The following is a 56,287-nucleotide window of genomic DNA, read 5'->3' as shown; positions in this document are numbered from 1 at the left end:
CCACGACTCTGGGTGCCGCCCCGGCCCTCGCCGCCGACGCGGCGCCCGAAGTCACACCGGCCACCGCCGCCGACACCGGGCAGCAGGCGGCGGTCCCGCTCCCGAAGGACGCCGACCTCGTGAGCGCGGGCAGGACCGGCTTCCTCACCTGGGCGAGGGACGGCCACCCCGTCCCGGCCTACTGGACCCGGTACGCGGACGGGTCGACGACCGACGTCACGGCGCCCTTCACCTTCGGTTCGCGCGACTCCGACGTGGTGGTCCAGCAGAGCGGCCCCTTCGTCACTCTCCGGGACATGGCGACGGACACACAGGTCCTCTCCGTCAATCTGGACGGCTTCGGTGAACGCGCCGGGTTCGCCGGGGCCGTGCGCTCGACGCTCTTCGTCAGCTCCAAGGACCCGGCGACCGGCGGCATGACACTCCGCCTCGTCGAAGAGGCCGACGGCGCTTCCCTCGTCAAGCGCACGGTGACCGGGCTGCCGGCGAACGCCACCTCGGCCTTCGTCGTGGGCGCCGCGGGCGGGCATGCGCTGCTCTCGGTCGAGACGGCCTCACCCTCGGCGTCCCACTGGGCCCTGGTCGACCTCGCTACGGCGACCGTCACCGAGACCCGCGAGACGTTCCGCGTCCACGGGACGCCCACGCTCTCCTCCACCCACATCGCGTGGGTCGAGCAGACCGAGGTCCAGATGAAGACGCTCGTCGTCCTCGACCGCGCGACCCGGGCCGTCCAGCGCATCCCACTGGGCGCGGCGGGCGACCTCACGATCGGGCTCGTCGGCAACTCGGTCGTGTACGCGCAGCGCGACGGCCTCCTGGAGCACAACCCCAGCCCGATGTACGCGCTCACCGCGCGCGACCTGACGACGAAGACCACCCGCAAGCTCCTCGACACCGTGGAGTCCCTCCTCCCCGGCCCGGACGGCACGCTGACCGTCCAGGGCGGCACGCTGGCGGGCGGCGAGGGGCTCTACCGGATCTCCGCCGGGGCCGACGGCGCGCCCGTCGTCACACAGGTCGCCACGAGCGGTGAGTCCACGAAGGTGACGCTGCTGGGCCACAGCATCCCCGCGACGATCGACCTGAGCCGCAACGGCGGCCGGGCCCGGCTGGAGTGGCGGCTCTCGCGCATCAACGTGACCATGACCGTCACCCTGCGCAACACCCGCACCGGCGAGACGCGGACGGATGACGTCCATCCTCTCTCCGTCAGCTACGAGGACCCGCACCGCGCCTTCTACGACTGGGCGGGCGACGTGGCCTGGAACGGCACGCCCGACCTCTGGAGCGGGGCGACCGCGGGCCCGTACACCTGGCAGATCGACGCCAAGCCGCTCAACGGCATCGGCCCGAGCCTGCGCGCCTCGGGCACGTTCACCGTCACCCAGGCGCCCGCGCCGCACGACTACGACAGCGACGGCTCCCCCGACGTCCTCACGCGGGACACGTCGGGCCGGCTGTGGCGGGGCGACGCGTTCTACCGTTCCGAGCTCGGCCAGCTCGACCAGAACCCCGGCGAACTCGTCGGCAGCGGCTGGCAGATCTACGACCGCGTCGAGGCCACCGGCAACCTCGGCGGCCAGGCCGCCGCCGACCTCGTCGCCCGCGACAAGGGCGGAGTTCTCTGGAGCTACCTCGGCAAGGGCGACGGCACCTTCGCCACCCGCACGAGGATCGGCTCCGGCTGGAACACGTACACCCAGCTCGCCGGCGGCAGCGATCTGACGGGCGACGGCCGCCCCGACCTCGTCGCCACCGACAGGGCCGGAGACCTGTGGCTCTACAAGGCCACCGGGAACTACAAGGCCCCCTTCTCCGCACGGAAGAAGATCGGCCACGGCTGGGGCGCCTACAACGACCTCACCGCCGTCGGCAACATCGCCGGAGGAGCGGCCGGAGACCTCCTCGCCCGCGACAGGGCAGGGGTGTTGTGGCTCTACCTCGGCAAGGGCGACGGCACCTTCGCCGCCCGCACGAGGGTCGGCTCCGGCTGGAACGCGTACACCCACCTCGTCGGCGTCGGCGACGCGAACCGCGACGGCCGCCCCGACCTGTACGCGGTGAACACGGCCGAGCCCCACAGCCCGGTCCTCTACAAGGGCACGGGCGACTGGCACGCGCCGTTCCGCTCGCGCGAGCAGGTCGGCGCGTACTCCGACGGATCCGACCGCCGGTACGACCACTTCGCCTGAAGGCCGTGAAGGAACGCACAGGCACATACAACCTTTTGATTCGATCATCAGTCTGACCCGGCGCATGACCCCTGGTGCGCCTGGTCGCTCGAAAGGAACCTCCTTGATCCACGCTCGTCCCGCCCGGCGTCAGCTCGTCGTCGCCGTCGTCACCGTGCTCGCCGTCACCGCTGGCGGGGGCGCGCTGGCCGCTCCGGCGATCGCCGCGCCGGCCGTCGAGGCCACGCACACCGCGGCCGCGGCTGACGTCGCGCCGTTCCCGGTCAAGAGCACCCTCTTCGGTGCGACCCAGACGGGCTTCCTGGCTTCCGTCGAGGGCCCGCCGATGGACGAGTCCGGCCCCTCCTACACGGCTCACTGGGTCCCGGCGGACGGTTCCGCCGCGAAGGAGATCGGCTGGGGTTACTCGAGCACCGGCTCGGGGAACCTCGTGGCCTCGCACGGGACCACCGGAGCCACGCTCACCGACATCGCGACGGGTGCGAAGTTCAAGTCGATCTCCTTCGGGACCGGCCACACGTACGCGGGCGCCGCCGGCAAGGCCATCTTCACCACCGTGCTCAACGACAACGGTGACCGGCTCATCCACATGTACAGCGCGACCAGCGCGTGGATGGGCAAGATGACCACCGGCCTCCCGGACGACGCCACAGGCGTCACCGTCAAGCCCGGCACGGCCACCCACGCCCTCGTGACCTACGCCACCGTCACGGGCACGGACGTCCAGAAGTACGTCGGCCTGCTCGACCTGACCGCCAACGCGATCACGGAGTCGTACGCGGTTCCCCCGGCCTCCGACACCGGCAAGAGCAACTTCGCCGTCTCCGCCACGCACCTCGCGTGGGCCGAGTACGAAGCGGACGGCGCCGTCACCGTCGTGGTCGTCGACCGTGCCACCAAGAACGTCCAGGAGTTCGCGGTCGGCTCGGCCTGGCGCAAGGACATCGAGGTCGGCCTGGTCGGCGACTGGGTCACGTACGGCACCCGCAGCGGCCTCTCGGCCGACATCGAGCCCGAGCCGCTGGCCGCCCTGACCGCGCGCAGCCTGAAGGACGGGACCACCACCCGTAAGCTCCTCGCCCACACCCTCACCGCCGCCGTCGCTCCCGACGGCACCCAGATGGTGCGCGGCGGCACGGTCGAACAGGGCGAGGGCGTCTACCGGATCGCCGCGGGAGCCGACGGCGCCCCGGCCGCCACGCTCGTCGCGAGCAGCGGCGAGTCCACCAAGGTCGCCCTGCTCGGCAGCAAGGTCCCGGGCACGATCGACCTCGACGCCAACGGCGGCAGGACGCCACTGGAGTTCACCCTCTCCCGGTACAACGTGCGGGGCACGGTGACCCTCCGGCACGCGGCGACCGGCAAGGTGTACGTCACGGGCTTCGTCCAGCCCGAGAACGGCGTCGTGCGTTTCGACTGGACGGCCGATCTCAAGAACGACGTCCACGGCGTCGAGAGCGCGCTCCCCGGCGCGTACACCTGGGAGATCAGCGCCGAGCCGATGAACGGCATCGGGCCGACGCTGAAGGAGACGGGCGCCTTCACGGCCACCCGCAAGGCCGCCCCGCACGACTTCGACGACAACGGCTCCCCCGACGTGCTGGTGCGCGACAGCGCGGGGAAGCTCTGGCGTACCGACACCCACTACGACGCCACCAACAAGCAGCTGCGCCCGGCGGAGCAGACGCTCGTCGGCTCCGGCTGGAACATGTTCAACCAGATCGAGGCCGCGGGGAACATCGCCGGCAGCCCTGCCGGCGACCTGGTCGCCCGCGACACCACCGGCGTCCTCTACCACTACCTCGGCAAGGGTGACGGCACCTTCGCGAGCCGGGTGAAGATCGGTTCCGGCTGGCAGATCTACAACAAGATCGCCGCCGGCTCCGACCTCAACGGCGACGGAAAGGCCGACCTCCTCGCCACCGACACCAGCGGCGCCCTCTACCTCTACAAGGGCACCGGCAGCGCCACGTCGCCGTACGCCGCCCGTGTGAAGGTCGGCACCGGCTGGGGCATCTTCAACCAGCTCACCGCCGTCGGCAACATCGCCGGCACCGCCGCGGGCGACCTGATCGCCCGCGACACCTCCGGCGTCCTCTGGCTCTACCAGGGCCGGGGCGACGGCACCTTCGCGCCCCGTACGCGGATCGGCTCCGGCTGGAACGCGTACACGCACCTCGTCGGCGTCGGCGACGCGAACCGCGACGGCCGCCCCGACCTGTACGCGTACGGCCCCAACGGCACCTACCTGTACAAGGGCACCGGCAACGCGACCTCCCCGTTCGGCTCGAAGGAGTGGGCCGACGTGCCCCACGACATGCCGCTGACGCACACCTCCGTCATCTGACGAGCAGTCCGCACAACTGAGGAACAGGTGTACAACCCTCCCCCGCGATCATGAGTCTGACCGGGCGTGGCGCATGTCGCGCCCGGTCTCTCTGGGGGAGGACCTCTCTTGTTCCACGTACGAGCCGCCGCTCGTCATCGCCTCGCCGCCTCCGTCACCACGGTGCTCGCGGTCACGGCAGGCACGGCCCTGACCACGGCCGCCCACGCGAGCGCAGCACCCACGGCACCCGCCGGCGTCGTCCGGGCGGCTTCCGCCGCGCCCGCCGACGCGCAGGACGCCGTCATCTCCATTCCCGCGACCTCCCGGATCGTCGGCGCCGGCCAGAGCGGGTTCCTGGCCTCCGAGGCCACCGACAGCGGGCCCGTCTTCCGCTGGACGAGCACGACGACCGGCACGACCACGGAGCTGCCGAAGCGGTACAGCGGGTACTACGCCGGTGGCACCGACACCATCGCGACCAAGGAAGACGCCAGGACCAGCTATCTGCTCCACGACATGGCGTCGCCGGGCAGCGCTCCGAAGGTCATCGAGCAGCCGGACACCCGCCTCCTGTGGAGGGGGCTCGTCGGCCGCCACCTCGTCTTCTCGTCCTGGGACAAGGCCACCGAGAAGGGTGAGCTCCGCCTCATCGGCGAGGGCATCCACGAGGGCTCCGACCGGAAGGTGACCGGTCTCCCGGCGAACTTCGTGTTCCAGAACATGGAGCCGGTGTCCGCCACCACGGTGCTCGTCCGCTACCTAGTGGACGATCCCGACGCCCGCCGCTTCCACCTCGCCGTCGTGGACGTCGCCACCGCCTCCGTCGTGGAGCGGCGCGAAGTCACCGCAGCCGCGTACTCCGCCGACTCGGCGGTCTCCGCGGACCGTCTGGCCTGGGTGGAGGGCGGGGGCCTGAAGGCGGAACTGAAGTACGCCGACCGCGTCCCGGAGGGCAACAGCGGTCCGGCCGTGAAGGCCCTCGACCTGGGCAACGCCGTCAACGCCCACGTCAGCATCCTGGGCGACTGGCTGGCCCACACCCCCGTGCCGTACGCGCAGTCCATCGAATACCCGTCCGACCGCTTCGCGTTCACCGCGCTCAACGTCGTCGACAAGCGGACGGTGAAGCTGCTCGACCACGCCACGTCCGCCGTCCCCACCTCCGACGGCGCCCTCCTGGTGCGCGGTGGAACCCTCGCCCAGGGCGAGGGGATCTACCGGGTCGCGCTCGGGGCGGACGGCACACCCACGGCCACGCTCGTCGCGAGCACCGGCATGCCCACGGCGCTCAAGCTGGTCAAGACGGACGTTCCCGCGGTCGTCGACCTGGACAAGAACGACGGCTCGGCAAAGCTGAGCTGGACCCTCTCCCGGTACAACGCCGAGGGCACCGTGACGATCCGTCACAACCGAACGGGGAAGACGGCGCAGCGCACGTTCGCCGGCGCGTCGGCCACCCACGGCACCAGGGTCGTCGACTTCGCCTGGAACGGGCTGATCTCCCACCCCGGGGACACCTCCTCCTTCGCGCCGGCCGGCGACTACACGTGGGAGTTCGACGCCACTCCGCTCAACGGCATCGGCCCGGCCGTCAAGGAGTCCGGCACCTTCAAGGTCACCCGCACGACGGGCCTGCACGACTACACGGACAACGGCAGCCCCGACCTCCTCTCCCGTGACGCCTCGGGTGTCCTGTGGCGCGACGACTCGGTCATGACGGCATCCGTGCCGTATCCGTACTCGTCGGGCCGGGTGAAGGTCGGCAGCGGCTGGCAGATCTACGACCAGCTGGAGGCCGTCGGCAACATCGCCGGCAGCCCGGCCGGAGACCTCGTCGCCCGCGACACGACCGGTGTCCTCTGGCTCTACCAGGGCAAGGGCGACGGCACCTTCGCCGGCCGTACGAAGATCGGCGCCGGCTGGAACACGTACAAGCAGCTCACCGGAGGCAGCGACCTCAACGGGGACGGCAGGTCCGACCTGCTCGCCACCGACACGACGGGTGCCCTGTGGTTCTACAAGGGCACGGGCAACGCGGCCTCGCCGTTCGGCGCCCGGGTGAAGGTCGGCGGCGGCTGGGGGATCTTCAACCAGCTGACGGCCACCGGCAACATCGCCGGCACCGCCGCCGGGGACCTCGTCGCCCGCGACACGACCGGTGTCCTGTGGCTGTACGAGGGCAGGGGCGACGGCACCTTCGCCCCGCGTACGAAGATCGGGGCGGGCTGGGGTGCCTTCACCCACCTGGTGGGCATCGGCGACGCGGACCGCGACGGCCGCAACGACCTCTACGCGGTCGGATCGTCGGGCGCGAAGCTCTACGCGGGCACGGGCAACACGGCAACCCCGTTCAAGCCCGCCGCCGCCGGCGGCCTGCTCTGGAACTCGGCGCCGGTCAACTCGGTGTTCTGACAGGGGCGTCGGCGCCGTTCCGGACCTGAACCTCCGGACCGGGACCGTCGCCCAGACGGTCCTGCGGTGGTGAGGGTGGATACGAGCAGCAGCCCGTGTCCGCCCTCGTCCGGCACGGCCCCGGCCGCGCCGAGGCCTGACGCGTCGCGTTCGTCTCGTAGGCGGGCGGCTGATCCCGCCGAATGTCGAGCGTCAGAACGCGAAGACGGTGCCTGTCTTCGCGTTCAGCTCGCAGGTGTTTCCGAAGCTCTTCTTCCAGCCGACCGGGACGCTGTCGAAGGTGCCCTGCGCCTCCGCCACCACCGGTTCGTAGATCATCGGACAGACCATGTCGGTGGGGCCCTTCAGCTGGTCGAAGTCCCCGCCGGCCTCGTCCAGGGCCCCGCAGGCGGCCTCTGCCTGCGGGTGGTTGCCTCCGGTGGGGCCGCAGCCGAGGTAGACCTCCTTCACGTCGCCGGTCGCGCCGGAGGTGATCGTGAGGAAGATCCGGGTGGGCGGGGTCGGCGCGGCGTCCGCCGCGCTCGCGAGGCCGAGGCCCGCGGCGGTGGCCGTGGCCACGGCGAGGGCGAGGGTGTTCTTCATGCCCCGGCAAACGAGTCCTCGGACCGCCGGTCACTAAGCTCCACCCGCATGACCGGGAAGTTCATCCTCTTCGACGTCGACGGCACCCTCATGGACGCCGTCGCCAATCAGCGCCGCGTCTGGCACGCCTGGGCGGCTCGTCACGGGCTCGACGGGGAGGAGGTGTACGCGGTCGCGCTCCGTACCCGGCCCGTGGAGACCTTCGCCGCCGTCGCGCCCGGCCTCGACCCCGACGTGTGTCTGGCGCTGTTGCACGAGCTGGAGGACGAGGACGTACGGACGGGTACGTACGCCGCGTTCGCGGGCGCCGCCGACCTCCTGGGGGCCCTCCGTCCCGGCTCCTGGGCGCTCGTCACCTCCAACTACGAGCACCGGGTCCGGGGCCGCTTCGAGCGGACCGGCCTTCCGCTCCCCCGCCTCGTCGTGGACGCCGCGTCCGTCCGCGAGGGCAAGCCGTCCCCGGCCCCCTACCTGCTGGCGGCCGGGAAGCTGGGCGCCGCGCCCGCCGACTGTCTGGTGATCGAGGACGCACCGTCCGGCGTCCGCTCGGGTCTCGGCGCCGGCATGACGGTCTGGACGGTCAACGCCCCCGCACCGACGCCCGGCGCGCACCGCCACTTCGCCACCCTGGCCGAGGCGGCTCCCGAGATCCTGGCCTGGGCGGCCCGGGGCGTGGCCACGACGGATCCCGGCGGCACCTCAACTCCTGCCACTGTGACGTGACTTGACGGACCGTACGGTTCCGTGGATAGCTCCGCTATCCTGCTGCCATGCAGGGGGAGCTGGAAGACAATTCATATCTGACCGGTAGCGGAGCCACGCCCTTGGAGGCGGGGGATCCCCGGCAGATCGGCGCGTTCAAGCTGCTCGGGGTCCTGGGGTCCGGCGGTATGGGGCGGGTCTATCTCGGTGCCGTGCCCGGGAAGTTCGCGGCGGTCAAGCGGGTGCTTCCCGTGCTGGCCGAGGACCCGGACTTCCTGAACCACTTCGGGCACGAGCTCGACAATCTGGCGCGGCTGCCCGGCGGGGCCAGTGTGAAGCTGCTCGCGAGCGACCGTACGGCCAAGCCGCCGTGGTTCGCGACCGAGTACATCCCCGGAATCACCCTCAACGAGGCGATCAGGCTCAACGGCGGCCCGCTGCCCGCCCCCGCCCTGTGGCGGCTGCTCCGGGAGGCGGCGGCCGGGCTGAAGGCGGTGCACGCCTCCGACATGGTGCACCGCGACCTCAAGCCGTCCAACGTCATGCTGACGCCCGGCGGCCTGTCGCTCATCGACTTCGGCGTGGCGCGCGCGGCCGACCAGAGCCGGCTGACCCGGACCGGCATGGTGATCGGTACGCCCGCCTACATGGCGCCCGAGCAGGCCGTCGCCGAGCGTGAACTGACCGGCGCGGCCGATGTCTTCGGGCTCGGCAGCCTGCTGCTGTACGCGGCGATCGGCCGTCCGCCGTTCGGCGACGGCTCCGGGCCCGGCCTGCTGTACCGGGTCGTCCACGGGGACCCCGACTTCGGGCACCTCACGGAGACCGCCCCCGCCCTGGCGCATCTCGTACGGTCCCTTCTCGCCAAGGACCCCGCGGCGCGGCCGACCGCCGCCGATGTCGTCGAACTCGCGGACGACTACGTGGACGACAGCCCGTGGCCGGCCGCCGTCATGGCTCGGGTCGAGGAGCGGGCCGCGTTCGCCGCGACGGCACCCACGGCCGAGCAGCTCGCGGACCTCGCGGACGACGGGTCCGGCGGCGACGCCGATTCCGCCCAGGACATCGGGACCGTGGCGCTCGTACGGCGTGCCTCGAAGGAGCCGTCGACGGCGGGCGCCGACGCGGCCGCCGCCACCGGGCCGAACGCGCCCGCGCGGCAGGGCCGGCGGAATCGATTCGTCATGGTCGCCGTCCCCGTCGTCGTGGCCACCGGCACGACCCTGACCGTCGCCCTCGGCCCGTACCAGATCGGCCAGGGCGCGGGACCCGGCTCCTCTGCGGCGCCGCCCGCCGCCACCGCGTCGCAGCCGGCGCCCGGCGCACCCGCGCCGACGACGACCGCTCCTCCGTCCTCCTCCTCGTCGCCGTCAGCCTCCGCGTCGGGCTCGCCCTCGGGTCAGGGCCCGGGACCCACGGCGGGCGGCGCCGGTGGCGCGGCGGCGGGCGGTGGGGCCGCGGCGGGCGGTGCGGGGGCCGGTGGCACCGGCACCGTGCCGGGCGGCGGAGGGGGCGGCGGCGCGGACGGGGGTGGCGGCTCCGGCGCGTCCGGGGGCTCCAACCCCTCCGGTGGATCCGGTTCCACGACCGGGCCGACCTCCCCCAAGCCGCCTCCGCCGCCTTCCGGCGGCTCGGGGCCCTCGGGGACGTACTCCCTGGAGAACGCCTCCAACGGCGAGTGCGTCGGTGAGTACAACCCGGGGTACGGCATCTTCGCCAACACCTACGAGTGCGGTGCCGTGCCCAACAACAGCGGCACCATGTCGTACGCCTGGACCTACTCGGCGGGGGCGAGCGGCACCTTCCAGCTGGTGAACAAGAGGACCGGCCGCTGCCTCCAGGCGGGCGGGAACCCCGGCGGCGTCGGCGTCGCCGCCTGCAACGGCTCCAGCAAGCAGGCGTGGAAGATCCATGCCACGACGTCCTCCGGCAGGACGATCATGAACGTGAGCAACGAGGAGTGCATGACGGTCGGGCCGCCGTTCCTGACCACGTACGCCTGCGACTCCGGCAACCGCGCGCAGCTCTGGCGGAACATCGCACCCCTGTGAGAGGGGACGGCCGGGCCGGGAACCGGGACGGACGGGGCTAGGACGGGGCTAGGACGGGGCGCCGAAGACCGGGACGCCGACGTCGCCCTCCGCGCGGAACGTGACCTCCAGGTCCATGCCGATCCGGAGGTCCGCCTCCGGCACGTCGACGATCTCCGTCATCATCCGCGGGCCCTCCGCCAGGTCGACCACCGCCGCCACGTACGGCACGCGTTCGCCGAAGGGCGGGAGGTCGTTGCGATGGACGACGGACCAGGTGTAGAGCGCGGCCCGGCCGCTCGCCCGCTCCCACGTCACGTCCTCGCTCCAGCAGTGCGGGCAGAACTCGCGCGGGTAGTGGTGCGCCCGGCCGCACGCGGCGCAGCGCCTGAGCAGCAGGCGGCCCTCCCCCGCCGCCTGCCAGTACGGGCGGGTGAAGGCGTCGATGTCGGGGTCGGCGGCGGTCATCAGAAGAGTCCGATCGCGTGGTCGAGGGACCAGGCCTGCCAGGACATGGCGAAGAGGGCGACGAGCGAGATGAGCGCCATCATGGCGTTCTGGCCCTGCTCGGCCCAGTCGTGGATCATCAGGCCGAGGTAGAGGAGGTTGAGGAGCAGGCCGCCGACCAGGGCGATCGGGGTCAGGAAGCCGACGGTCAGGCCGAGGCCCAGGGCCAGTTCGGCGTAGACGACGACGTACGCCATCAGCTTGGGGCGGGGGGCGACGACCGAGTCGAAGCCGCGCTTCACGAAGGGCCACCGGTGCTTGCCGGCGACGTCGGCCGCCCAGGCTATGCCGGTTCCGCGCTCGAACCAGCCCTTCCTGTCCTTGTGGCGCCAGCTCTCCAGCCACCAGAGGCCGAGGCCGATGCGGAGGACGGCGAGCCATTCGGCGCCGGTGAGCCAGACGGTCTGCATCGGTCGGTACCTGCCCCTCCTCGATCCTTATCTGACGGTACGTCAGTTCAGCGGATCCGTCACCGTCTGCGCAAGACCCCCGCACGCCTCCGCAGACCCCACCCACGCGTGACCGTTTCGCAACCGATTCCCCTCTTGACCGAGACCCAACAAGTGAGCACGCCGTTACGCTGAGCACTCATGGTCAACACCCCCCATTCCAGACCCGAACGGCCCGAACGGCCCGAACATCCGGTGTACGTCATCGGCGGCGGGCCCGGCGGGCTCGCGGTCGCCGCGTCGCTGCGCGCGAAGGGCGTCCGGGCGGTCGTCCTGGAGAAGTCCGACGCCGTGGGCGCCTCGTGGCGCTCCCACTACGACCGGCTGCGGCTGCACACCACCCGCCGCCTGTCCGCGCTCCCCGGCCTGCCCATACCCCGCTCCTTCGGCCGGTGGGTCGCCCGCGCGGATGTCGTGCGGTACCTGGAGAAGTACGCCGAGGTGCACGAGCTGGAGATCGTGACCGGTGTCGAGGTCACGCGGGTCGAGCGGGCCGGCGAGGACTGGCTGCTGCACGCGACGGGCGGACGACGGCTGACCGGGCGGGCGGTCGTCGTCGCCACCGGGTACAACCACACTCCGCGCCTGCCGGACTGGCCGGGCCTGGACGCGTACGGCGGCGAGGTCGCGCATGCGAGCGCGTACCGCAACCCCGCGCCGTACGCGGGGCGGGACGTCCTCGTCGTGGGCGCCGGGAACACGGGCGCCGAGATCGCCGCCGACCTCGTCGAGGGCGGGGCGGCTCGGGTGCGGCTCGCGGTGCGCACGGTGCCGCACATCGTGCGCCGCTCGACGGCCGGGTGGCCGGCGCAGCGCACGGGCATCCTGGTGCGGCGGCTGCCGGTCCGCCTGGTCGACAAGGCGGGCGAGCTGATGGCGCGTGTCGCCGTGCCGGACCTGTCGGAGCACGGCCTGCCGCGACCGGACACGGGGCTGTACTCCCGGGTGCGGGAGGGGGCGATCCCGGTGCAGGACGTCGGCCTGATCGACGCCGTGCGGCAGGGGAAGGTGGAGATCGTGGGCGCGGTCGCGTCCTTCGACGGCGACAAGGTCGTACTCGCGGACGGCTCGGCGATCACCCCGGACGCCGTGATCGCGGCGACGGGCTACCGCCGGGGTCTGGAGCCGCTCGTCGGCCACCTGGACGTCCTGGACGACCGGGGCCGCCCGCTGACCCACGGCGCACGAACGCCACGGGAGGCACCGGGGCTGTACTTCACGGGGTTCACGAACCCGATCAGCGGGATGATCCGCGAGATGGCGATCGACGCGGAGAAGATCGCCCGAAGGATCGCGAGGACGGCGCCCCGCTGAGAGCGGGGTGCGTGCGGGGGGGAGCGGAGGACGAGCAGGCACCTCCGCCCCCGCCCCGGCCACCGGGGCGGCCCCCGGCCCGCCCCGGACCCCCTCCCCACCCCCGGCCCGTCACCGCCACCCTCCGGTCCGTCGACGCAGGGGCATTCCTGACTGGACGTCAGTTCTGTAATCTGACTGTGCGTCAGGTCAATGCGGACCCTTCAGCGACGAGCAGGGGAGCGGCGGAACGATGCTCGGATCGACTCACGGCACCTTCACCACCGATCTCCGCGCCCGCGTGGTCGCCTGCGGCGAGCACTCCGGAGCGCCCGGGGCCGCCGTGCACGGCGTCACGGCCGTCGAGGGCGACCTGGACGTCAGCGGGCGGCCGCTGCACGCGCCCGTGCCGGACCTGGACCGGTTCTTCCGGCCCGGGTCCGTCGCCGTCGTCGGGGCCTCCGACGCCGAGGGGCGGCCCAACACCGGTATCACGCGGCAGCTGATCGCCTGGGCCGAGCGGGTCGGCGCCCGGCTCGTGCCCGTGCACCCGACCCGTACGGCCGTCTTCGGCATCGACTGCGTACCCTCCGTCGGCGCGCTCGCCGAACCCGTCGACCTCGCCGTCCTGCTGGTCGCCGACCCGCTCCCCGTCATCGAGGAACTCGCCGAGGCCAAGGTGCGGTTCGCCGTCGCCTTCGCCTCCGGGTTCGCCGAGACCGGCGGCGAGGGCGCCGCCGCGCAGGAACGTCTCGCCGACGCCGTACGCCGCTCCGGGATCCGTCTCCTCGGCCCGAACACCAACCTCAACGCCTTCGAGCGCTTCCGTGACGACCTCGAAGGCCCCGCGATCGCGCTCATCACCCAGTCCGGCCACCAGGGGCGGCCCGTCCACACCCTGCAGGAGCTGGGTGTACGGCTCTCCCACTGGGCGCCGACGGGCAACGAGGCCGACCTGGAGACCGCCGACTTCATCTCGTACTTCGCGACCCGCCCCGAGGTCGGGGCCATCGCCTGTTACGTCGAGGGCCTCAAGGACGGCCGCTCCTTCCTCCTCGCCGCCGACCGCGCCGCCCGCCAGGGCGTGCCCGTCGTCGCGGTCAAGGTCGGGCGGACGGAGACGGGCGCCCGGATGGCGGCGTCGCACACCGGGAAGCTGACCGGGGCGGACCAGGTCGTGGACGCGGCGATGCGGCAGTTCGGGGTGATCCGGGTCGACGGGCTCGACGAACTCCAGGACACCGCCGCCCTGCTGGCCCGCGCGCGCAGGCCGGTCGCGGACGGGGTCGTCGTGTACTCGATCTCCGGCGGGACCGGCGCGCACTTCTCCGACCTCGCCACGGCCGCCGGGCTGCGCCTCCCGACCCTCCCGCAGGCCAAGCAGGACGAGCTGCACCAGTGGATACCGGACTACCTGAACGTCGCGAACCCCGTCGACAACGGCGGTCACCCCGTGGGCGACTGGCGCGGTCGGAAGATCATCGACGCGATCCTCGCCGATCCTTCCGTCGGGGTGCTGATCTGTCCCATCACCGGGCCCTTCCCGCCCATGAGCGACAAGCTCGCGCAGGACCTGGTGGAGGCCGCCGAGGCCACCGACAAGCTGGTGTGCGTGGTGTGGGGTTCGCCGGTCGGGACCGAGGCGGCCTACCGCGAGACCCTGCTCGGCTCCTCGCGCGTCGCCACCTTCCGTACGTTCTCCAACTGCATAGGCGCCGTGAAGGCCTACCTCGACCACCACCGCTTCACCACCGCCTACCGCTCCCCCTTCGACGAGGCTCCCCGCACCCCCTCCCCCTCCTTCCGCAAGGCGCAGGCCCTGATGCGGCCGGGCCGGCAGCTGAGCGAGCACGCGGCGAAGCAGCTGCTGCGGGCGTACGGCATCAGGGTGCCGCGCGAGCAGCTGGTGACGAGCGCGGCGGCGGCGGTCAGGGCGGCCGGGCTCGTCGGCTATCCGGTGGTGATGAAGGCGTCGGGCGCGCAGCTCGCCCACAAGACGGAGCTGGGGCTCGTGAAGGTCGGGCTGACGTCGGCGAGCCAGGTGCGGGACGCGTACCGGGAGCTCACGGACATCGCCCGCTACGAGGGCGTCGACCTCGACGGGATCCTGGTCTGCCAGATGGTCGGCCGAGGTGTCGAGATGGTGGTGGGCGTGACCCGCGACCCGCTCTTCGGACCGACGGTCACGGTCGGCCTGGGCGGCGTCCTGGTCGAGGTCCTGAACGACGCGGCCGTGCGCGTACCGCCGTTCGGCGAGGACCAGGCCAGGGACATGCTCGGGGAACTGCGCGGGCAGGCCCTTCTGAAGGGCGTTCGGGGGGCTCCGCCGGCGGACGTGGACGCGCTGGTGGAGGTCGTGCTGCGGGTGCAGCGGATGGCCCTGGAGCTGGACGGCGACCTCGCCGAACTCGACATCAACCCGCTGATGGTGCTGCCACGGGGGCAGGGCGCGGTGGCGCTCGACGCGCTCGCGGTCTGCCGCTGAGGAGACCTTCATGACCGACCTCCTGCACACCGTCGGGAACGGCGTCTCGTGGATCACGCTCAACCGGCCCGAGGCGATGAACGCGGTCACCTGGGACCAGCGCGAACGGATCATCGCTCTCCTCGGCGAGGCGTCCGCCGACCCGACCGTACGGGCGGTGGTGCTCACGGCCACGGGCCGCGGCTTCTGCGCGGGCGCGGACCTGAGGGGCGCGCCGGCGTCCGGCGAGCGAAGCGAGAGGGGGGTCCCCCCGGCCGGAGGCTCGGGGAGGGCGCCCGGGGACGTGGCGCGGACCATCCGGATGGGGGCGCAACGTCTCATCGCGGCGGTCATGGACTGCGAGAAGCCGGTGATCGCGGCGGTGAACGGGACGGCGGCCGGGATCGGGGCGCATCTGGCGTTCGCGTGCGATCTGGTCCTGGCGGCCGAGTCGGCGAAGTTCATCGAGGTGTTCGTGCGCCGGGGTCTGGTGCCGGACGGCGGCGGGGCGTACCTGCTGCCCCGGCTGATCGGGCCGCAGCGGGCGAAGGAGCTGATGTTCTTCGGCGACGCGGTGTCGGCCCAGGACGCCCGGGAGCTCGGCCTCGTGAACCGGGTGGTGCCGGCGGAGGAGCTGGAGAAGGCGGCGCGGGAATGGGCGGAGCGCCTGGCCCAGGGGCCGACCCGCGCCCTGGCGCTCACCAAGCAGCTGGTGAACGCCTCCCTCGACACCGACCGTGCCACCGCCTTCGTCGCGGAGGCGGCTGCCCAGGAGATCAACATGACCACGCGGGACGCGAACGAGGGCGTGGCGAGCTTCGTGGAACGCCGGACGCCTCGGTACGAGGGGCGTTGAGCCGTCCCCGGAGGGCCGTTCCGCTCGCCGGGGACACGGGGTGGGATCTGCGAGCGGGCGCGGCGGTCACGGCCCGGACCGGGACCGTGAGGGTCCGCGGATTCCTGCACGTCGGCAACGCACCAGGTGACGGCCCGATGACGGGCGCCTCGACCACTTCACCCGTTCACCACGGGGCGGGTGCCCCGCCGAGCGGCGGACGGGCCGCCCTCCGCGCACGGGTTCCCATCTGACGGTTCGTCAGCTTCAATGGGAGACGTGATGGGACATGCTGGGATGGCGGCCACCGCCGTCCGATACCTCAGATCGGCCGGATCGCCGACGGCCGTCGAACCGCATCCACGGCCGCTGCTCCGCGCGGTACGGGAGGACGAGCGGCTGCCCGTCGACCCGGCCGAGTTCCGGCGCGTGCTCGGGCACTTCGCGAGCGGGATCACCGTCGTGACGGCCCTCGACCCCGACGGTCCGACCGGCTTCGCCTGCCAGTCCTTCGCCTCGCTCTCCCTGGACCCGCCCCTGGTGGCCTTCATGGTCGCCCGTACGTCGACGACCTGGCCCCGGCTCGCCCGCGCCGGTGTCTTCTGCGTCAACGTCCTGGGCGCGGACCAGCGGGACCTGTGCCTCGGGTTCGCGAAGAGCGGCGCGGACAAGTTCGCCGGGGTGTCGTACGACGCCGCCCCGGAAACCGGCTCACCCCGCCTGACCGGCGCCCCGGCCTGGATCGACTGCACGATCGCCCACGTCCACACGGGAGGCGACCACCTGATCGTGGTGGGCCGGGTGGAGGCCCTCGGCACCCCGGCCGACGACGACGGCGAACCGCTGCTCTTCCACCGGGGGCGGTTCGGGCGGTTCAGCGGCTAGGCGACCTTGACCTGGGAGGCCGGTCCGCGGCGGCGGATCACCAGGGCCATCAGGGCCGCCGCCGCGCACAGGGCGCCCGAGGCGTACCAGACCACGTCGTACGAGCCGAAGACGTCCCGCGCCACTCCGCCCGCGAAGGCGACGACCGCCGCGCCCACCTGGTGGGAGGCGAGGACCCAGCCGAAGACGATCGCGCTGTCCTCTCCGTAGTGCTCGCGGCACAGGGCGATCGTCGGCGGGACGGTGGCCACCCAGTCCAGACCGTAGAAGACGATGAAGAAGATCATCGGCGGGTGGACGGCCGGCGCGAGCAGCATCGGCAGGAAGAGCAGGGACACGCCGCGCAGCGCGTAGTACACGGCCAGCAGGCGCCGCGCCTCGAAACGGTCCGTGAACCAGCCGGAGGCGATCGTGCCGACGACGTCGAAGACTCCGATCACGGCGAGCAGCGAGGCGGCCGCGGTGATCGGCATACCGTGGTCGTGGGCGGCGGGGACGAAGTGGGTCTTCACCAGGCCGTTCGTCGAGGCGCCGCAGATCGCGAACGTACCCGCCAGGAGCCAGAACGGGCCGGTGCGGGCCGCCTTGAGGAGTACCGTCACGGCCCGGCGGGCCGCGCCCGTGACCGGGGCGGGCTTCGGGACGAACTCTCCGCCGTACGGGGCGAGGCCCACGTCCGCCGGGTGGTCGCGCAGCAGCAGCCAGACGAAGGGGACGACCGCGAGCGCGGAGAGTGCGACGGTCACGGCGGCGGGGCGCCAGCCCTCGTTCTCGACGAGCCAGGACAGCAGGGGCAGGAACACCAGCTGGCCCGAGGCGCCGGCCGCGGTGAGGATGCCGGTGACGAGCCCGCGCCGGGCCACGAACCACCGGTTCGTCACCGTCGCCGCGAACGCCAGCGCCATCGAACCGCTGCCGAGACCGACGAGGATGCCCCAGTACAGGACGAGTTGCCAGGACGCCGTCATCCACACGGTCAGGAGCGAGCCGAGCGCGATCACGCTCAGCGCGACGGCGACGACCCTGCGGATGCCGAAACGGTCCATCAGGGCGGCGGCGAACGGCGCGGTCAGGCCGTAGAGCGCGAGGTTCACGGAGACCGCGAAGCCGATCGTCCCGCGCGACCAGTCGAACTCACCGTGCAACGGCTCGATCAGCAGCCCGGGCAGCGAGGCGAAGGCCGCGGCGCCGATGATCGTGACGAAGGTGACCACCGCGACGAACCAGGCGCGGTGGACACGGGGCCTACGGGAGGAGACGGGCGACGCGGGGGTCTCGGTTGTCTGGGTCACGACACACAGCTTCGTGGCCGGGAGTCGCCCCCACCATTGGCCCGAATGACAGCTTTCGCAAGGATCGGGACATCAGCCCTGTGCGACGCGGCCCGCGGCACGGGCCCACAGCAGCCGGCCGGTCGCCCCCGTCACCAGCAGGCCGGTGAGCAGCGCGAGGAGCGAGAGCCCGGGCCCCGACGCCCAGTCCACGTCCGGCGCGTGGACGGCCAGGACGACCAGCGCCGCGAGCGCCACGGACGGGACGGCCAGCAGCGCGGGGCGCAGGCGGGCCAGGTCGTCCTCGGCCAGGGACCCCAGGACGCCGACGCCGAGCGCGAGCGCCCACACCCCCAGGCCCTGCGCGTCCGCGCGGCTGACCGGCCACGGCACGAAGCCCGACCAGAAGCCCGGGACCGCGAGGAGCCCCGCGCCGATACCGGCCCACCCCGAACCCAGCACCGCGAGCGGTGGCTTCGACCAGCCGGGGAGCGGGGCGATCCGCTCCGGCGACCCGAGCACCGGCCGCCGGTACTGGAAGGCCACACAGAGCACCGCCCCGACGGCGAGCGCCCCCAGGGTCGCGACCCAGCCGAGGCTGAAGAGCACGAGGAACAGCGAGCCGCCCTTCGCCACCCACAGCGCCTCGCCGTTGAGCAGGCTCACCACGAACAGGCCGACCAGCACGACCGCGAGGGGCACGACGAGGGTGCGCGCCTCCTCCCAGAGCCTCGCCCGGCCGACCGTGAACAGCGCGGGCGCCACGCCCAGCATGGCCGCCCCGACGAGCCCGGGGCTGAGCGCCTCGGGGGAGGCCCAGGCGCCGGCGGCGTAGCCGGCGACGCTCGCCAGGGCGAGCAGCGCGCCCACCATGAGGCTGACGACCGCCACGACGGAAGCCAGCATGGCCATCCCCGGCGACAGCTCCCGCCCGCCGCGCGGCTCCGCCCGCGTCGCACCGGCGGCCGTTCCGGAGACCGCCCGCGATCCCTCGCTCATCGCCGTCCCGCCTCCTGCTCGTCCGCGGAAACCGTCCCGGCAGCCGTCACCGGCTCGGGCTCGGGCTCCGGCTCGGGCCCCGGCTCGGGCTTGCGCTCCGGTGCCGGTGCCGGTGCCCCCACCCCAGGCGCTCCTCCCCGCGCCACGAGTTCGCGGCCGTACATCACCCGCAGGCTCACCACCGTCGTGGCCGCGAAGGCCAGCACCCCGCAGCCGATGGCGACGCCCGCGACCAGGGACGTCCACGCGTCGAGGCGGACGAACCGCTCCAGTACGTACGTCGCTCCGACCGAGAACACCGGGGCCAGACACAGCGCCACGAGATGCAGCCGCCACTCCTCCCGCGCCCACCCGGCCCCGCGCCGCCCCGCGCGCCGGTGACCGGCTGCCATGACCGTGTACGTCACGGCGTACGGGACCAGATACCCGAGGAGCAGTCGCGGGCCCTCGTCCCCCGGGCCGTCGAGAAGGGACACGGAGAGCCGGGCCAGCGCCGCGGCACCGGCGACGTGCGCCGCGACGAACAGGGGCGTCGGGCACCAGGTGCCGTGGACGCCGGGGACGGTGGTCCGCCGGTCGAGCGCGCGCGAGGCGAGCAGCGCGCCGAAGACGACCACGGAGCCGAGGTGCATGATCGCGATCCGGTTGATCTCGGCCATGGACAGACCGGGGAACAGCCGCGGCAGGCCGCCCCATTCGAGGCGGAGCAGCGGCGCGGTCAGCAGGAAGCCGTAGCAGAGCAGCATCCACCGCTGGTGCAGGTCCGGGAAGCGGGTGAGGGCGGCGAGGACGCCGAAGGTCACGCTTCCCACGGTGCCGACGAGGATGGTCGCGAGGACGACCCAGAACGCCGCGCCGCTGTACGCGTCCTCCGGTGCCGTACGGGCCAGATAGAGCGCGGCACCGGCCATCGAGGCGTACACCGTGACCGCGAACACGGTCCCGGCGACGCGGTGCAGGCGGCGCCGCCGACGGACCGCCGACAGGTACTGGACCGGTCCGAGCAGCATCAGCAGGCCGCCCAGGACCGAGTGCACGATCAGCGGGACCAGGCTGCGTCCGTACGGCCCGATCCGGTCCCGAACGGCCTCGGCGACGTACTCCGGCGACACGATCCGGCCCATGAGCCACTCGCCGGGGGCGGGCGCCCCGGCCGAGGCGTACGGCCACAACTGGGTCATGGCGACGGGCGCGTAGGCCACGCAGCCCACGGTCAGCGCGACGCCGGCCGCCCTCCCCCACCGCACATCCATCGACCGCTCCCCTGCCGTGGGCCCGATAGTCCTTTCTGGACTGTGAAGGAAGGTAGAGGCGGGTGTTACCCACGGTCAACGGTCACGGCTCGCGGTCTTCGACCCACTTCCAGAAGTCGACCATCATCCGCTCGTAGCGGATGCCGAACTCCAGCGCCTCGCGCTGCCCCCGGGTCAGCACCTCCCCGACGCTCTCGGCGAGCCCCTCGTACTCGTCCAGCGTCCGGCGGTGCTCCTCGACCTGCACCGGGGCGTGCACCCGCGGGCTCGCCCCGAACCAGAGCTTGAGGATGCCGCGTTCACGGGCCTCGACCGGGACGAAGGCGGGGTCGTCGAGCCATGCGGCGAGCGCGGTCGCGCCCGCCTCGGTGAGCCGCATCAGGCGCCGGTTCCGCCCGCCCGTCTGGCGTGCCTCGGACAGCAGGCCCGCCTCGACCAGGCGGTCGCACTGGGCGTAGACCTGCGCGTGAGGCATCGACCAGAAGGGCGCCACGGTGCGCGCCGCCTCCACCTTCACGTCGTACGGACTGGCCTCGCCGAGCTTGTCGACAATGCCGAGCACGAGGTACGAGGGCGTGGTCAACCGGACTTCAGACATGCCGGGACCGTACCTCCGCCGGCTGGGCCCGCGGCAGCGTCCTGATCGGGCGGACCACGAGCAGGGCCGCGATCACGAACACCGCGATCCCCGAGCCCGCCAGCAGGCCGACGGAGGCACCGAGGTGCCCGGCGCCGAGCAGACCGGCGTCGAGGGCGACGGGCACCATGCCCTCGCCGAGGACGGCGGCCGCCCGCGCCACGAAGAAGAGCCGGAAGTCACGGTTCCAGAGGGCCGGGGCCCCGACCTGTCCGGGAATGCGCTCGCGGGCCGCAGAATTGTAGGGGGAGTGCGCCGATCGTCCGTCGGCCACGACGCCCGCTCATCCGTCCGCCAGTTCGTCCGTTTGCCCGTCCGCCTGTTTGTCCGTCGTCACGGACTCGACTTCTAGCAGCGAGTGGTCTGGACCACAAAGGATTCTCTCGTGCCTCACCGTATCGCCGTCCTGGCCCTGCCCGGTCTCCTCCCCTTCGAACTGGGCATTCCCCACCGGATCTTCGGCCGCGCCAAGGACGCCGAGGGTGTGCCCCTGTACGAGATCGTGACCTGCGCCCCGGTCGCGGGCCCGGTCCAGACGGACGCGGACTTCGCCGTCCATGTGGAGCACGGCCCTGAGGCGCTCGCGACGGCGGACACGGTCGTCGTCCCCGCCTCGTACGAACTGGGCCCCGTGTACGACGAGGGCCGGCTGACCGACGAGCTGGCGGCGGCCCTCGGGCACATCCGGCCCGGGACCCGGCTCGTGTCCATCTGCACGGGCGGGTACGTGCTGGCCGCCGCCGGCTACCTCGACGGGCGGCCGGCCACCACGCACTGGGCCTCGGCCGCCCACTTCCAGCGGCTCTTCCCGAAGGTGCGGGTCGACGCGGACGTGCTCTTCGTCGACGACGGGGACGTGCTGACCTCGGCGGGCGTCGCTGCCGGGATCGACCTGTGCCTGCACATCGTGCGCCGGGACCACGGGAGCGCCGTCGCCAACGACGTGGCCCGCAGGACCGTCGTACCGCCGCACCGGCACGGCGGGCAGGCCCAGTACATCGAGCGGCCGCTCCCTGAGGCGGGGACGGCGACCACGACGTCGGCGCGCGCCTGGGCGCTGTCCCATCTGCACGAGCCGATCCAGCTGCGGGACCTCGCGGTACGGGAGTCGATGAGCGTACGGACGTTCACGCGCCGCTTCCGGGAGGAGGTCGGCATCAGCCCCGGCCAGTGGCTGACCCAGCAGCGGGTGGAACGGGCCCGCCACCTCCTGGAGTCCACGGACCTGGCGGTCGACCAGGTGGCCCGGGAGGCGGGCTTCGGCACGCCCCAGTCCCTGCGGTCACACCTCCAGGCCGCGATCGGCGTGACCCCGACGACGTACCGCCGCACGTTCCGGACGTCGACTCCCGGTCCTGGTCCGGGTCCCGCCACGGCAGCGGCTTCCGCCTCGGGTCCGGGTCCCGCCACGGCCACGGCTTCCGCCTCGGGCGGGTGACGCCCGCGGTACGCCGTCAGTCGGTCCGGGCCGTGGGCGATCGCGCCCACCCACGGCAGGACGGGAGCGCCCACCGCGAGCGGCGCCGTCGCCACGGGCGGCGCCGTCGCCACGGGCGGCCGGGCCGCGACGGCGACGGCCGACAGCGGTGCTAGAAGGTCAGGACGCCCCGCGCGACCCTGCCCTGTTCCGCGTCCTCCGCCGCCTTCGCGAACTCCTCCACCGGATAGGTGGCGGTGACGAGTTCGTCGAGGAGGAGGCGGCCTTCGCGGTACAGCTCCGCGTAGAGCGCGATGTCCTTCTGCGGGCGCGAGGAGCCGTAGCGGCAGCCGAGGATCGACTTGTCGAGGAACATCGCGGCGGGCGGGAAGGTCGCCTCCGCGGTGGGGGCGGTCATGCCGAGCAGGACGGCCTGGCCGTGGCGGTCGAGGAGGTCGATCGCGGTACGGACGAGGCCGGTGTGGCCGACGCACTCGAAGACGTGGTCGGCGCCGGTGGGGAGGATGTCCCGGACGGTCTCCGCCGAGTCGAGGAAGTGCGTGGCGCCGAAGCGGCGGGCGACCTCCTCCTTGGCCGGGTTGGTGTCGACGGCGACGATCGTGAGCGCGCCGGCGATCCGTGCGCCCTGGATGACGTTGAGCCCGATGCCGCCGGTGCCTATGACGACGACGGTCTCGCCGCGGTCGACCTTGGCGCGGTTGAGTACGGCGCCGACCCCGGTGAGGACGCCGCAGCCCATGAGGGCGGCGGAGGTGAGGGGGATGTCCTCGGGGATCTTCACGGCCTGGACGGCCTTGACGACGGTCCGCTCGGCGAAGGAGGAGTTGGAGGCGAACTGGAAGAGGGGCCCGGTGCCGCCGCGGGAGAAGGGCTGCTTGGGCATGCCGATGGCCTTGCGGCACATGGTGGGGCGGCCGCGGTCGCAGTCGGCGCAGGCGCCGCAGTTGGCGAGCGTGGACAGGGCGACGTGGTCGCCGGGGGCGACGTGGGTGACCCCGGGACCGACTGCCTCCACGACGCCGGCGCCTTCGTGGCCGAGGACGACGGGGACGGGGAAGGGGATGGTGCCGTCGAGGACGGCGAGATCGCTGTGACAGAGCCCGGCGGCGCGGACACCGACGAGAACCTCCCCGGGACCGGGGTCACGTACCACCAGGTCGTCGACGACCTGGACGTTCTTGCCGTCGTAGACGACACCTCTCATGTGCGTGCTCCTTGTCGTCGGGCGTGCGTTGTGGGCGGTGCCGCGCGCTACTGGTTCGGGCGGGTGCCCGCCGCGGCCGCCCTGGCCATCTCCTCCAGTCGGGTCAGGAGGGGCATCGGGTCCACTCCCACCGTCCCCGGCAGGAAGTCCGCGATGCGTTCCGGGGTCCACGCTCCCCCCTCCGCGTACCCCGCGCGCAGCTCCCTCGGCTGGGCCCAGACCGCGATCTTGGGGCCCGCGATCGTGTACACCTGGCCCGTGATCCTCTCCGCGCGCGCCCGCTCCGACAGCAGGTAGACGACCAGCGCCGCCACGTCCTCCGGCTCCCCGATCTCCTTCAGCTCCATCGGCACGTTCGCCGACATCCGCGTCCGCGCCACCGGGGCCACCGCGTTGGCCGTGACCCCGTACTTGTGCAGGCCCAGCGCCGCCGACCGCACCAGCGAGATGATGCCGCCCTTCGCCGCCGAGTAGTTCGCCTGTGCCACCGAACCCTGGTGGTTCCCGCTCGTGAAGCCGATCAGCGTCCCGGTGCCCTGCTTGCGCATCACCGCCGACGCCGCCCGGAAGACCGTGAACGTCCCCTTCAGATGCGTAGCGACGACCGGGTCCCACTCCTCCTCGGCCATGTTGAAGAGCATCCGCTCGCGCAGGATGCCCGCGACGCACACGACCCCGTCGATCCGCCCGTACTCCGCCAGCGCCACGTCGACGACCCGCTGACCGCCGGCCATCGTCGAGATGTCGTCGGCGACGGCGACGGCCGAACCGCCCGCCGCCTCGATCTCCTTCACCACCGACAGCGCGACCTCCGACGTCGGCTCCCCGCCCTCGATGGAGACCCCGTAGTCGTTGACGACGACCTTCGCCCCCTCCGCCGCGCACGCCAGAGCCACGGCGCGCCCGATCCCGCGCCCCGCGCCCGTCACCGCCACGACCTTGCCTGCCAAGAAGTTCCCCACGCCCGGCCCCTTCCCGCGTTTTCTGACGGTCCGTTAGATTCGTTCGTCGACAGGATTCTACGGTCCGTCAGATGCAGAAAAACAAGACCCCGGAGGCCCCGATGTCAGTTCCCTCGCAGCTCCCCGTCGAGTTCCACGACATCGCCAAGCGCGTCAACAACTGGGGGCGCTGGGGCCAGGACGACGAGATCGGGACCCTCAACCTGATCACCGACGACGTCGTACGGGACGCCGTCGCGACCGTCCGCTCCGGGCACCGCGTCCCGCTCGCCCTCGACCTCACCCAGGACGGCGTGCAGACCGGCATGATCCCCGGCAGGGTCAACCCGCTCCACGTCATGGTCCAGATCAACCAGGAGCTCTTCGGCCCCGGAACGGTCGCCACCAGCGACGACGCCGTGACCCTCGGCCTCCAGGCGGCCACCCACTGGGACGCCCTCACGCACGTCTCGCACTCGGGCAAGATCTACAACGGGCGCCCCGCCTCCACCATCACCCCGCACGGCCGTTCCGAGTTCAGCGGCATCCACACCGCCCGCCACATCGTCAGCCGTGGCGTCCTGCTCGACGTGGCCGCCGCCAAGGGCGTCGACCGGCTGCCCGGCGACCACGCCGTCACCCCCGAAGACCTCGACGAGGCCGCGGAATTCGGCCGCGTCACCGTCCGGGCCGGCGACATCGTGCTCGTACGGACGGGCCAGATACGGCAGTACCTCGCCGGGGACAAGCACGCCTACGCGTTCCCCTCCCCCGGCCTCTCCCTCCGTACGCCCGAGTGGTTCCACGCCCACGACGTCGCGGCCGTCGCCAACGACACGCTCACCTTCGAGATCTTCCCGCCCGAGATCGAGAACCTCTGGCTGCCGGTCCACGCCCTCGACCTCGTCGAGATGGGCATGCTCCAGGGGCAGAACTGGAATCTGGAAAGTCTGTCCACAGCCTGTGCACAGAGGGAGCGGTACGCGTTCCTGCTCTCCGCGATGCCCGAGCCCTTCGTGGGCGGTACGGGCACACCGGTGGCCCCGGTGGCGATCCTCTGAATCGATGAAGTCATACGGGGGTGGCGGCGCACTCGCGCGCGCCCCGAGCACGGCACGGTCGCCGCCACCCCGGACACGACCCGCACTCGTCGAGGGCGGCTTCGCACCCTCGTCGTCCCCTCACGTCGAATCGCTCACCCCAGGGTGAACAAAACGCCACGAACCGTCAACAGTGCACCGAGGCCGTCGGGGTGACCGCCGAGGTCTCGGACTCCTTCGGCACGCCGCGGTCCACCTCGCACCAGATGCTCTTGCCCGCGCCCTCGCGCTGCCATCCCCACCGGTCGGCCAGGCCGTCCACCAGCTCGAGACCGCGCCCGTTGGTGTCCTCGCCCTGCGCGTGGCGCGGCATCGGCGGCCGGTCGCTCGAGTCGGCGACCTCCACCCGTACCGTCCCGGCCTCCGGACAGCCCGCGCCGAACAGCATCCGCAGCACGGCCGGACAGCCCGTGTGGACCACCGCGTTGGTCACGAGCTCGGAAATGAGCAGCACCAGCGTCTCGGCCAGCGGCTCGTCATCCCCTATGCCCGATCCGGCGAGCCTCGAACGCGCCCATCGCCGGGCGCGTCCCACCTCTGCCGGGTCCGGCCCGACCTCCAACTGAACCTGAAGCACCTGCACCGCTCACACCATCCGAACCGGCGGACACATCGCCTCGCGCCTCACAGCCATCGACGCCCTTACGGAACGTGATTCCCTTGTGAGACAGCATGGTTGACGTACAGTCACCGCAACAAGCGCTTCGGGCATATTCCAGCGCGAAGGAGTACGCATGGTCCATACTGTGCGACGCACGCTGCGGGGAGTCGAACAGGAGGGCGCCCAGCGCCTCCACGGGGTACGAGCGGCGGGCATCGCCCGATCCGGGGCCACCGTTTCGGCGACACCGGGACGATCCGGGCTCACAACCACTCGCATCCCACGGAGAGTACCGGAGCGGGACCCCGACTCCGGGCCGTGACGGCCCGCCCGAAGGACACAACCCGATATCGACGCTCCGTGAGCGCCCACCCACGCCACGCCTACAGGTGCGCCGCCTCCGCCTCCTCCGCCCGGGCCTTCGTCGGGCCCCGCTCGGCCCGCACCCAGGCCCGCTTGAGGTGCAGATGCACGTCCGCCTCCCACGTGAAGCCCATGCCGCCGTGGACCTGGAGGCAGTCCCGCGCGCAGTCGACGGCCGCCTCGTCGGCGAGCAGCTTGGCCCCGGCGATCTCGACGGGGTCACCGGTGACGGCGGCCCCGTAGACGGCGGCCCGGGCGACCTCGGCCCGCACGAGCATCTGCGCACACAGATGCTTGACGGCCTGAAACGCCCCGATGACCTGCCCGAACTGCACGCGCGTACGGGCATGGGAGACGGCCATCTCGGTGGTCCGTGCGGCACTCCCGACCTGCTCGGCGGCGGTGAGCAGCGCCGCCGACTCCGCGTGGGCCATCGTCCCGCGGGGGCGGGACAAGGGACGGCGCCCCTGCGGGCGCGTTCCGCCCACGGCCTCGGCGCCCACCGGACCGGGCAACCGATGCAAGGGCGTCAGCGGATCCACCGACCGCACAGGCACGGCGCCCTCGACATCCCCCATGACGACGTCCGCCGCGTCCAGCCACTCGACCAGCCCGCCGTCGGCGGCCGTCACGACCACCTCCCCCTCCGCCGCCCCAGGCACGCTGCCCGCCGCCAGGTGCGTCGTGATCAACGGCCCCGGCAGCAACACCCGCCCCGCCTCCTCGAAGACGAGCACCGCCTCCGGCAGCCCAAGACCCACGCCCCCCTCCGCCTCCGGCAGCCGCAACGCGAAGAACCCGGCCGCCCCCAGCTCCCGCCACAGCGCGCGGTCCAGAGCACCGCCCGCATCCACGGCGGCCCGCAACGCCTCCCGGTCGAAGCGCCCCGCGAGCAGCTCCCGTACGCCCGCCTTCAGCGCCTTCTGGTCGTCCGTCAGCCGGAAGTCCACGCGACCACCACCCCTCACCGCCCCTTCGGCAGGCCGAGTATCCGCTCGGCGACGATGTTCGCCTGGATCTGCGACGTACCGGCCGCGATCGTGTACGAGAGCGAGGACAGCCGGTCCAGGTTCCACTCGCGCCCGAGGTCGAGCGCGTCGGGCCCGAGGACGGCGGCCGCCGTGTCGTACAGCTCCTGCCGGGCGTGCGAGTACCGCAGCTTGAAGACCGAGCCGCCGATCCCCGGCACGCCGCCCGTCGCCTCCGCCTCGCTGACGTTCCACTGGGTCAGCCGCCACAGCGCCCGGAACTCGGCGCTCAGCCGCCCGAGCCGCCGCCGTACCCCCGGGTCGTCCCAGGTGCCGTTCTTCCGCGCCGTCCCCGCGAGGTCGGCCAGCACGCGCCGGCACGCGACGACCTCGCCCACGAACGCCGTACCGCGCTCGAAGGACAGGGTCACCATCGTCACGCGCCAGCCGTCGTTCTCCTCCCCGACCCGGTTGGCGACCGGCACCCGTACCTCGTCGAGGAACATCTCCGCGAACTCCGCCGACCCGGCGAGCGTCCGCAGCGGCCGTACGGTGATCCCGGGCGCGTCCATGGGCATCGCGAGCCAGGTGATCCCCCGGTGCTTGGAGCCCGAGGCGTCCGTCCGTACGAGCAGCTCGCACCAGTCGGCGACCTCCGCGTGCGAGGTCCAGATCTTGGAGCCGGAGACGACGTACGCGTCCCCGTCCCGTACCGCCCTGGTCCGCAGCGACGCCAGGTCGGAGCCGGCGTCCGGCTCGCTGAAGCCCTGGCACCACACCTCGTCGCCGCGCAGCACCGGCGGCAGCCAGCGCTCCCGCTGCTCGGGCGTCCCCTCGGCGGCGACGGTCGGCCCGGCGTGCAGCAGCCCGACGAAGTTCGCGCCGACGTACGGCGCCCCGGCGCGCTCGGTCTCCTCCAGGAAGATGAGCCGCTGCGTCGGCGAGGCGCCCCAGTGCACGTCCGCGTAGCCCGCGTCGTACAGCCGCCGCTGCCAGCCGCAGTCGTAGGCGCGCCGCCCCGGCCAGTCCAGCGGATCGGGCTTCGGCGGCAGCGTCGGCAGGACGCGCGCGAGCCACTCCCGCAGCCGCGCCCGGAACTCCCCCTCCGCCGCACCGTCCGCGAGGTCCATCAGACGATGCCCAGGTCCAGCATGCGGATGGCGTTGCCGCGCATCAGCTTGTAGACCGTCTCGTCGTCGAGTCCCTTGACGTGGTCGAGGGCGACCTCCTTGGTGTGCGGGAAGGTGGAGTCGACGTGCGGATAGTCGGTCTCGAAGGTGGCGTTGTCCCGTCCCACCACGTCCAGCGAGGCGATGCCGTGCTTGTCGCGGAAGAAGCAGCAGAACATCTGCCGGTAGTAGTACGTCGACGGCGGCTCGGGGATGAGGTCCCGCACCCCGCCCCACGCCCGGTGCTCCTCCCACACGTCGTCGGCGCGTTCGAGGGCGTACGGGATCCAGCCCATCTGGCCCTCGCTGTAGGCGAGCTTGAGCCGGGGGAACGTGACCAGGACCCCGGAGAAGAGGAAGTCCATCATCGAGGCCATGGCGTTGTTGAAGCTGAGGGAGGCCTGGACGGCGGGCGGGGCGTCGGGCGAGGCGGCGGGCATCTGGCTGCTGGAGCCGATGTGCATGTTGACCACCGTCCCGGTCTCCTGGCAGACGGCGAAGAAAGGGTCCCAGTAGCCGGAGTGGATCGACGGGAGCCCGAGGTAGGTCGGGATCTCGGAGAAGGTGACGGCCTTGACGCCTCTCGCCGCGTTCCGCCGGATCTCGGCGACGGCCAGGTCGATGTCCCAGAGCGGGATGATGCAGAGCGGGATGAGGCGGCCGCCGCTGTCGCCGCACCACTCCTCGACCATCCAGTCGTTGTAGGCGCGGACGCAGGCGAGGGCGACCTCCTTGTCCTTGGCCTCGGCGAAGGTCTGGCCGCAGAAGCGGGGGAAGGTCGGGAAGCAGAGGCTCGCCTCGACATGGTTGAGGTCCATGTCCTTGAGGCGCTCGACGGGGTCCCAGCAGCCGCGGCGCATCTCCTCGCGGGTGATGCCCTCCAGGGTCATCTCGTCACGGTCGAAGCCGACGGCCGCGATGTTGCGCTTGTACGGGAACTTGAGGTCCTCGTAGATCCACCAGTCGGTCGGCGGACCGTCCGGGTCCATCGTGATCTGGTACTTGCCCCCGACGTACGCGAGCTCCCCGATCCCGGCGGTCAGCGGCTGGGGTCCGCGGTCGCGGTACTTGGCCGGCAGCCAGGTCTCGAAGAGGTGGGCCGGCTCGATCACATGGTCGTCGACGCTGATGATCCGCGGAAGTTCCGTCATGAGACCCTCTCCCATTCCCGCATTTTCTGATGACCCGTCAGATACCGATCGGTCTCAGGCTAGCCCCCGACCCCTGGACCGACAAGCAGCGGGCCTCTACGCTCTCCAGGCAATCTGACTGACCGTCAGTTGTGGCCGGAAAGGGGAACGTCGTGACCGACACCGCACACACCCTGGGCGCCTCCCGCACCCTCTGGGAGCTAGTCGAGCGGCGCGCCGCCCTCACACCCGACCGGCCCGTCCTCCTCCAGGGGGACCGCGCCCTCACCTTCGGTGAGCTGCGGGAAGGCTCCGAGCGGTGCGCCGCCGGGCTGTACGGGATGGGGGTGCGCCCCGGCACGGTCGTGGCCTGGCAGCTGCCCACCCGGATCGAGACCGCGGTCCTCTCCTTCGCGCTCGCCCGCATCGGGGCCGTACAGTCCCCGGTCATCCCCTTCTACCGGGACCGCGAGGTCGGCTTCGCGCTGCGCGAGTCGAAGGCCGAGTTCTTCGCCGTGCCGGGCGTGTGGCGCGGCTTCGACCACACGGAGATGGCCCGCCGGCTCGGCGCGCGCGGGATCTTCGAGGCGTACGGCTCGCTGCCCGACGGGGACCCGGCCGTCCTGCCGCCCCCGCCCCTCTCCGGGGAGGACGTGCGGTGGATCTACTGGACCTCGGGGACGACCTCCGACCCCAAGGGCGTCCTGCACACCGACCGCTCGCTCATCGCGGGCGGCTCCTGCCTCGCCCACGCGCTGCGTCTGAGCGAGGACGACATCGGCTCGATGGCCTTCCCGTACGCGCACATCGCCGGGCCCGACTACACGGTGATGCTGCTCCTGTACGGATTCCCCGCGGTGATGTTCGAACAGTTCGCGCTGCCCGACGCGCTGGCGGAGTACCGCAGGCACGGGGTGACCGTGGCGGGCGGTTCGACCGCCTTCTACTCGATGTTCCTCGCCGAGCAGCGGAAACAGCCAGGCCGGAAGCTGATACCGACCCTGCGGCTGCTCGCGGGCGGCGGGGCGCCCAAGCCGCCGGAGATCTACCACGCCGTCGTACGGGAGATGGGCTGCCAGCTCACCCACGGGTACGGCATGACCGAGGTCCCGATGATCACGATGGGGTCGCCGGACGACACCGTCGAGAACCTCGCGACCACGGAGGGCCGGCCGCCCGCGGGCATGGAGATCCGGATCGCCGACGACGGGTCGGGGAGCGGCGAGGTCAGGCTGCGTGGCGAGGCCGTCTGCCAGGGCTATCTGGACCCGGCCCAGAGCGCCGCCGCCTTCGACGAGGACGGCTTCCTGATCACCGGCGACGTGGGGCACCTGACCGCGAGCGGACATCTCGTGCTGACCGGGCGGATCAAGGACATCATCATCCGCAAGGGGGAGAACGTCTCGGCCAAGGAGGTCGAGGACCTCCTCCACCGGCATCCGGCGGTCGGCGACGCGGCCGTCGTCGGGCTCCCCGACCCGGACCGCGGCGAACGTGTCTGCGCGGTGATCGAGCAGCCGCCGGGGGCGGACCCGCTGACCCTGGAGACGGTCACCGCGTTCCTGCGCGAGCAGGGGCTCTCCGTCCACAAGCTGCCGGAGCAGCTGGAGGTGGTGGACGCCCTGCCGCGCAACGACGCCCTGCGGAAGGTGCTGAAGTACAAGCTCCGCGAGCGGTACTCCGCCACCGCCGCCCCCGGGAGGACGCTCCCGGGGGCGCGGTCCGGGCTCACTTCCGCGGGGTGAGGACGATCCGATCGACGAGGGCGGACGGTACCGGCACCAGGGGGCGCGCGACGTGGGGTGTCGAGGCGTCACCCGTATGTCGGGGAAAGGGATTTGGCGACCGAGGAGCGGGCTACTCCGTCATGAAGTAGCGGGCGAAGGCCGTCACCGCCTGCTCCTCGTCGACCGAGCCCGAGGCGACGGTCGGCAGCGTACGGGCGCCCAGCGCCGCTCCGACGGGGGTGATGCCGAGGGCCAGCAGCGCGCGCTCCACGTCGGCGGGGGTCGTGGCGATGGCGAGGACGGCGTGCAGGAAGGGCCGGGCGATCTCGGCGAAGCGCTCGGGGTGGTCGTGCAGGCGCTTCACCGCGCCGCCGGCGAACTCCTCGCGGCTGACCTTCTGGTCGCCGTCGATGTCCGCGATCCCCGCCATGCCCTGCCAGAAGGCCTCGGCGCCGTCGGCCAGCGCCTGCCCCCGGTCGGAGCGGAAGGAGACGTCGAACTCCGCCAGGACGCGTTTCGCCGCCGTGCTGAAGTCCTCGCGCGAGATGGTCCCGTCGCCGTCCTGGTCGAAGGCGGCGAAACGGGAGGCGATCCGGCGCTGGTAGACCTCTCCGGGTCCCTGCTCGGGTTCCATGGGCTCCATTCCGGGAGGGTACGACGAGACGGGCCGCCGTGCCGAGAGGGGCGGGGCGCCCGGTCGCCGCTCGGGGGCGCGGTGGCGCTACGCGGAGAGCGGCTGGGCCTCGTCGTCGACGGCGGCCGCGGCGTCCCCGTACACGTCGAAGAGGCGGCGCACGCCCAGCGCGGCGAGGACCCGGTTGACGTGCGAGGCGTCCTCCGAGCCCCGCTCGGGCAGGACGACCCGCAGCCGGCCCTGGCAGGAGCGCATCAGCCGCCGCGAGGCGATCAGCACGCCCACCCCGCTGGAGTCGCAGAAGAGTACGCCCGAGAGGTCGAGGACGACATCGTGGCGTCCTCCCGCGACCGCGTCGTGGACGCGTCTTCTGACCAGGGGCGAGGTCAGCAGATCCAGCTCCCCGCGGATCCGCAGCACGGTCCAGGGGCCCTGCTCGTCTTCGTCGACGTGGAGGTTCACGCGATCGCGCCCTTCAAGCGGAAGCAGTCGTTCAAGCGGAGGCAGTCGTTCCCGTCCCCTCCCGCTGCCCCGCCACGACGCGCCGAAACCCCTCGTCCCAGGGATGACGCTTTCCTTACCATCCAGCCCCTCCGGGAGGGCGTACTTGTCCCAAAGCGGAGTGCACTCCCGGACGGCCCATTACTTTGGACGGAGAACTCGGGTCGGGAGGGCCACGGAAGAGCACCGGAGGGTCGACGCATGCCGAAGGACACACCACCGCGCTGGGACCGCAGGATGCAGCAGCGGCTGGCGCGCGGTGAGGCCGCCGCGCTCGGCGAGCTCTACGACCGGTTCGCCTCCCTGGTGCACAGCCTCGCCCACCGGATCCTCGACGACGAGAAGGCCGCGGACCAGGTCACCCGCGAGGTCTTCGGCTACATCTGGGAGAACCCCGACGCCTACGACCCCAAGCAGGGCAACATGCGCTCCTGGGTCGCCAAGCTCACCCAGCGCCAGGCCGTGCACCGGCTGCGGCAGACGGAGGCGACGGCGTACGCGGAGACCGGCGAGGGTTCCGCGGAGGAGCTGGAGCAGAAGGTGCGCCAGGCCTCGGTCGCGGCCCGCGCCGACTACATCGTGACGTCGATGCCGGCGCCGCTGCGGGCCGCCCTTGAACTGGCGTACTTCCAGCGGCGGGACTACCGCCAGACGGCCGCGGACCTCGGTGTGACGGAGGACGAGGCGCGGCGACGGCTGCGGCTCGGGCTCCAGCTGCTGTCGACGGCGAACACCCGCCCGCTGGAGGGGTCCTCGCCGCCCGGTTACGGTCGTTCCCTGTGAACGGCCCCGACGACACTCCCGACGACGTGGCGCGCGCTCCCCGGATACCGGGACCGCGCGCCGCGGCGGACGACCACGCGGATCTGACGGGAAGCGCTGCCGTGGCCACGCCTCCCGAGCCGGCGGAGGAACCGGTCCTCGCGCCCGCGCCCCCGCTCCCGCCTCCCCCGCCGCCGCACAGCGTGCTCAAGTCCCTCCTCGGGGCGTGGGCGCTCTCCGCGTGTTCACCGGAGGAGACGCAGGCGGTCGAGGACCATCTGACCGAGTGCGCCCCGTGCGCGGACGAGGCGCTGCGGCTGCGGGACGCGGTCGGTCTGCTGCACTCCGAGCGGGATCTGGACCTCGACCCGCTGCTGCGCTCCCGGGTCCTGGAGAACTGCCTGGGCCGCCGGCCCGCCCGTATCCCCGTGCCCTCCTGGGCGGCTCCGTACGACGCGGAGACCGCCCGGCTCGACGCGCTGCCGCGGGACATCGGCGAATCGGAGTGGCACGCGCCGGTACGGCTGAAGTGGTTCGAGGGCGAGCAGCGGGTGAGCCGCCGGACGACCGTGGCGGGGGTGATCGGCCATCTGCTGACGGTGGACGGTCTGGTGGCCACCTCCCTCGGCCTGGACGACCCGCTGGGGCCGAAGGCGACGGAGGTGTCGCCGGGGGCGCGCACGGAGGCGTACTGGCAGGGCCAGTACCACCCGCCGACGCGCGCGGTGCGCGAGCCGTGGCGCGAGCAGAGCCACACGCTGATCCGCACGGTGTCGTTCGCGGGGCGTGGCGTGGCGGACCTGACGGTGACCTACGGCGACTTCGCGCTGCCGATGCGGGACTCGCTGCTCGAGCGGGCCTTCGAGTGCTGGGTGCACGCGGACGACATCGCGAACGCGGTGGCGTACCCGTACGAGCCGCCGAGCGGGGCGCATCTGCACGGCATGATCGACCTGGCGGCCCGGCTGCTCCCGGCGGCGCTGGCCGGCCGGCGCCGTGCGGGGCTCGCCGCCCCGCCGCGCCATCTGGTCGCGGCGGGCGCCCCCGGCCGCTCGCTCCATCTGGAGGTCGAGGGCTCGGGCGGCGGCCACTGGTACATCGCCCTGGACTCCCCGGCGGCCGTCGGCTCCCCGGACCACGCGGTGGCGCAGGTGGCGATGGACGGCGTCGAGTTCTGCCAGCTGGTGGCGGGCCACGTCCCGCCGGAGGAGGCGGCGGCGGGCCAGGACGGTGACCGCGAGGCGATCCGCGACGTCCTCTTCGCGGCGGCCTCCTTGAGCCGCCTGTAGCCGCCTGCGGCCGCCCCGGGGGGTGCGCTACGCGAAGACCACCGTGCGGCGGCCGTTCAGGAGGATCCGGCGTTCCGCGTGCCACTTCACCGCGCGCGCCAGCGCCTGGCATTCCACGTCGCGACCGATCGCCACCAGCTGGTCCGGGGTGACGTCGTGGCCCACCCGCTCGACCTCCTGCTCGATGATCGGGCCCTCGTCGAGGTCGGCCGTCACGTAGTGGGCCGTCGCGCCGATCAGCTTCACGCCGCGCGCGTGCGCCTGGTGGTAGGGCTTGGCGCCCTTGAAGCTCGGGAGGAAGGAGTGGTGGATGTTGATGATCCGGCCCGACAGCTGCTTGCACAGGTCGTCGGAGAGGACCTGCATGTAGCGGGCGAGCACCACCAGCTCGACGTTCTCGGCGCGCACGAGCTCGAGCAGCTCGGCCTCCGCCTCCGGCTTGTTGTCCTTCGTGACCGGAATGTGCCGGAACGGGAGACCGTACGAGCTCACCAGCTCGGAGAAGTCCGTGTGGTTCGAGACCACCGCGACGATCTCGACCGGCAGCGCCCCGATCCGCGAGCGGAAGAGCAGATCGTTCAGGCAGTGGCCGAACTTCGACACCATCAGCACGACGCGCATGCGCTCGTCGGCCCGGTTGATGTGCCATTCCATCGCGAACGAGTCACCCACCGCCGCGAAGCTCGCCCGGAGCTTCTCCACGGTCACCGGCTCCTCCGCCGAGAAGTGGACGCGCATGAAGAACAGGCCGGTGTCCCGGTCCTTGAACTGCTGACTGTCCTCGATGTTGCAGCCCGTGATGAACAGATAGCTCGAAACGGCGTGCACAATGCCCTGTTTGTCCGGGCAGGAAAGCGTGAGGACGTACTGGTCGGTCATCCCCGTAGGGTGCCACACCGCGCCACGGCGGCAGGGCCGACGTCCGTCAGGCGGACCGCGTGATGATACGGAGAACGTCCAGGGAGCGCGGGGGTGTGTCCGGGTCCTCGCCGTCCGCGGACGCCATCCGTATGTGTGCCTCGCGGGCGGCCCGTACGGCCTCCGGCCACCCGTGGTGCTCCATGTACGCCGAGAACGGCGCGTCGGGCCCCACCTGGTGCATGATCCGCAGCACCCGCAGCACGGCCACGTCCACCAGCGCGGCCTCACCGGAGTCGCGGAAGATCGTCCCGACGTACTTCTCGGCGGACCAGTTGTCGAGCCAGGTGTCCTCCACGAGGCGGTAGACGGCGTCGGTGACGTCGCCGTACCCGTCATGGCCGGCCAGCCAGGTGGTCTCGTGGAACCCGGGGTCGGAGAGCATGTGCAGCGCCGAGCGCACGTTGCTGCGCCAGCGCCACCACGGCATGTCGTTGAGCGGCATGCCGCCCATGGTGGAGGAGCGACGGCCGCGACGGGAAGAGTTCACCGAACCCGAGACTGGACTGGACACCGTTCGATCGTACGTTCCCTTCCAAGATCGGCGGACCAGCCCCCTCCCGAGCCGGCGCCGACCCCGGCAATTCACCTTGACGTCACCCCCCGTTGAACCCCGCACACTTCTGCGTTACCCGTGAGGCGGAATTGTGCGTGTCCATGACCGGTAGGCGACTGACCTCACTCCTCGCGTATGTCATGACGGCGGCGGCCGGGGCGTCGCTGCTCACCGGCTGTGGCGTACTCCCTGGGACCACGGGGGGATCCAGGGAGCCCGTCACGGTGATGACCTGGGCCCCGGACGGCACCCGGGCCACCAACCAGCCCGGTATGCCCGCCATGGCCCAGGCCTTCGCCCGCTGGGTCAACGCCTCGGGCGGCATCGACGGCCACGAGCTGAAGATCCTCACCTGCAACGAGAAGAACACCTCCTCCGGCGCCGCGGACTGCGCCCGCCGCGCCGTCCGCGAGGACGTCGTCGCCGTCGTCGGTTCGTACAGCCAGAACGGGCGCGCCTTCATGGCACCGCTGGAGGCGGCCGAGATCCCGTACATCGGCGGCTACGGCATCTCCGAGGACGAGTTCACCAGCCCGCTCTCCTACCCGGTGAACGGCGGCCTCGCCTCGCTCATGGCCGGGCACGGCCGGCAGCTCGCCGAGTCCTGCCGCAAGGTCTCGCTCGTACGCCCCGACACCCTGTCCGGCGACAAGCTGCCCGACCTGCTCAACTCCGGTCTGCGCAAGGGCAGTCACGACGGAGCGGTCGACATCCCGGCCGTCGAGGACGCCGCCGAGTACACCACGCAGGCAGAGCGCGCCCGCGACAAGGCCGGCAGCAAGGACGGCTGCGTCGCCGCCGTCCTCGGCGAGCGCACCCAGACCTTCTTCGACTCCTTCCGCCGCCTCCCCGGGGGCGAGGACGGTCAGGGCGGTCCGGGAGGCGACGGCAAGGGCAAGGACGAGATCCGGATCTCCTCCGTGCTCGGCAGCGTCAGCCAGCCCGTCGTCGACCGCACCGGAGGCGCGCACAGCCCCTTCGAGGGCGCGTACGTCACGGGCTGGTACCCGGAGGCGAACGACGCGCGCTGGGCGCCGATGCGCAAGGTGATCAAGGAGCACGCGTTCGCCGACAACCGGGTCGACCCGACCGACGCGGGCGTCCAGACGACGTGGATCGCCTACACCGTCCTGAAGAAGGTCATCGAGTCCCTCGACAGCGACACGGTCACGGCGAGTGCCGTCGCGCACGCCCTGGACCGCGGTGTCCAGATCGACACCGGCGGTCTCACCCCCGAACTGCGCTGGCGGTACGAGGACATGCTCGGCGCCCCCCGCTTCCCGCGGATCGTCAACCACGAGGTGACGTTCCAGGTGGTCCGCAAGGGGCAGCTCGTGGCACAGAAGCCCGGCTTCGTCGACGTCGGCGAAACCGTCCTCAGCGCCCCGTAGCGGCCGTGGCGCCACCGGTTCCCCGGCGGCGCCCCCGCCCCTCCCCTACAGCTGGGTCGGGGTCCGCTTCGACAGGCCGAACTTGTCGGCGGTCGGGTTCCACAGCGAGGCCGCCTCGCGCTTGGCGATCGTGGCGTCGGAGCTCTTCTTGCCCGCCTCGACCGTGTGCGAGGTGCCCCGGGCCTTCCCGCCCTTGCACAGCTTCTTGTTGCCCTTCACCTGGTCCGCCCAGGCGGCGTAGTGGTCGTCGGCGGACGCCGAGGCCTGCCACGCCTTGGTGAGGGCGGCAGTCAGGGCCGCGCTGTCCGGAAGCTTGTCGACCGACAGGCCCTGCAGCCGGGTCACCAGGCCGCGGCGCTGCCCGGCGGCGTCCCGCAGATCGGTGGCGGCCTGGTCGAGGTTCTTGCACTGCTTGATGCTCTCGACCGAACGGATCACCGCGTCACGGCTGTCGTTGCTGTCCGCGAGCAGCTTGTCGAGCTCCTTCGCCTGCGGCTCGGCCGGGTCGGCGGCCGCCTTGCCGGTCGGCTCGGCCGACGGGGCGCCGGAGCTGGCGGCCACGTTCTGGGCGGGGCTCTTGCCCTTGTCCTCGTCCCCGCCGCTGAGCAGCGCCCCGGCCCCGAGGCCGACGACCGCGCAGCCGACGACGACGGCGGCGATCAGCGCCACGGGCGACTTACGGCGCGGCTCGGGCTCGTCGTCGTACCCGTCGTCGTAGGCGCCCTGGAAGGGGGGCGGCGCGGTGGGCTGCTGGAACTGCTGCTGCGGAGGCGCCTGCTGGGCGTGCGGGGGCTGCTGGAACTGCGGCGGGAACTGCTGCCGGGACTGCGGCTGCCGGGACGGCGCCTGCTGCTGCGGCATGTGCTGCGTCGCGTCGCTGCGGAAGAGGTTGTCGAACTCGGCGGGCGGCTGCCGCTCGCCGTGCGTCTGCGCCGGTACGGGAGCGATGTACTGCGTCGCGTCGGAGGCGCCCGCGGGCTGCTGCCGGCCCAGGGGGCCGGTGCCGAGGAACTGGGTGTCCGAGCCGGCGCCCTGCGCCGCGACGGGCGGGATGTGCTGCGTCGCCTGCATGTCGGGGACGGGCGCCCCAGGGGCGGGCATTCCCGACATGCCGGGCATCGACTGTGCGGCGCCGGGGTGCGTGGGGGCCGCGGGAGGGTAGCCGTAGCCGCCCTCGGGGCCGGGCTGCGCGGGCGCGGCGGCGTGGGGGTATCCGTATCCGCCGGGCGGCGGGGTGTGGGACGGCGACGGGTGCCCGCCCGGTATCCGACCCTGCGCACCGGGCATCGCGCCCGGCATGGGCCCCGGTCCGCCGGCGGGTGGCGCGCCCTGCGGCGGGATCGGCGCGAGGTACTGCGTCGCCTGCATGTCCGCGGCCCCGCCCGGTCCGGCCTCCGGCGGAAGCGGCTGGGCCGGCGGCAGCGGCTGGGACTGCTGTCCCTGCGGCCCGCCACCGGGGCCCCAGGCGCCGCCCCACGGCTGACCCCCGGCCGGGCCCGCGCCCTGGCCGGTCTCCACGCCGCCCTCCGCGGGCAGCACGACACCTTCGTGCGTCGGCCGTACCGCCGGATACTGCGGCTCCGGCCCCTGTCCGCTCTGCGTCACCGGGACTCCCACTGATGGACCTACGGAATCGTCGGCTCACGCTACCGGGTGCGTCCGGCGCCGCGCACACGCGTGTGAGCCCGGTAACAGACCCACAACGACACCACCCTCAACTGCCGTACCAGCGTGCCCCGATCGCCCCAGGGCGCAGGGTTCGACGGTGACGCCCATCACACCAGGTCACGCCGCGTGGAGTTCGAGCCGCGCCCCGAACTCCCGCACCACAGGCTCCCCCGCGAACGGCTCCAGTCGCTCCTTGAGGTCGTCCAGATACTCCGCCCCACGCGAGGACCGCAGCGTCGCGAGCAGTTCGAGGGCGCGCGTCCCCGTGTGGCATGCCTGCTCGACCTCGCGCCGCTGCACCTGCGCCGAGGCGAGCAGCACCAGACCGATCGCCCGCCGCCTGGCCCGCGTCTCGGGATGGCCGACGAGCGACTCCTCCGCCGCCCGAGCCGCCGCCTCCGCCTGGCCCAGATCCCGGTGACAGTGGGCCAGTTCGTCGGCGAGATACGCCTGGTCGAAGTGTGCGATCCACGACGGGTCGTCACCCGACTCCGGATCCGCCCGCTCCAGGGCCCGTACTGCACGGCCCGCGACCGCCTCGAAGGCGTGGGCGTCCCCGAGCAGCGCGTGGCCCCGCGCCTCCGCCGCGTAGAACATCGCCTCCGCCCGCGGTGTCACCCGTCCCCGCGCGCCCTCCTGCGCCGCCCGCGCCAGCTGCGCGATCTCCCGCGGGTTCCCCAGCTGTGCGGCGAGATGACTCATCGAGGCGGCGAGCACATAGCCGCCGTAGCCCCGGTCGCCCGCGGCCTGCGCGAGCCGCAGCGCCTGGATGTAGTACCGCTGGGCGAGCCCGGGCTGCCCGGTGTCCACGGCCATGTACCCGGCCAGCTCCGTGAGCCGCGCCACCGCCGCGAACAGCTGCCGCCCGACCGCCTCCCGGTACGAACCCGAGAGCAGCCCCGCCACCACGCTGTTCAGGTAGTGCACGACCACCGGCCGCACATGGCCGCTGCCGAACCGCCGGTCCAGGTCGACCAGCGCACCGGTCATCGCCCGGACCGCCTCCACGTCCGAGACCCCCACGCGCGCCCCGGCCGACCGGGCCACGTGCGCGTCCGCGCCCGTGATCAGCCAGTCCCGGCTCGGCTCCACGAGCGCGGAGGCCGCCACCGTGGACCCGGAGAGGAAGTCCCGGCGCCCCACGTCACTGCGCCACAGCTCGCAGACCTGCTCGATCGCGCCCAGCACGGTCGGCGAGAACTGCAGCCCGACGCCCGCCGCCAGGTTCTTGCCGTTCGCCATCCCGATCTCGTCGATCGTGACCGTACGGCCCAGCTTGCGGCCGAGGGCCTCCGCGATGATCCCCGGCGCCCGCCCGCGCGGCTGCTGACCGCGCAGCCACCGCGCCACCGACGTCTTGTCGTACCGCAGATCGAGACCGCGCTCGGACCCGACCATGTTCACCCTGCGGGCGAGGCCGGCGTTGGAGCACCCGGCCTCCTGAATGAGCGCCTGCAGCCGTTCGTTCGGCTGACGGGCGACGAGTGGCCTGGCTGACATGACTACCCCCTGAGGCCGGTGTGATCGATGAGAACTGATCACTGCCCGGCGGATATCCGGTCAATGCCGATGTGAACACGCGAAACCGGACGCATCGGCCACGGGCAGTCGGCCGACACCCCCCACCTCTGGCTACCCCTCCACCGCTCCCCGGCCCCACGCGCGCCCCCGTCCGTGCACCCATGCGCCCCGCCGTGCAGGATCGATGCTCCACACCGCGCCGATCCCCGCCCGTAACCCCAGGTGACGGCGGCAGTTGAGTTCACCGTGGAAGAGACCATCGGAGTCACGGAAGCCGCACAGATCCCCAAGCAGCGAGGCGAGCAGCTGCTGGACAGCGCCGTGCGGTATGCGGAAGAGCGGCACTGGGACGTGTTCCCGGGGACCTGGCTGGAGGCGGTCGAGGGCCGGGAGCGCTGCTCGTGCGGCGCGGAGGCGTGCGCCTCTCCCGGCGCGCACCCGGCCAGGCCCGACTGGTCGACGCAGGCGACCGGCAGCGCGGTCGGGGCGCGGCGCATGTGGTCGAAGCAGCCCAAGGCGTCGATCCTGCTGCCGACCGGGCGCACCTTCGACGCGATCGAGGTACCGGAGTCGGCGGGCTTCCTGGCGCTCGCGCGGATGGAGCGGATGGAGCTCACGCTCGGCCCGGTGACGTGTACGCCGGAGCGCCGGATGTTCTTCTTCGTGCTTCCGGGCGCGGCCACCAAGGTCCCCGATCTCGTACGGAAGCTGGGCTGGGCGCCGGCCTCGATCGACCTGGCCACCCGCGGCGAGGGGTACTACGTGGCGGCCCCGCCCACGCGGGTCGGCGGGCACGGCGCGGTGCAGTGGGCCCGGCGGCCCACCCCGGCGAACCGCTGGCTGCCGGACGCCGAGGAGCTGATCAGCCCCCTCGCCTACGCCTGCGGGCGGGAAGCGGCGGCCGAGAGGGCTCGCAGGGCCTAGGGGCGGCCTCTAGGGTGTGCCCGTACGGAGTACGGGGACAACCGGAGGGTTGACGGACCATGCCTGACCAGGCACTTGACGGCGTGAACGAAGAAGGCGGCGGCGCACGTGCGGACGCCGCGACGGCGGGCGGCGCATCCGGGGACCACGGTGACGCGGTGCCCGCCGTCCGTGTCGAGGGGCTGTGGAAGCGCTTCGGGCAGCAGATCGCCGTGAACGGCATCGATCTCGTCCTGCCCGCGGGCAAGTTCATCGGTCTCGTCGGCCCCAACGGCGCCGGCAAGACCACCACCCTCTCCATGATCACCGGCCTCCTCCGGCCCGACGCTGGGCGTGTGCTCGTCGCCGGGCACGACGTGTGGCGCGACCCCGGGTCGGTGGCCGAGGTGAAGGCCCGGATCGGGATCCTTCCCGAGGGGCTGCGGCTCTTCGAGCGGCTCTCCGGCCGTGAACTCCTCGCGTACAGCGGGCGGCTGCGGGGGCTGCCCGGTGCGGAGGTCGACAAGCGGGCCGCCCAGCTCCTCGACGTACTGGACCTGGCGGGCGCGCAGAACAAGCTGGTGGTGGACTACTCCACCGGTATGCGCAAGAAGATCGGGCTCGCCGCCGCGCTGCTGCACAACCCGGAAGTCCTCTTCCTCGACGAGCCGTTCGAGGGCGTCGACCCGGTGTCCGCGCAGACGATCCGGGGCGTCCTGGAGCGCTACACGGGCTCGGGCGCGACGGTCGTCTTCTCCAGCCATGTGATGGAGCTGGTGGAGTCGCTGTGCGACTGGGTCGCCGTCATGGCGGCCGGCCAGATCCGCGCCCAGGGACCGCTCGCGGACGTACGGGGCGACGCACCGTCGCTGCAGGCCGCGTTCCTGGAGCTGGTCGGCGCGAACGAGCGGGAAGCGGCCGGGGACTCCCTGGACTGGCTGGGCGGCGGTACGGCCCGATGACGGCGGCGACCACGGCCACTCCGGCCGCCTCGGCCTCCCCCTCGCTGACGTCGGTCTTCGTACGGCTCAAGCTGTCACTCCTGCGCAACGGGCTGCGGCAGTCGACGAGCCGGACGGCGGCGTACATCGTCTCGATCGTGATCACGGCCGTCTTCGCGGCGGCGATGGTGCTCGCGTTCGTGCTGATGCGCGGCAACGCGGACGCGGACTCGATCGTGATCCTGCTGACCGGGGTCCTCGCCCTGTCGTGGGCCGTGATGCCGCTCTTCGTACCGGGCGGTGACGAGACGCTCGACCCGTCGCGGCTCGTGATGCTGCCGCTGCGGCCGCAGCCACTGGTGCGGTCGCTGCTCGTGGCCTCGCTGGTGGGCGTCGGCCCCGCGTTCACGCTGTTGATAGGGGTGGGTGCGGCTCTGGCGCTCGCGCGGGGCGCGGCGGGTGTCGCGGTGTCGGTCCTCGCCGTGCCGCTGGTGGTCCTGGTGTGCGTGGCGCTCTCACGGGCCGTCGCCGCCGCCAACGTACGGCTCCTCACCTCGCGCAAGGGCCGTGACCTGGCGGTGCTGAGCGGTCTGCTGATCGCGGTCGGCATCCAGGTGGTCAACTTCGGCGCGCAGCGGCTCAGCCGCGCCGGCGGCCTCTCGTCGCTCGAACCGGCCGCGGCGGTCGTGGGCTGGCTGCCGCCGGCCTCGGCGATCGGCGCCGTGGACTCGGCGAGCGAGGGCGACTACACGCTCGCGGCGGGCCAGTTGCTGCTGACGGTCGCCGCCCTCGGGGCGCTGCTGTACTGGTGGCAGCGGAGCCTGGTGAAGCTGATGACGGCACCGGACGGCTCGACGATCGGCGCGGCGCCGGACTCGGCCGGCGGCCGGTCGGGTACCGGACTCCTCGGGCGGCTGCTGCCCGGCGGGCGTACGGGCACGGTGATGGAGCGCACCCTGCGCTACATCGCGCGCGACCCGAAGACCAAGGCGGCCTGGATCACCTCGCTCGCGATCGGTGCGATCGTCCCGCTCTTCAACGCCTTCCAGGGCACGGGCTCGATCTACTTCGCGTGCTTCGCCTCCGGCATGCTCGGCATCCAGATGTACAACCAGTTCGGGCAGGACACCTCGGCGTTCTGGATGGTCGCCCAGACGATCTCGACGGCGGCGGACGCGTACGCCGAACTGCGGGCGCGGGCGCTCGCGCTGCTCCTGATCACCCTGCCCTACACCGTCCTGGTGACGGCGGCGACGGCGGCCGCCCTGGGCGACTGGTCCTCCCTCCCGGAGGCGCTCGGCCTGGCGTTCGCCCTGCTCGGCGCGATGCTGGCGACGGGCGCGGTGACGTCGGCCAACTTCCCGTACTCGATCCCGCAGGACAACGCGTACAAGAACGTCGCCCCGGGGCAGGGCGGTCTGGCGTGGATCTCGATCTTCGGCGGGATGATCGGGGGCGCGCTGCTGTGCGCCCCGGTGATCGGCGCGACGATCTATCTCCACCTCGCGGACGAGGAGTCCCTGCTCTGGATCCTGCTGCCGACCGGCACTCTGTACGGCGCGCTCCTCGCCTGGGGCGGCCTGAAACTGGCGGCCCCGAGGACGGCCAACCGGCTGCCGGAGATCCTGGCGGCGGTGAGCAAGGGGTGAGCAGGAGCCCCGTGGGGGCTTGATGCGACGGGTGGCCGGTCCGAGGGACCGGCCACCCGCACTGCTTCCAGGGCTCAGAAGGAGCCGTTCAGGCCCCACCATTCGCCGTCGGTGCGCTCGCCCGCGCAGGGATGCTCCGGTGCCACCCCTCCGGGGGGTCCAGGGACGGGCTTCCGGTCGAACAGGGCCCGCGTCGACTGCTCAAAGATCGAACAAATTTCGGATCCTCGCAGGTCAGGACGTCGTTCGAGGTTGCACGACCGGCGCGGAAGCGCTCTCGGCGGGCCGCCGCACCCCTCCCGAACAGCCCGAACGTTCGGTCGTGACCGGAAAGCGGCGGAGGATGTGCGATCACCCTCCGCATCAACAAGACTCCGGTGCGCAATCACGTAGCACCCGCCTCGAAGGGACACCCTCGTGCGTTACGCACTCCGCAACACCGCCTTCACCACCGCGCTCGCCACCGGCCTCGCCCTCGTCGCCGTCGCGGCGACCCCCGGCAGCGCCCAGGCCGAGCCGGCCGCGCCCGCCGGGCTGTACCCGCCGTCGGCGCTCGTCCTCACGATCGGCAAGGGCGAGGACGCGGCGACGGCAACGATCGACAGGGCGGTCACCCTGAGCTGCGCCCCGACCCCGACGGGCACCCACCCGGCACCCAGGAAGGCCTGCGCGGAACTGAACGCGCTCGACGGCGACTTCGCCCAGCTGGGCTCGGCGTTCGGCACCAGCCCCTGTACGCACGTCTGGGACCCGATCACGGTCACGGGCGAGGGCGTCTGGGACGGCCGACGGGTCAGCTGGTCGGCGACGTACGGCAACACGTGCGAGATGAGCAGCGGCATGGCGCGGAGCTCGGTCTTCACCTTCTGACGGCACGGTCTGTGTCGACTCGGCCGAGTGACATCGGCCGAACGGCGACGGGGCGGCCCCGACCTACACGGTCACCGGGGCCGCCCCGTCGGCTGTCCGGGTCAGGACGCGGGTCGTACTGCCGTCGTCCTCCGTGACGTCCCGTACGTAGGCGAAACCGAGCTTGTCCAGCAGGGCCAGCGACGCCGTGTTCGGGGCGGCGACGGTGGCGTGCACCTCGGTCAGCCCGAGCGTCTCGAAGCCGTACGCGACGATCGCCTCGGCCACCTCGCCGCCGAGGCCGGAGCCCCAGACCTCGGGGGCGAGGGCGTAGATGATCTCGAAACCGTCGACGGCATCGGTCCGCTTGATCTCGGCATGCCCGACCAGCAGCCCGTCCCGCCGGACGGCCCAGACGTCGAACAGCTCCTCGGCGTACACCTTGCTGAAGATCCGCCCGAACAGGGCCCGGTCGTCCGCCTCGGACGACAGCCCGTCCCCCATCCAGCGGGACACCCGCGCGTCCTGGAACAGGGCGACGAAGCCGTCCTCGTCATCGGGGACGTACGGCTCGAGAAGCAGACGCCGGGTACGCAGGGTCGCAGTCACGATCGGCGACGCTACGCACGCAACGGCGGGGCCCGCAAACAGGTTTCATGTGTAGCCTCGCCCCCGGCTGCGGGTGCACGGTCGCGGTCTGCGGCGGAGACCTGCCGACCGAGCGGCGCGAGCAGATGCTCGCCGAGCACGGGCCGGTGACGCTGCACGTCCCCGGCGCGGCGGCGAACGGTGCCGTGACCATGCGGGTGCTCCGGGCTGATGCCCGACCCTGAGCCGCGCCCCGAACTCCGGGCTCCAGCACGGAAGGGCGACTGAAGTCTCGGTCCGCTTCGCGGCGCGGATCCCTGTCCGGCCGGTGCGACTGATCGCCGAAGGGTGCGGTCTTTCGCGGTCCGAGACCGAGCGACTGATCACGGAGGGAAAGCTCGTCTCGGCAGTCCCGCTGAGCGGCAAGCTCTCCGGCGACTTCACCTTCATGCTCAAGCGCTGAGCGCCCTGGGGACCAGGGGCCTGCCCGGCATGATCCGCCGGGCAGGCCCTAGTCCTGCCAGTAGAAGAGCAGCGTGTCCACCGTGAGGGGCGATCGGCTGCCGAAGTAGTAGACGCAGAGGTCCGTGACCCGGATCGCGCCCGTCTCCCCGTCGATCCAGCGGAAGCCCGCGCGTTCGAGTGCCCGGCGGGCGGCGGTGTCGTCGTTCTCGGCGGTGGCGAACGGGCCCAGGGTGCTGATCAGGACGCGGTCCTCGCCGGTCTCGATCACGTAGTACGTCCCGTCCCCCTGCTGGTTGTCCTCGCCGCACGAGACCGGGGGCTCCGGGGCGAGGCCGGCCGTCGTGAGGGCGGTCGTCGCGCGGCGGAGCTGGGCGTCCATGTCGGGGCGGGCGGGTGGGTCGGTGCACAGGGCCTCGATCCGCCACCGTGGGTCGCTGAGGCGCTCGCAACCGTGGCCGTACTCGTGGACGATCGCGGCGCGCAGGTCCTCGTCCAGGCCCTCGACCTCGACCCGGGGGCGGCCCAGGCGTTCGTGGATCGTCCGGATCTCGGTCCTGTCCTCGGTGAGGCCGTGCAAGCCGTACGCCGCCCAGAGCTTCGCCTCCGTCGTCGGTGCCTCGTCGAGGTAGGCGCGCAGGCGGTCCGCGTCCGTGGAGAGGGACTGCGCGAGGTGGGCGACCGCCCGGTCCGGGTCCGCCAGCGCATCGGTCACGTCCTCGTCCGCGCGGTACCGCGTCAGGACGCGGAACGCCCGGTCCTCGGGCCGCTCCACGCCGAGTTCGGCCAGGATCGCGTCCGCCCCGTACCGGTCCACGAGAGCGTCAAGACCGGCTTCGCCCGCGGCGCTCACGCGCTGCCACGGTGAGGCGGCGAGCGTCGCCAGATCGCGCGCGGCCGAACGGTCGCCGAGCAGGCCCCGCGCCTTCAGGAAGGCCTCGCCCATGCCGTACGAGGTGTCGGCGCGGCGGTCCTCGTGCCGCAGCCAGGGCAGCAGCTCCGCCCGGTCCGCGAGCAGGTCGAGAAGGGCCCTGCGCACCTCGCCGGTGTCGCGGGCATCGTGAATGCGCGCGGTCAGCTCGGGGACGTACCGCTCCGGGACCCGGCCGGCCAGCGCGATCACACAGGGCCTGCGGCGCCACCACGGGTGCGCGGTGTCCGCCACGTACCGGGCGAGTTCCTCCGCGTCGACCTCCCGCAGGGCGGCGGTGTCGTCGTGTCCAGCCCGCGGGATCAGGGACTCGATGCTTCGCATCCGGGGATGCTACTGCTCCGGCACCGCGCTGAGCAGGGCATTTTCCTCGACGTGCGCACGGCCTGCCCGGGTGGGACACCATGGACGTATGGCGCTGCCCAGCGAGCGTGGCCTCGCCGTCGTCGAGGCGCCGTCCGTGCTCGGGTTGCGGCCGTCCGGGGTCGAGGAGCTGCCGGGGGCCGTACTCGGCAGAGTGGCGCGGGTCGCGCGGGTCGAGGCGCCGGCGTACGACCCGGTGCGGGACGTCACGACCGGGGTGCTCAACCCGGATGGCATCGCGCGGTACTCCGTACAGCTGGCGGACGTCGTCGGCGCGGTGCTCGACTCCGGGCGCTTTCCCGTCGTACTCGGCGGTGACTGCAGCATCCTGCTCGGCAACCTCCTCGCCCTGCGCCGCCGGGGGCGCCACGGCCTGCTGTTCCTGGACGGGCACACGGACTTCTACCAGCCGTCGGCCGAGCCGACCGGTGAGGTCGCGTCGATGGAACTCGCCCTGGCCACCGGGCGCGGCCCCCGGGCGCTCGCCGATCTCGAAGGGCGGGGGCCGCTGGTGCGGGACGAGGACGTGGTCGCGTTCGGGTTCCGGGACGCCGACGAGTCCGCCGCGGCGGGCAGCCGGCCGCTCCCGCCCCTGCTGTACGCCCTCCCTCTCGACGACGTCCGCGCGGTCGGCGCGGGCCAGGCCGCGCGCGGCGCCGTCGACCGGCTCACCGGGGGCGAAGGCGACGGTTACTGGGTCCACCTCGACGTCGACGTCCTGGACGACGCGATCATGCCCGCCGTCGACTACCGCCAGCCCGGCGGGTTGAGCTGGGCCGAGCTGGAGGACGTGCTGAGGAGGGCCCTGGGCCACGAGCGGGCCGTCGGGTTCGACGTCACGATCTTCAACCCGCGCCTCGACCCCGACGGGACCATCGCGGCCCGGCTGACCGAGTGCCTGCGGCGAGCCCTGTCGGTCCAGCGGCCGCCCCGCGGTGGTGCAGCTTTCTCCGTCCCGCCTTCGAGCCGAGGTGGCCCGGTGGACCGGACTTTGCCATGATCCCCCGATGAGTGATGACCCGCGCATACACCCTTCCAAGGCGGCCGACGACCGTACGTCGTTGACCTCGTTCCTCGACTATCAGCGCGCCACCCTGGCCATGAAGTGCCAGGGGCTGACCGGCGAGCAGCTGAAGCGGAGGGCGGTCGCGACCTCGGGCCTGTGCCTCCTCGGTCTCGTCCGCCATGCCGCCGAGGTCGAGCGCGGCTGGTTCCGCTCGGTGCTGAACGGCGAGCAGCTCAGGGCTCGGTGGCCCGCGGTCGACGGTGTTCCGGGTGACTTCCAGGTCGACGACGCCGACGTGGGCGAGTCGTTCGCCGTCTGGCACGAGGCATGCGAGGAGTCCCGCGCGGTCGCCGACAGCTTCGACTCCCTCGACGGCACGGTGGAGTTCCGGGGCGAGACCGTCTCGTTGCGCTATGTCCTCACCCACATGATCGAGGAGTACGCGCGCCACAACGGTCACGCCGACCTGCTGCGCGAAGCGATCGACGGCACGGTCGGCGAGTAGGTCCCGTCCGGGGAGGGCCGGACGGGCGGGCCCCGCGGACCCGGCCCCCGAGTGGTGCGGTACGGGACATCCTCAGGCGGTGTCCCGCCCGAGGATGTCGGCGAACACGATCACGGTCGCGCTCTTGCCGTACTTCGACTCCATCTCCGACGCGAAACTGCCCTTCCGTACGAGGATCCGCTTGATGTCGATCCTGGTGCCGACGGGGAAGGTCATCTCCTGCTCGGACGCGTTGTTCTTGCCGAGCGACCTCCCCTGGTGCTCGTCCGGCAGGCTGAACTCCCAGACGACCTCCTTGCCCGCCACGTACGTGTGGGTCAGCGGATCGCCGAAGGTCGTGGACAGGATCGCCGGCCATTCGACCGTCCTGTTGATCGTGACGTAGCCGCCGTCGGGGTGTTCGTCGGGCTTCAGAACGCCTTCGAAGGAGTCGTAGACGTGCTTGCTGTCGCCCCGCACCACCTGCCCGTCGGCATTCGCGGGGGGCTTGTCGAAGTCACTCCACACGCCGTTGATGCGGGCGAAGATCTCGTACGTGTTCCGGAGGTGGTTCGCGTCCCACCCTTCCGTGGTGTCCTGCGTCGCGTAGTTCCGCGCGACGGCCACCCGGCGCCATGCGTCGAGTACCTCCTGCTCCTTCGCCTGGAAGGAGAAGTCGGGGGCCGTGATCTGGGAAGGGGCGTAGCCGACCTCCGCGAAGGCCGCCAGCAGCGGATTGATCCGGCGGTAGTCCGCGCTGAGGTAGTTCTCGCCGAGGTTGAGGTCCTGCTGCTTCTGCTTGGCGGCGAGGACCGCCGGATCCAGCTCCTTCTGACGGGAGGCCAGGTAGTTGGCGCGGGACTCCTCGGCGCCCTCGACGGTTCCCCAGTCCTTGGCGACCGGGGACACGCGGACCTTCTTGCTGTCCGGGCCGACGATCAGATAGGACCCGAGGCTGAACTTGTCGATCGTGTAGCCGGGACGGTCTCCGTCGTCCTCGTGCTTGACGACGGCGGTCCCTCGGTCGAGGCCCTTCGCCAGGACGCGCTGGACGGGTACCTCGCCGCCCGGTCCGTGGGCGTGGGACTCCGTGGAGTGCGCGTGGTCGTGGTCGTCGTGCGCGTCGTGGGCCGGTGCCTGCGAGCCGGGCAGCTGCGGCGCGGAGGAGCGCTGCACCATCCGGGCCACGGCCGCGTTGCCCACGCTGCGCTGCAGCGCGGCGAGCGTGTCCGGGGCGAGTACGGAGTTCCCCTGTGCCGGGGCCGCGCTCCGGTCCCGCGACCGGGTCTCGGTCCCCCGGGGCGCGGGGGCGGGCCACCCAGGCTCTTCGCGGTCGCGGTCGCGTTTCATGGTGGCTCCTGTTGCTGGGCGGCTTGTCTCCACTCCTAGCACCGGGGAGCCACCACGCGTGAGGGCCGCGGAGGCAAGGCCGAGGGCAGTCCGTGCCGCCCCTGTGTCCCTGCCGACGGTTCCGGCGGGGCGTCCCGCTCCTTGATGACCTCGACCCTCTTGTTCCCGGCGGCCGTCTCGACCACGTCCGGGTCCGGTCCGGGGCCGGGTCCCCGGGTCCCCGGGTCCGAACGAGTGGACTCACCGGGGCCCGGGGACGCGGAAGGGGCGTACGAGGGCATCCCGGGGGTCACGTTGGCGTTCCCGATCCTGAACCGGAAGAGGCGCCACCGATATGCGACGTACCCCCGCCCGCCGTCTATTCGCCGCAGCGCTCCTCGTGGCGTCCGTACTGGCTCCGATGGCCACCGCACCCGCCACCGCGCTCCCCTCCGCCCTCCCCGCCGGTGCCGGTGGGCACGGCTCGGAGGACTGCCGGGGCGGCGGGGGCCTCGGTCCCGAGCTGACCGCCCGGCTGGACAAGGCCATCGAGGACGTCCGCGAGGAGGCCGGTATCCCCGGCATCGTCGCCGGCGTGTGGATGCCGGGCAAGGGGTGCTACGTCCGTGCCACCGGTGTCGCCGACAAGGTCACCGGCAGGCCGATGACCACCTACGGCTCCGTGCGGATCGGCAGCGAGACCAAGACCTTCACGGTCACCGCGCTCCTGAAGCTCGTCGACGCGGGCAGGATCGGGCTCGACGACCCGATCTCCCGCTACATCGACGGCGTACCCAACGGCGACAACATCACCCTGCGCCACCTTGCCGAGATGCGCAGCGGCCTCTTCCCCTACACCTCCGACCCGGAGTTCCTCCAGGATCTGGAGAGCAACCCGAGGCGCTCGTTCACCCCGGAAGAGGTGCTCGCCTACGGCTACCGGCACGACAACACCTTCGCGCCGGGGGCGCAGTTCGAGTACTGCAACAGCAACCTCATCCTCCTCGGTCTCGTCGTCGAGAAGGTCAGCGGTAAGCGCCTCGCCGACTTCATCGACAGGCAGGTGCTGCGCCCGGCGGGCCTGCGGGAGACGCTGTTCCCGCAGGGGGCGGAGTTCCCGGAGCCGCATCCGCGCGGGTACACCGACCAGACGCCGAGCGGCGCGGTCACCGACTCCACGGACTGGAACTCCAGTTGGGCCTGGGCCGCGGGGGCGATGATCTCGGACCTGCACGACCTGCGCCGCTGGGCGAAGATCGTCGCCACCGGGGAGCTGCTCAGCCCGGAGACCCAGGCCGAGCGGCTCAAGGTGCTGCCGACGGGCCTCCCCGACACGAGTTACGGCCTCGGCATCTTCGAGACCGACGGCTGGATCGGGCACAACGGATCGATCCCCGGCTACGAGACCGTGACCGTCTATCTGCCCTCGCAGAAGGCGACCATGGTGCTCATGCTCAACACCGACATCTCGTCCGGAGGCCAGGAGCCGAGCACGCTGGTCGCCCGGGCGGTCACCGAGGTCGTGACGCCGGAGAACGTGTACGACCGGCCGGTCCCCCCGCCGCTCAGCGAGACGCGTCTGTGACGGCAGACCGATACGGTCCGGCCGATACGGGCCGATACGGCCTGCCGCCCGGTCGATCCGGTCGATGCGGTCGGAGCTTTCGTGACGTCAGGGCTATGAGGTCAGGACGCCGTTGAGGAACGGCTCGATCGCCGTGCGCCAGGCGTCCGGGTGGTCGTAGTGGAGGAGATGGCCGGCGTCCGGAATCTCTGCGTACGCCCCGCGCGGGAGGACGCGGACCATCTCCTGGGCCTCGGCGCGGCCCAACTCGCCGTCCAGGCCGCGGACGACCAGCGTCGGGCAGCGGACCTGGGCGAGCGAGTCCCAGTGGGCGTCGTGGACCCAGGTCTCCCGGGAGGTCAGCATCTGGGTGGGGTCGAAGACCGGGTGCCAGCCGTCGGGGCGCTCGGTCATCACCTCGGCGAAGAACTCGCCGCGCGCGGGGTTCGGCCGCTCGACCCAGGGGTCCTCCTCGCCGAACCACTTCCGCACCCGGTCGAGCGAGGCGAAGGGCGCGGGCCAGCGGCGGAACCAGTCCTGCCACTCGCGCTGCGAGGCGGCACCGAGGGCGGAGGCCCGCATGTCGCAGATGACCAGGGCCTGGACGAGGTCGGGGTGCTCGGCGGCGAGCTGCCAGGCGGTGAGCGCGCCCATGGAGTGGCCGACGAGGGTGACGGGGCCGAGGCCGAGCTGCTCGACGGTGGCGGCCGCGTCGGAGACGTACGCCTCGCGGGTGAAGGGGCCCGCCGGGGGCTTGTCGCTGAGGCCGTGACCGCGCTGGTCCAGGGCGACCACGCGATGGCGCCCGGCCAGCCAGCGGGCGGTGGGGGCCCAGTGGGAGGCGCGGCCCATCAGACCGTGCAGAAGTAAGACTCCGGAGCCGGTCGTCCTCGCCTGCTCTTCCGTGAACTCCCAGGCAGCCAGGCGTACGCCGCCGGCCCCGGTGACATCGAGACGTCGCACCATGTTCCCTGGCACCCCCTCTTTCCCATCGAGCGTGTCGAGCACCGCCAGACTATCGAACCCATATTCGAAAATGGGGTTCTGCCACGTAACACCCCTCGTTCGAGTGACCGTGCTCAAGGATTGACGCGGGCCGCCGAGGGGAGATCTTCAGCGGGAGGCGGACCGCTCGGGGAAAACGGTCCGAGGGGAACGACCCTGGGAGCTCGGGGCTCCGGGTCGACACAGGGGAGGACAGGCCCCGGCGCCCATGGGCGCCGGGGCCCTCTGTCTGGCGGCACACCACCCCGGACGACTCCATCGCACCCACCCCTCCCCGGCCGTACGGCTCCCCCCAGCGTGGCACGCCGAGGGCCACGGGCGTGGCGATTCCGCCGTAAAACGGGCCGCGGAGGCACTCCGGCCCCCGGACCTGGCCGGGAACACGTGCAGGCGCGGCGCCGGGAGCGAGGCCCTTGACCCTCACGTGACGTCATGCCGCATGGTCGGAGGCGTGGAAGCGCACCTGACCGTGGGACGTGTGGCCGAGCTGGCCGGCGTGAGCGTCCGCACGCTGCATCACTACGACCAGATCGGCCTCGTGCGGCCGTCCGCGCGGACCGGGGCGGGCTACCGGGCCTACTCGGCAGGCGACGTGGAGCGCCTGCGGGAGGTGCTCGCCTACCGGCGGCTGGGCTTCGGACTGCGCGAGATCGCGGATCTCGTCGACGACCCGGCCACCGACGCGGTCGCGCACCTGCGCCAGCTGCGCGGCCTGCTCCTCGAGCAACGCGAGCGCGCCGACGCCATGGTGACGGCCATCGACAGGGAACTGGAGGGACGGGCATTGGGCATCAGAACGACGCCGGAAGAGCAACTGAAGGTCCTCGGCGCACAGTTGTACGAAACCATCGGGTCCGCCTACCCGGCGACGCGGCGCACCGAGCCACGGATCGCCGCGCGGATCTGGGATGCGCTCGGGGACGCACGGACGGTCCTGAACGTCGGGGCCGGCACCGGGTCCTACGAGCCCCCGGACCGCGATGTCACGGCGGTGGAACCGTCCGCGGTGATGCGGGCGCAGCGTCCTGCGGACGCGGCGCCGTGTGTGGCCGCCAGTGCCGAGCGCCTGCCGTTCGCGGACCGGACCTTCGACGCGGCGATGGCGGTCAGCACCGTTCACCATTGGCCGGATCCGGTCGCCGGGCTGCGTGAGATGCGGCGCGTGGCCCGCCGGGTGGTGGTGTTCACGTACGACGCGAGTGGGACGGGCTGGCGTGACCGGTTCTGGCTCACCCGCGACTATCTGCCCGAGTTCGCCGACCTTCTCGTCGACTGGCCTTCGCCGGCCGACCTGACCCACGCGATCGGGGGCCGCGCGGAGCCGGTGCTCATCCCGTGGGACTGCGCCGACGGCTTCTTCGAGGCCCACTGGCGCCGACCCGAGGCGTACCTGGACGACCGTGTGCGCCGCGCGGTGTCGGTCTGGACCAGGGTCGGGCCGCAGGCCGAGCTGCGGGCCGTGGACAGGCTCCGCGACGACCTCGCCTCAGGCCGGTGGGCCGAGCGGAACCGGGACATCGTCGCCCTCGACGCGGCAGAACTCGGCCTCCGCCTGCTCGTGGCCTGAACCGCGTCGTGCGCGAGCACGCCGCGAGAGGCCGACTCGCCGGAACGAACCTCCCGGGGCCCGGCGGGAACGCGGAACCCCCGCGGGTTCACGGGGATGCCCGTCGAACCCGCGGGGACTCCGCGTCGTTCACTGCCGCCTAGCGCTTCGCCACGAAGACGTGAGCCGCCACGTCCGGCTCCAGTTCGGCCGCCTCGCCGCTGCTGCCGACCAGGACGCCGCCCGCCGACTCCGTCACGCTCACCACCGAGCCGGGCTGCACGCCCGCGCGGCGCAGCGTGTACATCAGCTGGGCGTCCGTCTGGATCGGCTCCCCGATCCGGCGCACGATCACCGTCTTGCCGTCCGCGCCCGGGTCCAGGTCGGCGAGGGAGACCATCGAGTCGTCCAGGAAGGACTCCGCCTCGGCCTTCTCCCCCAGCTCCTCGAGGCCCGGGATCGGGTTGCCGTACGGCGACTCCGTCGGGTGCCGCAGGAGCTCCAGGACGCGCCGCTCGACGGCCTCGCTCATCACGTGCTCCCAGCGACAGGCCTCCGCGTGGACCTGCTCCCACTCCAGACCGATCACATCGACGAGCAGGCACTCGGCGAGCCGGTGCTTGCGCATCACTCGCGTCGCCAGCCGCCGGCCCTCGTCCGTCAGCTCCAGGTGTCGATCGCTCGCGACGGCCACCAGGCCGTCGCGCTCCATGCGGGCCACCGTCTGGCTGACCGTCGGGCCGCTCTGATCGAGCCGCTCCGCGATCCGGGCGCGCATGGGGACCACACCTTCCTCCTCCAGCTCGAGGATGGTGCGGAGATACATCTCCGTTGTGTCGATCAGTCCGGACATACGTGCCCCTCGATGAGTCGTGCGCTGGCCCTGCACCAATTCTTACGCATCCCACCGACAACCGTGCCCCGCCGGAGAAACGAAGGAGAAAGGCAGTATTGACAGACCAATGGTCCAGACCGCACCGTGATCCGCGACACGACGACAAGGAGCTTCGGCAATGGGCGACAGCGCGCGCGAGTCCAAGCTGGCAGGACAGTTCTTCGATGCGGCGATCGGCCTGCTCCAGCAGGTCCGCGACCAGGACGCCGAGGAGATCGCCGCCGCCGGGACCGCGATCGCCAAGGCCGTCGCCGCCGGTGGCCGGCTCTTCGCCTTCGGCGCGGGCCACTCCTCGCTGGCCGCCCAGGACGTCGTCTACCGGGCGGGCGGCCTCGCCCTGATGAACCTGCTGGCCGTCCCCGGGGTCGTCGGCGTCGACGTCATGCCGGCGACGCTGGGCTCCGCCCTGGAGCGCGTGGACGGCCTCGCCGGCGCGGTGCTCGACTCCTCGCCCGCCAAGGCCGGCGACGTCCTGATCATCATCTCCCTCTCCGGCCGCAACGCCCTGCCCGTCGAGATGGCGATGAACGCCCGCGCCCTCGGGCTGACGGTGATCGGTGTCACCTCGGTGGCGTACGCGACGGAGACGAAGTCCCGGCACGTCTCGGGGACGTACCTGAAGGACCACTGCGACATCGTGCTCGACTCGCGGATCGCGGTCGGCGACGCCGAGCTGACGCACGAGGCCATCGAGGCGCCCTTCGCCCCGGCCTCGACCGTCGTCACCAGCGCCCTGATGCAGGCCACGATGGCCGCGGCGGCCGAGGAGATGGTCCGCCTGGGCATCGAGCCGCCGCTGCTGCGGTCGGGGAACGTCGACGGCGGGCACGAGTGGAACGGCCGCGTGATGACCGAGTACGCCGACCGGATCTTCTTCCGCCACTGACCGGGACGGGGCTCGACGGCCCGGGGCGACTGCCGCTACCGCCGCCCGGGCCATCCCGAACCGGAACCGGAGCCCGATCCAGGACCGGAGCCGGGGCCGGAGCCTGGAGCCGTGCCCGTATCCGTACCCGTGCCCGCCCCGGTCGCCCCCGCCAGGTCCAGT

The 56,287-nt window shown here is 72.3% G+C and carries 51 protein-coding genes and 1 pseudogene (2 of these 52 cut by a window edge); 26 read left to right on the top strand and 26 right to left on the bottom strand.

Annotated features, from left to right (window positions below; translation table 11 throughout):
• From ACZ3OF_RS32175 to ACZ3OF_RS32165, 3 genes are all read left to right on the top strand, one after another.
• A protein-coding gene (locus ACZ3OF_RS32175; RefSeq protein ID WP_467308310.1) for an FG-GAP repeat domain-containing protein crosses the window boundary here: on the top strand, window positions 1–2,195 show its 3' portion. Its footprint begins 61 nt before the window's first position; the window shows 2,195 of its 2,256 coding nt (coding positions 62–2,256); the start codon falls outside the window, past its left edge; the stop codon is at window positions 2,193–2,195.
• A 103-nt stretch (window positions 2,196–2,298) separates the two neighbouring features.
• Entirely contained in the window at window positions 2,299–4,542 is a 2,244-nt protein-coding gene (locus ACZ3OF_RS32170) for an FG-GAP repeat domain-containing protein (RefSeq protein ID WP_467308308.1), read from the top strand.
• Window positions 4,543–4,650: 108 nt separating this feature from the next.
• On the top strand, window positions 4,651–6,936 hold the full coding sequence (locus ACZ3OF_RS32165) for an FG-GAP repeat domain-containing protein (RefSeq protein ID WP_467308307.1): 2,286 nt from the start codon (window positions 4,651–4,653) through the stop codon (window positions 6,934–6,936).
• 192 nt (window positions 6,937–7,128) lie between these two features.
• Here the strand turns inward: ACZ3OF_RS32165 and ACZ3OF_RS32160 are convergent, their stop codons facing one another.
• The gene (locus ACZ3OF_RS32160) at window positions 7,129–7,518 is read right to left on the bottom strand and encodes an SSI family serine proteinase inhibitor (protein WP_361677467.1); all 390 of its coding nucleotides are present in this window, start codon (window positions 7,516–7,518) and stop codon (window positions 7,129–7,131) included.
• Between the two features lie 48 nt (window positions 7,519–7,566).
• On the opposite strand from ACZ3OF_RS32160, the gene ACZ3OF_RS32155 reads away from it, so the two are divergent.
• Both ACZ3OF_RS32155 and ACZ3OF_RS32150 read left to right on the top strand, forming a co-directional pair.
• The gene (locus ACZ3OF_RS32155; RefSeq protein WP_361677464.1) at window positions 7,567–8,241 is read left to right on the top strand and encodes an HAD family hydrolase; all 675 of its coding nucleotides are present in this window, start codon (window positions 7,567–7,569) and stop codon (window positions 8,239–8,241) included.
• A gap of 47 nt (window positions 8,242–8,288) precedes the next feature.
• On the top strand, window positions 8,289–10,271 hold the full coding sequence (locus tag ACZ3OF_RS32150; RefSeq protein ID WP_467308303.1) for a serine/threonine-protein kinase: 1,983 nt from the start codon (window positions 8,289–8,291) through the stop codon (window positions 10,269–10,271).
• A 48-nt stretch (window positions 10,272–10,319) separates the two neighbouring features.
• Here ACZ3OF_RS32150 and ACZ3OF_RS32145 read toward each other — a convergent pair whose 3' ends face one another.
• Window positions 10,320–10,718, bottom strand: coding sequence for a Zn-ribbon domain-containing OB-fold protein (locus ACZ3OF_RS32145; protein WP_467308301.1), 399 nt, complete (start codon window positions 10,716–10,718; stop codon window positions 10,320–10,322).
• Window positions 10,718–11,167, bottom strand: a complete 450-nt coding sequence (locus ACZ3OF_RS32140; RefSeq protein ID WP_361677455.1) for a DoxX family membrane protein — start codon at window positions 11,165–11,167, stop codon at window positions 10,718–10,720. Before ACZ3OF_RS32140 ends, ACZ3OF_RS32145 begins: the two co-directional genes overlap by 1 nt.
• Before the next feature lie 180 nt (window positions 11,168–11,347).
• On the opposite strand from ACZ3OF_RS32140, the gene ACZ3OF_RS32135 reads away from it, so the two are divergent.
• From ACZ3OF_RS32135 to ACZ3OF_RS32120, 4 genes are all read left to right on the top strand, one after another.
• The gene (locus tag ACZ3OF_RS32135; protein ID WP_361677452.1) at window positions 11,348–12,520 is read left to right on the top strand and encodes a flavin-containing monooxygenase; all 1,173 of its coding nucleotides are present in this window, start codon (window positions 11,348–11,350) and stop codon (window positions 12,518–12,520) included.
• 232 nt (window positions 12,521–12,752) lie between these two features.
• Window positions 12,753–14,984 carry an acetate--CoA ligase family protein gene (locus ACZ3OF_RS32130; protein WP_361677449.1) on the top strand — a complete coding sequence of 744 codons (2,232 nt, stop codon included), beginning with the start codon at window positions 12,753–12,755 and terminating at the stop codon, window positions 14,982–14,984.
• Window positions 14,985–14,994: 10 nt separating this feature from the next.
• Complete coding sequence (locus ACZ3OF_RS32125) at window positions 14,995–15,819, top strand: enoyl-CoA hydratase/isomerase family protein (RefSeq protein WP_467308298.1); 825 nt, start codon at window positions 14,995–14,997, stop codon at window positions 15,817–15,819.
• Between the two features lie 276 nt (window positions 15,820–16,095).
• Window positions 16,096–16,683 carry a flavin reductase family protein gene (locus tag ACZ3OF_RS32120; protein WP_361677584.1) on the top strand — a complete coding sequence of 196 codons (588 nt, stop codon included), beginning with the start codon at window positions 16,096–16,098 and terminating at the stop codon, window positions 16,681–16,683.
• On the opposite strand, the gene ACZ3OF_RS32115 is transcribed toward ACZ3OF_RS32120, so the two are convergent.
• The 5 genes from ACZ3OF_RS32115 to ACZ3OF_RS32095 form a co-directional block, all read right to left on the bottom strand.
• Complete coding sequence (locus ACZ3OF_RS32115) at window positions 16,680–17,975, bottom strand: MFS transporter (RefSeq protein ID WP_467308296.1); 1,296 nt, start codon at window positions 17,973–17,975, stop codon at window positions 16,680–16,682. The genes ACZ3OF_RS32120 and ACZ3OF_RS32115 overlap by 4 nt on opposite strands.
• A 72-nt stretch (window positions 17,976–18,047) precedes the next feature.
• Window positions 18,048–18,953 carry a hypothetical protein gene (locus ACZ3OF_RS32110; RefSeq protein WP_361677440.1) on the bottom strand — a complete coding sequence of 302 codons (906 nt, stop codon included), beginning with the start codon at window positions 18,951–18,953 and terminating at the stop codon, window positions 18,048–18,050.
• A complete protein-coding gene (locus ACZ3OF_RS32105; protein ID WP_467308293.1) occupies window positions 18,950–20,206 on the bottom strand; it encodes a DUF2306 domain-containing protein in 1,257 nt (418 codons plus the stop codon). The genes ACZ3OF_RS32110 and ACZ3OF_RS32105 overlap by 4 nt, the downstream gene beginning before the upstream one ends.
• 82 nt (window positions 20,207–20,288) lie before the next feature.
• Window positions 20,289–20,804, bottom strand: a complete 516-nt coding sequence (locus ACZ3OF_RS32100; protein WP_361677434.1) for a helix-turn-helix transcriptional regulator — start codon at window positions 20,802–20,804, stop codon at window positions 20,289–20,291.
• A complete protein-coding gene (locus ACZ3OF_RS32095; RefSeq protein WP_467308291.1) occupies window positions 20,797–21,117 on the bottom strand; it encodes a hypothetical protein in 321 nt (106 codons plus the stop codon). Before ACZ3OF_RS32095 ends, ACZ3OF_RS32100 begins: the two co-directional genes overlap by 8 nt.
• 111 nt (window positions 21,118–21,228) lie before the next feature.
• On the opposite strand from ACZ3OF_RS32095, the gene ACZ3OF_RS32090 reads away from it, so the two are divergent.
• Complete coding sequence (locus ACZ3OF_RS32090; RefSeq protein ID WP_467308289.1) at window positions 21,229–22,281, top strand: GlxA family transcriptional regulator; 1,053 nt, start codon at window positions 21,229–21,231, stop codon at window positions 22,279–22,281.
• A 151-nt stretch (window positions 22,282–22,432) separates the two neighbouring features.
• On the opposite strand, the gene ACZ3OF_RS32085 is transcribed toward ACZ3OF_RS32090, so the two are convergent.
• The gene (locus ACZ3OF_RS32085; RefSeq protein WP_467308287.1) at window positions 22,433–23,485 is read right to left on the bottom strand and encodes a Zn-dependent alcohol dehydrogenase; all 1,053 of its coding nucleotides are present in this window, start codon (window positions 23,483–23,485) and stop codon (window positions 22,433–22,435) included.
• A gap of 47 nt (window positions 23,486–23,532) precedes the next feature.
• Window positions 23,533–24,447: an SDR family NAD(P)-dependent oxidoreductase gene (locus ACZ3OF_RS32080; RefSeq protein ID WP_361677425.1), complete on the bottom strand. Its 915-nt coding sequence runs from the start codon at window positions 24,445–24,447 to the stop codon at window positions 23,533–23,535.
• Between the two features lie 71 nt (window positions 24,448–24,518).
• Here ACZ3OF_RS32080 and ACZ3OF_RS32075 point away from each other — a divergent pair, with 71 nt between their 5' ends.
• Complete coding sequence (locus ACZ3OF_RS32075; RefSeq protein WP_361677422.1) at window positions 24,519–25,487, top strand: cyclase family protein; 969 nt, start codon at window positions 24,519–24,521, stop codon at window positions 25,485–25,487.
• 166 nt (window positions 25,488–25,653) lie between these two features.
• Here ACZ3OF_RS32075 and ACZ3OF_RS32070 read toward each other — a convergent pair whose 3' ends face one another.
• The 4 genes from ACZ3OF_RS32070 to ACZ3OF_RS32055 all read right to left on the bottom strand — a co-directional run bounded on the left by ACZ3OF_RS32070 (window position 25,654) and on the right by ACZ3OF_RS32055 (window position 29,778).
• A complete protein-coding gene (locus ACZ3OF_RS32070; RefSeq protein ID WP_361677419.1) occupies window positions 25,654–26,109 on the bottom strand; it encodes an ATP-binding protein in 456 nt (151 codons plus the stop codon).
• A 401-nt stretch (window positions 26,110–26,510) separates the two neighbouring features.
• On the bottom strand, window positions 26,511–27,440 hold the full coding sequence (locus ACZ3OF_RS32065) for an acyl-CoA dehydrogenase family protein (protein ID WP_361677416.1): 930 nt from the start codon (window positions 27,438–27,440) through the stop codon (window positions 26,511–26,513).
• Window positions 27,441–27,454: 14 nt separating this feature from the next.
• On the bottom strand, window positions 27,455–28,588 hold the full coding sequence (locus ACZ3OF_RS32060) for an acyl-CoA dehydrogenase family protein (protein WP_467308284.1): 1,134 nt from the start codon (window positions 28,586–28,588) through the stop codon (window positions 27,455–27,457).
• Window positions 28,588–29,778: an amidohydrolase family protein gene (locus tag ACZ3OF_RS32055; protein ID WP_361677409.1), complete on the bottom strand. Its 1,191-nt coding sequence runs from the start codon at window positions 29,776–29,778 to the stop codon at window positions 28,588–28,590. Before ACZ3OF_RS32055 ends, ACZ3OF_RS32060 begins: the two co-directional genes overlap by 1 nt.
• Window positions 29,779–29,930: 152 nt before the next feature.
• Between ACZ3OF_RS32055 and ACZ3OF_RS32050 the strand changes: the two genes are divergently transcribed.
• Window positions 29,931–31,502 (top strand): class I adenylate-forming enzyme family protein, encoded by a 1,572-nt coding sequence (locus tag ACZ3OF_RS32050; RefSeq protein ID WP_467308281.1) that lies wholly within the window; start codon window positions 29,931–29,933, stop codon window positions 31,500–31,502.
• A gap of 112 nt (window positions 31,503–31,614) precedes the next feature.
• Here ACZ3OF_RS32050 and ACZ3OF_RS32045 read toward each other — a convergent pair whose 3' ends face one another.
• Together ACZ3OF_RS32045 and ACZ3OF_RS32040 are read right to left on the bottom strand one after the other, a co-directional pair.
• On the bottom strand, window positions 31,615–32,127 hold the full coding sequence (locus tag ACZ3OF_RS32045) for an EF-hand domain-containing protein (protein ID WP_361437307.1): 513 nt from the start codon (window positions 32,125–32,127) through the stop codon (window positions 31,615–31,617).
• 78 nt (window positions 32,128–32,205) lie between these two features.
• Complete coding sequence (locus tag ACZ3OF_RS32040; protein ID WP_361677403.1) at window positions 32,206–32,580, bottom strand: STAS domain-containing protein; 375 nt, start codon at window positions 32,578–32,580, stop codon at window positions 32,206–32,208.
• A gap of 240 nt (window positions 32,581–32,820) precedes the next feature.
• Between ACZ3OF_RS32040 and ACZ3OF_RS32035 the strand changes: the two genes are divergently transcribed.
• Window positions 32,821–33,402, top strand: a complete 582-nt coding sequence (locus ACZ3OF_RS32035) for a sigma-70 family RNA polymerase sigma factor (protein ID WP_467308277.1) — start codon at window positions 32,821–32,823, stop codon at window positions 33,400–33,402.
• Entirely contained in the window at window positions 33,399–34,670 is a 1,272-nt protein-coding gene (locus tag ACZ3OF_RS32030) for a zf-HC2 domain-containing protein (RefSeq protein ID WP_467308276.1), read from the top strand. The genes ACZ3OF_RS32035 and ACZ3OF_RS32030 overlap by 4 nt, the downstream gene beginning before the upstream one ends.
• A 27-nt stretch (window positions 34,671–34,697) precedes the next feature.
• On the opposite strand, the gene purU is transcribed toward ACZ3OF_RS32030, so the two are convergent.
• Window positions 34,698–35,549 carry a formyltetrahydrofolate deformylase gene (gene purU / locus ACZ3OF_RS32025; protein WP_361677397.1) on the bottom strand — a complete coding sequence of 284 codons (852 nt, stop codon included), beginning with the start codon at window positions 35,547–35,549 and terminating at the stop codon, window positions 34,698–34,700.
• Between the two features lie 46 nt (window positions 35,550–35,595).
• Window positions 35,596–36,042, bottom strand: a complete 447-nt coding sequence (locus ACZ3OF_RS32020) for an SCO4402 family protein (RefSeq protein WP_361437463.1) — start codon at window positions 36,040–36,042, stop codon at window positions 35,596–35,598.
• Between the two features lie 203 nt (window positions 36,043–36,245).
• Between ACZ3OF_RS32020 and ACZ3OF_RS32015 the strand changes: the two genes are divergently transcribed.
• A complete protein-coding gene (locus tag ACZ3OF_RS32015; protein ID WP_361677394.1) occupies window positions 36,246–37,535 on the top strand; it encodes an ABC transporter substrate-binding protein in 1,290 nt (429 codons plus the stop codon).
• A 45-nt stretch (window positions 37,536–37,580) separates the two neighbouring features.
• Here ACZ3OF_RS32015 and ACZ3OF_RS32010 read toward each other — a convergent pair whose 3' ends face one another.
• Together ACZ3OF_RS32010 and ACZ3OF_RS32005 are read right to left on the bottom strand one after the other, a co-directional pair.
• Window positions 37,581–39,140 carry a hypothetical protein gene (locus ACZ3OF_RS32010; protein ID WP_467308273.1) on the bottom strand — a complete coding sequence of 520 codons (1,560 nt, stop codon included), beginning with the start codon at window positions 39,138–39,140 and terminating at the stop codon, window positions 37,581–37,583.
• Window positions 39,141–39,320: 180 nt separating this feature from the next.
• Window positions 39,321–40,703: a transcriptional regulator gene (locus tag ACZ3OF_RS32005; protein ID WP_361677389.1), complete on the bottom strand. Its 1,383-nt coding sequence runs from the start codon at window positions 40,701–40,703 to the stop codon at window positions 39,321–39,323.
• Between the two features lie 267 nt (window positions 40,704–40,970).
• Here ACZ3OF_RS32005 and ACZ3OF_RS32000 point away from each other — a divergent pair, with 267 nt between their 5' ends.
• The 4 genes from ACZ3OF_RS32000 to ACZ3OF_RS31985 all read left to right on the top strand — a co-directional run bounded on the left by ACZ3OF_RS32000 (window position 40,971) and on the right by ACZ3OF_RS31985 (window position 45,087).
• Window positions 40,971–41,648, top strand: coding sequence for a bifunctional DNA primase/polymerase (locus tag ACZ3OF_RS32000; protein WP_361677387.1), 678 nt, complete (start codon window positions 40,971–40,973; stop codon window positions 41,646–41,648).
• Window positions 41,649–41,707: 59 nt separating this feature from the next.
• On the top strand, window positions 41,708–42,589 hold the full coding sequence (locus ACZ3OF_RS31995; protein WP_467308270.1) for an ABC transporter ATP-binding protein: 882 nt from the start codon (window positions 41,708–41,710) through the stop codon (window positions 42,587–42,589).
• Window positions 42,586–44,217 carry a transporter gene (locus tag ACZ3OF_RS31990; protein ID WP_361677381.1) on the top strand — a complete coding sequence of 544 codons (1,632 nt, stop codon included), beginning with the start codon at window positions 42,586–42,588 and terminating at the stop codon, window positions 44,215–44,217. Before ACZ3OF_RS31995 ends, ACZ3OF_RS31990 begins: the two co-directional genes overlap by 4 nt.
• A 417-nt stretch (window positions 44,218–44,634) precedes the next feature.
• Window positions 44,635–45,087: a subtilase-type protease inhibitor gene (locus tag ACZ3OF_RS31985; protein ID WP_361677378.1), complete on the top strand. Its 453-nt coding sequence runs from the start codon at window positions 44,635–44,637 to the stop codon at window positions 45,085–45,087.
• 63 nt (window positions 45,088–45,150) lie between these two features.
• Here ACZ3OF_RS31985 and ACZ3OF_RS31980 read toward each other — a convergent pair whose 3' ends face one another.
• Window positions 45,151–45,675 (bottom strand): GNAT family N-acetyltransferase, encoded by a 525-nt coding sequence (locus ACZ3OF_RS31980; RefSeq protein ID WP_467308268.1) that lies wholly within the window; start codon window positions 45,673–45,675, stop codon window positions 45,151–45,153.
• Window positions 45,676–45,722: 47 nt separating this feature from the next.
• On the opposite strand from ACZ3OF_RS31980, the gene ACZ3OF_RS31975 reads away from it, so the two are divergent.
• Both ACZ3OF_RS31975 and ACZ3OF_RS31970 read left to right on the top strand, forming a co-directional pair.
• The gene (locus ACZ3OF_RS31975) at window positions 45,723–45,899 is read left to right on the top strand and encodes a hypothetical protein (protein ID WP_361677372.1); all 177 of its coding nucleotides are present in this window, start codon (window positions 45,723–45,725) and stop codon (window positions 45,897–45,899) included.
• Between the two features lie 41 nt (window positions 45,900–45,940).
• Window positions 45,941–46,117 (top strand): annotated as a pseudogene (locus ACZ3OF_RS31970) (DUF1062 domain-containing protein); the annotation flags it as partial.
• A gap of 48 nt (window positions 46,118–46,165) precedes the next feature.
• Here the strand turns inward: ACZ3OF_RS31970 and ACZ3OF_RS31965 are convergent.
• A complete protein-coding gene (locus ACZ3OF_RS31965; RefSeq protein ID WP_361677369.1) occupies window positions 46,166–47,371 on the bottom strand; it encodes a hypothetical protein in 1,206 nt (401 codons plus the stop codon).
• 88 nt (window positions 47,372–47,459) lie between these two features.
• Between ACZ3OF_RS31965 and ACZ3OF_RS31960 the strand changes: the two genes are divergently transcribed.
• Window positions 47,460–48,410 (top strand): arginase family protein, encoded by a 951-nt coding sequence (locus ACZ3OF_RS31960; protein WP_467308265.1) that lies wholly within the window; start codon window positions 47,460–47,462, stop codon window positions 48,408–48,410.
• Window positions 48,411–48,417: 7 nt separating this feature from the next.
• Entirely contained in the window at window positions 48,418–48,921 is a 504-nt protein-coding gene (locus ACZ3OF_RS31955; RefSeq protein WP_361677365.1) for a DinB family protein, read from the top strand.
• Window positions 48,922–48,993: 72 nt separating this feature from the next.
• On the opposite strand, the gene ACZ3OF_RS31950 is transcribed toward ACZ3OF_RS31955, so the two are convergent.
• Window positions 48,994–50,250 carry a hypothetical protein gene (locus tag ACZ3OF_RS31950; RefSeq protein ID WP_467308263.1) on the bottom strand — a complete coding sequence of 419 codons (1,257 nt, stop codon included), beginning with the start codon at window positions 50,248–50,250 and terminating at the stop codon, window positions 48,994–48,996.
• Window positions 50,251–50,584: 334 nt separating this feature from the next.
• On the opposite strand from ACZ3OF_RS31950, the gene ACZ3OF_RS31945 reads away from it, so the two are divergent.
• The gene (locus ACZ3OF_RS31945; RefSeq protein WP_361677360.1) at window positions 50,585–51,814 is read left to right on the top strand and encodes a serine hydrolase domain-containing protein; all 1,230 of its coding nucleotides are present in this window, start codon (window positions 50,585–50,587) and stop codon (window positions 51,812–51,814) included.
• 93 nt (window positions 51,815–51,907) lie between these two features.
• On the opposite strand, the gene ACZ3OF_RS31940 is transcribed toward ACZ3OF_RS31945, so the two are convergent.
• Window positions 51,908–52,759: an alpha/beta fold hydrolase gene (locus ACZ3OF_RS31940; RefSeq protein ID WP_361677357.1), complete on the bottom strand. Its 852-nt coding sequence runs from the start codon at window positions 52,757–52,759 to the stop codon at window positions 51,908–51,910.
• A 478-nt stretch (window positions 52,760–53,237) separates the two neighbouring features.
• On the opposite strand from ACZ3OF_RS31940, the gene ACZ3OF_RS31935 reads away from it, so the two are divergent.
• Window positions 53,238–54,365: a MerR family transcriptional regulator gene (locus tag ACZ3OF_RS31935; protein ID WP_467308260.1), complete on the top strand. Its 1,128-nt coding sequence runs from the start codon at window positions 53,238–53,240 to the stop codon at window positions 54,363–54,365.
• A gap of 139 nt (window positions 54,366–54,504) precedes the next feature.
• Here ACZ3OF_RS31935 and ACZ3OF_RS31930 read toward each other — a convergent pair whose 3' ends face one another.
• A complete protein-coding gene (locus tag ACZ3OF_RS31930) occupies window positions 54,505–55,197 on the bottom strand; it encodes a metal-dependent transcriptional regulator (RefSeq protein ID WP_352190820.1) in 693 nt (230 codons plus the stop codon).
• 160 nt (window positions 55,198–55,357) lie between these two features.
• Between ACZ3OF_RS31930 and ACZ3OF_RS31925 the strand changes: the two genes are divergently transcribed.
• Complete coding sequence (locus tag ACZ3OF_RS31925; protein WP_467308256.1) at window positions 55,358–56,125, top strand: SIS domain-containing protein; 768 nt, start codon at window positions 55,358–55,360, stop codon at window positions 56,123–56,125.
• 35 nt (window positions 56,126–56,160) lie between these two features.
• Here the strand turns inward: ACZ3OF_RS31925 and ACZ3OF_RS31920 are convergent, their stop codons facing one another.
• On the bottom strand, window positions 56,161–56,287 hold the 3' end of the coding sequence (locus ACZ3OF_RS31920) for a PAS domain-containing protein (protein WP_467308254.1). It continues 1,316 nt past the right edge of the window; 127 of the gene's 1,443 nt are visible here — the last part of the coding sequence; the start codon falls outside the window, past its right edge — the gene reads right to left on this strand; it ends in the stop codon at window positions 56,161–56,163.

Source organism: Streptomyces sp. NPDC022552, from assembly GCF_055561875.1.
The sequence above is the reverse complement of the archived record's forward strand: the minus strand, read 5'-3'. Positions and strand labels throughout refer to the sequence as shown.

Coding starts and splice junctions, on each gene's coding strand:
- ACZ3OF_RS32160 (WP_361677467.1), bottom strand. CDS start 7,518: ATGAAGAACACCCTCGCCCTCGCCGTGGCCACGGCCACCGCCGCGGGC.
- ACZ3OF_RS32155 (WP_361677464.1), top strand. CDS start 7,567: ATGACCGGGAAGTTCATCCTCTTCGACGTCGACGGCACCCTCATGGAC.
- ACZ3OF_RS32150 (WP_467308303.1), top strand. CDS start 8,289: ATGCAGGGGGAGCTGGAAGACAATTCATATCTGACCGGTAGCGGAGCC.
- ACZ3OF_RS32145 (WP_467308301.1), bottom strand. CDS start 10,718: ATGACCGCCGCCGACCCCGACATCGACGCCTTCACCCGCCCGTACTGG.
- ACZ3OF_RS32140 (WP_361677455.1), bottom strand. CDS start 11,167: ATGCAGACCGTCTGGCTCACCGGCGCCGAATGGCTCGCCGTCCTCCGC.
- ACZ3OF_RS32135 (WP_361677452.1), top strand. CDS start 11,348: ATGGTCAACACCCCCCATTCCAGACCCGAACGGCCCGAACGGCCCGAA.
- ACZ3OF_RS32130 (WP_361677449.1), top strand. CDS start 12,753: ATGCTCGGATCGACTCACGGCACCTTCACCACCGATCTCCGCGCCCGC.
- ACZ3OF_RS32125 (WP_467308298.1), top strand. CDS start 14,995: ATGACCGACCTCCTGCACACCGTCGGGAACGGCGTCTCGTGGATCACG.
- ACZ3OF_RS32120 (WP_361677584.1), top strand. CDS start 16,096: ATGGCGGCCACCGCCGTCCGATACCTCAGATCGGCCGGATCGCCGACG.
- ACZ3OF_RS32110 (WP_361677440.1), bottom strand. CDS start 18,953: ATGAGCGAGGGATCGCGGGCGGTCTCCGGAACGGCCGCCGGTGCGACG.
- ACZ3OF_RS32105 (WP_467308293.1), bottom strand. CDS start 20,206: ATGGATGTGCGGTGGGGGAGGGCGGCCGGCGTCGCGCTGACCGTGGGC.
- ACZ3OF_RS32100 (WP_361677434.1), bottom strand. CDS start 20,804: ATGTCTGAAGTCCGGTTGACCACGCCCTCGTACCTCGTGCTCGGCATT.
- ACZ3OF_RS32085 (WP_467308287.1), bottom strand. CDS start 23,485: ATGAGAGGTGTCGTCTACGACGGCAAGAACGTCCAGGTCGTCGACGAC.
- ACZ3OF_RS32075 (WP_361677422.1), top strand. CDS start 24,519: ATGCAGAAAAACAAGACCCCGGAGGCCCCGATGTCAGTTCCCTCGCAG.
- ACZ3OF_RS32060 (WP_467308284.1), bottom strand. CDS start 28,588: ATGGACCTCGCGGACGGTGCGGCGGAGGGGGAGTTCCGGGCGCGGCTG.
- ACZ3OF_RS32055 (WP_361677409.1), bottom strand. CDS start 29,778: ATGACGGAACTTCCGCGGATCATCAGCGTCGACGACCATGTGATCGAG.
- ACZ3OF_RS32045 (WP_361437307.1), bottom strand. CDS start 32,127: ATGGAGCCCATGGAACCCGAGCAGGGACCCGGAGAGGTCTACCAGCGC.
- ACZ3OF_RS32035 (WP_467308277.1), top strand. CDS start 32,821: ATGCCGAAGGACACACCACCGCGCTGGGACCGCAGGATGCAGCAGCGG.
- purU (WP_361677397.1), bottom strand. CDS start 35,549: ATGACCGACCAGTACGTCCTCACGCTTTCCTGCCCGGACAAACAGGGC.
- ACZ3OF_RS32020 (WP_361437463.1), bottom strand. CDS start 36,042: ATGGGCGGCATGCCGCTCAACGACATGCCGTGGTGGCGCTGGCGCAGC.
- ACZ3OF_RS32015 (WP_361677394.1), top strand. CDS start 36,246: ATGACCGGTAGGCGACTGACCTCACTCCTCGCGTATGTCATGACGGCG.
- ACZ3OF_RS32005 (WP_361677389.1), bottom strand. CDS start 40,703: ATGTCAGCCAGGCCACTCGTCGCCCGTCAGCCGAACGAACGGCTGCAG.
- ACZ3OF_RS31995 (WP_467308270.1), top strand. CDS start 41,708: ATGCCTGACCAGGCACTTGACGGCGTGAACGAAGAAGGCGGCGGCGCA.
- ACZ3OF_RS31990 (WP_361677381.1), top strand. CDS start 42,586: ATGACGGCGGCGACCACGGCCACTCCGGCCGCCTCGGCCTCCCCCTCG.
- ACZ3OF_RS31975 (WP_361677372.1), top strand. CDS start 45,723: ATGTGTAGCCTCGCCCCCGGCTGCGGGTGCACGGTCGCGGTCTGCGGC.
- ACZ3OF_RS31965 (WP_361677369.1), bottom strand. CDS start 47,371: ATGCGAAGCATCGAGTCCCTGATCCCGCGGGCTGGACACGACGACACC.
- ACZ3OF_RS31960 (WP_467308265.1), top strand. CDS start 47,460: ATGGCGCTGCCCAGCGAGCGTGGCCTCGCCGTCGTCGAGGCGCCGTCC.
- ACZ3OF_RS31955 (WP_361677365.1), top strand. CDS start 48,418: ATGAGTGATGACCCGCGCATACACCCTTCCAAGGCGGCCGACGACCGT.
- ACZ3OF_RS31950 (WP_467308263.1), bottom strand. CDS start 50,250: ATGAAACGCGACCGCGACCGCGAAGAGCCTGGGTGGCCCGCCCCCGCG.
- ACZ3OF_RS31945 (WP_361677360.1), top strand. CDS start 50,585: ATGCGACGTACCCCCGCCCGCCGTCTATTCGCCGCAGCGCTCCTCGTG.
- ACZ3OF_RS31940 (WP_361677357.1), bottom strand. CDS start 52,759: ATGGTGCGACGTCTCGATGTCACCGGGGCCGGCGGCGTACGCCTGGCT.
- ACZ3OF_RS31935 (WP_467308260.1), top strand. CDS start 53,238: ATGGTCGGAGGCGTGGAAGCGCACCTGACCGTGGGACGTGTGGCCGAG.
- ACZ3OF_RS31930 (WP_352190820.1), bottom strand. CDS start 55,197: ATGTCCGGACTGATCGACACAACGGAGATGTATCTCCGCACCATCCTC.
- ACZ3OF_RS31925 (WP_467308256.1), top strand. CDS start 55,358: ATGGGCGACAGCGCGCGCGAGTCCAAGCTGGCAGGACAGTTCTTCGAT.